The sequence below is a fragment of the Rhodoluna sp. genome (genome assembly GCF_036721215.1).
Taxonomy (GTDB): domain Bacteria; phylum Actinomycetota; class Actinomycetes; order Actinomycetales; family Microbacteriaceae; genus Rhodoluna.
The window spans coordinates 48940-100458 of record NZ_DAIMLM010000003.1; the positions used below are offsets into that span (position 1 = coordinate 48940).

Annotated in this window: 54 protein-coding genes and 2 tRNA genes; 21 read left to right on the top strand and 35 right to left on the bottom strand. The window is 49.4% G+C overall.

Translation table 11 applies throughout. From position 1 onward, the window contains the following. The first annotated feature begins 201 nt into the window (after positions 1-201). A complete protein-coding gene (locus AC9UCN_RS05465; protein WP_509524659.1) occupies positions 202-726 on the top strand; it encodes a HEAT-like fold family protein in 525 nt (174 codons plus the stop codon). A gap of 6 nt (positions 727-732) precedes the next feature. Here the strand turns inward: AC9UCN_RS05465 and AC9UCN_RS05470 are convergent, their stop codons facing one another. After that, positions 733-972 (bottom strand): zf-HC2 domain-containing protein, encoded by a 240-nt coding sequence (locus tag AC9UCN_RS05470; RefSeq protein WP_509524661.1) that lies wholly within the window; start codon positions 970-972, stop codon positions 733-735. Then, positions 972-1586, bottom strand: a complete 615-nt coding sequence (locus tag AC9UCN_RS05475) for a sigma-70 family RNA polymerase sigma factor (RefSeq protein WP_509524663.1) — start codon at positions 1584-1586, stop codon at positions 972-974. The genes AC9UCN_RS05470 and AC9UCN_RS05475 overlap by 1 nt, the downstream gene beginning before the upstream one ends. Before the next feature lie 132 nt (positions 1587-1718). Between AC9UCN_RS05475 and aroA the strand changes: the two genes are divergently transcribed. From aroA to cysE, 5 genes are all read left to right on the top strand, one after another. Beyond that, positions 1719-2960 carry a 3-phosphoshikimate 1-carboxyvinyltransferase gene (gene aroA, locus AC9UCN_RS05480; protein ID WP_509524665.1) on the top strand — a complete coding sequence of 414 codons (1242 nt, stop codon included), beginning with the start codon at positions 1719-1721 and terminating at the stop codon, positions 2958-2960. Further along, positions 2957-3970, top strand: a complete 1014-nt coding sequence (gene rsgA / locus AC9UCN_RS05485; protein WP_509524668.1) for a ribosome small subunit-dependent GTPase A — start codon at positions 2957-2959, stop codon at positions 3968-3970. The genes aroA and rsgA overlap by 4 nt, the downstream gene beginning before the upstream one ends. Positions 3971-4010: 40 nt before the next feature. Then, positions 4011-5219 carry an MFS transporter gene (locus tag AC9UCN_RS05490; RefSeq protein ID WP_509525000.1) on the top strand — a complete coding sequence of 403 codons (1209 nt, stop codon included), beginning with the start codon at positions 4011-4013 and terminating at the stop codon, positions 5217-5219. A gap of 118 nt (positions 5220-5337) precedes the next feature. Continuing rightward, the gene (gene cysK, locus AC9UCN_RS05495) at positions 5338-6273 is read left to right on the top strand and encodes a cysteine synthase A (RefSeq protein WP_509524670.1); all 936 of its coding nucleotides are present in this window, start codon (positions 5338-5340) and stop codon (positions 6271-6273) included. 3 nt (positions 6274-6276) lie between these two features. Continuing rightward, complete coding sequence (gene cysE, locus AC9UCN_RS05500) at positions 6277-6828, top strand: serine O-acetyltransferase (protein WP_509524672.1); 552 nt, start codon at positions 6277-6279, stop codon at positions 6826-6828. Here cysE and AC9UCN_RS05505 read toward each other — a convergent pair. From AC9UCN_RS05505 to ychF, 3 genes are read right to left on the bottom strand one after another with little or no spacing between them, the layout of a single operon-like run. After that, on the bottom strand, positions 6821-7177 hold the full coding sequence (locus AC9UCN_RS05505) for an iron chaperone (RefSeq protein WP_509524675.1): 357 nt from the start codon (positions 7175-7177) through the stop codon (positions 6821-6823). The two genes, cysE and AC9UCN_RS05505, sit on opposite strands and share 8 nt — an antisense overlap. Beyond that, positions 7170-7640 carry an SRPBCC family protein gene (locus tag AC9UCN_RS05510; RefSeq protein ID WP_509524678.1) on the bottom strand — a complete coding sequence of 157 codons (471 nt, stop codon included), beginning with the start codon at positions 7638-7640 and terminating at the stop codon, positions 7170-7172. The genes AC9UCN_RS05505 and AC9UCN_RS05510 overlap by 8 nt, the downstream gene beginning before the upstream one ends. Next, positions 7640-8713 (bottom strand): redox-regulated ATPase YchF, encoded by a 1074-nt coding sequence (gene ychF, locus AC9UCN_RS05515; protein WP_509524681.1) that lies wholly within the window; start codon positions 8711-8713, stop codon positions 7640-7642. Before ychF ends, AC9UCN_RS05510 begins: the two co-directional genes overlap by 1 nt. 44 nt (positions 8714-8757) lie before the next feature. Between ychF and AC9UCN_RS05520 the strand changes: the two genes are divergently transcribed. The 5 genes from AC9UCN_RS05520 to AC9UCN_RS05540 all read left to right on the top strand — a co-directional run bounded on the left by AC9UCN_RS05520 (position 8758) and on the right by AC9UCN_RS05540 (position 12959). After that, positions 8758-9321, top strand: coding sequence for a 3'-5' exonuclease (locus AC9UCN_RS05520; RefSeq protein ID WP_509524683.1), 564 nt, complete (start codon positions 8758-8760; stop codon positions 9319-9321). Between the two features lie 39 nt (positions 9322-9360). Next, the gene (locus AC9UCN_RS05525; protein ID WP_509524685.1) at positions 9361-10539 is read left to right on the top strand and encodes a DNA recombination protein RmuC; all 1179 of its coding nucleotides are present in this window, start codon (positions 9361-9363) and stop codon (positions 10537-10539) included. 147 nt (positions 10540-10686) lie between these two features. Continuing rightward, positions 10687-11721, top strand: a complete 1035-nt coding sequence (locus tag AC9UCN_RS05530) for a 1-phosphofructokinase family hexose kinase (RefSeq protein WP_509524688.1) — start codon at positions 10687-10689, stop codon at positions 11719-11721. Between the two features lie 3 nt (positions 11722-11724). Next, positions 11725-12750 carry a class II fructose-bisphosphate aldolase gene (gene fbaA / locus AC9UCN_RS05535; protein ID WP_509524691.1) on the top strand — a complete coding sequence of 342 codons (1026 nt, stop codon included), beginning with the start codon at positions 11725-11727 and terminating at the stop codon, positions 12748-12750. Continuing rightward, complete coding sequence (locus tag AC9UCN_RS05540) at positions 12750-12959, top strand: toxin-antitoxin system YwqK family antitoxin (RefSeq protein WP_509524693.1); 210 nt, start codon at positions 12750-12752, stop codon at positions 12957-12959. Before fbaA ends, AC9UCN_RS05540 begins: the two co-directional genes overlap by 1 nt. Here the strand turns inward: AC9UCN_RS05540 and AC9UCN_RS05545 are convergent. Beyond that, entirely contained in the window at positions 12956-13957 is a 1002-nt protein-coding gene (locus AC9UCN_RS05545; protein WP_509524696.1) for a 4-hydroxy-3-methylbut-2-enyl diphosphate reductase, read from the bottom strand. The genes AC9UCN_RS05540 and AC9UCN_RS05545 overlap by 4 nt on opposite strands. A 45-nt stretch (positions 13958-14002) precedes the next feature. Between AC9UCN_RS05545 and xseA the strand changes: the two genes are divergently transcribed. The 4 genes from xseA to AC9UCN_RS05565 all read left to right on the top strand — a co-directional run bounded on the left by xseA (position 14003) and on the right by AC9UCN_RS05565 (position 17532). Next, positions 14003-15232, top strand: a complete 1230-nt coding sequence (xseA, locus tag AC9UCN_RS05550) for an exodeoxyribonuclease VII large subunit (protein ID WP_509524698.1) — start codon at positions 14003-14005, stop codon at positions 15230-15232. A gap of 18 nt (positions 15233-15250) precedes the next feature. Further along, a complete protein-coding gene (locus AC9UCN_RS05555) occupies positions 15251-15475 on the top strand; it encodes an exodeoxyribonuclease VII small subunit (protein ID WP_509524701.1) in 225 nt (74 codons plus the stop codon). After that, positions 15472-16038 (top strand): DUF4245 domain-containing protein, encoded by a 567-nt coding sequence (locus AC9UCN_RS05560; protein ID WP_509524703.1) that lies wholly within the window; start codon positions 15472-15474, stop codon positions 16036-16038. Before AC9UCN_RS05555 ends, AC9UCN_RS05560 begins: the two co-directional genes overlap by 4 nt. Positions 16039-16143: 105 nt before the next feature. Continuing rightward, on the top strand, positions 16144-17532 hold the full coding sequence (locus AC9UCN_RS05565; protein ID WP_509524706.1) for a class II fumarate hydratase: 1389 nt from the start codon (positions 16144-16146) through the stop codon (positions 17530-17532). On the opposite strand, the gene AC9UCN_RS05570 is transcribed toward AC9UCN_RS05565, so the two are convergent. Continuing rightward, positions 17510-17989: a prepilin peptidase gene (locus AC9UCN_RS05570; RefSeq protein ID WP_509524709.1), complete on the bottom strand. Its 480-nt coding sequence runs from the start codon at positions 17987-17989 to the stop codon at positions 17510-17512. The two genes, AC9UCN_RS05565 and AC9UCN_RS05570, sit on opposite strands and share 23 nt — an antisense overlap. 64 nt (positions 17990-18053) lie before the next feature. Beyond that, on the bottom strand, positions 18054-18815 hold the full coding sequence (gene uppS, locus AC9UCN_RS05575; protein ID WP_509524712.1) for a polyprenyl diphosphate synthase: 762 nt from the start codon (positions 18813-18815) through the stop codon (positions 18054-18056). Positions 18816-18856: 41 nt separating this feature from the next. On the opposite strand from uppS, the gene trhA reads away from it, so the two are divergent. Next, on the top strand, positions 18857-19573 hold the full coding sequence (trhA, locus tag AC9UCN_RS05580; protein WP_509524714.1) for a PAQR family membrane homeostasis protein TrhA: 717 nt from the start codon (positions 18857-18859) through the stop codon (positions 19571-19573). Here trhA and AC9UCN_RS05585 read toward each other — a convergent pair whose 3' ends face one another. After that, complete coding sequence (locus tag AC9UCN_RS05585; protein ID WP_509524717.1) at positions 19574-19810, bottom strand: hypothetical protein; 237 nt, start codon at positions 19808-19810, stop codon at positions 19574-19576. Between the two features lie 41 nt (positions 19811-19851). Between AC9UCN_RS05585 and AC9UCN_RS05590 the strand changes: the two genes are divergently transcribed. Both AC9UCN_RS05590 and greA read left to right on the top strand, forming a co-directional pair. Beyond that, positions 19852-20238 (top strand): DUF4307 domain-containing protein, encoded by a 387-nt coding sequence (locus tag AC9UCN_RS05590; protein WP_509524719.1) that lies wholly within the window; start codon positions 19852-19854, stop codon positions 20236-20238. Positions 20239-20255: 17 nt separating this feature from the next. Next, on the top strand, positions 20256-20735 hold the full coding sequence (gene greA / locus AC9UCN_RS05595) for a transcription elongation factor GreA (protein ID WP_509524722.1): 480 nt from the start codon (positions 20256-20258) through the stop codon (positions 20733-20735). Here the strand turns inward: greA and ilvA are convergent. From ilvA to rsmI, 25 genes are all read right to left on the bottom strand, one after another. Then, positions 20732-21985 carry a threonine ammonia-lyase gene (gene ilvA / locus AC9UCN_RS05600; RefSeq protein WP_509524725.1) on the bottom strand — a complete coding sequence of 418 codons (1254 nt, stop codon included), beginning with the start codon at positions 21983-21985 and terminating at the stop codon, positions 20732-20734. The genes greA and ilvA overlap by 4 nt on opposite strands. Positions 21986-22037: 52 nt before the next feature. Next, entirely contained in the window at positions 22038-22919 is an 882-nt protein-coding gene (locus AC9UCN_RS05605) for a M48 family metallopeptidase (protein WP_509524727.1), read from the bottom strand. Between the two features lie 18 nt (positions 22920-22937). After that, on the bottom strand, positions 22938-23501 hold the full coding sequence (locus AC9UCN_RS05610) for a LemA family protein (RefSeq protein WP_509525003.1): 564 nt from the start codon (positions 23499-23501) through the stop codon (positions 22938-22940). Positions 23502-23609: 108 nt separating this feature from the next. Then, positions 23610-23682, bottom strand: a tRNA-Leu gene (locus tag AC9UCN_RS05615). 18 nt (positions 23683-23700) lie between these two features. Beyond that, positions 23701-25020 (bottom strand): NAD(P)/FAD-dependent oxidoreductase, encoded by a 1320-nt coding sequence (locus AC9UCN_RS05620; protein ID WP_509524730.1) that lies wholly within the window; start codon positions 25018-25020, stop codon positions 23701-23703. Between the two features lie 12 nt (positions 25021-25032). Beyond that, complete coding sequence (locus AC9UCN_RS05625; protein WP_509524732.1) at positions 25033-26250, bottom strand: S8 family peptidase; 1218 nt, start codon at positions 26248-26250, stop codon at positions 25033-25035. Further along, positions 26238-26732 (bottom strand): DUF501 domain-containing protein, encoded by a 495-nt coding sequence (locus tag AC9UCN_RS05630; RefSeq protein WP_509524733.1) that lies wholly within the window; start codon positions 26730-26732, stop codon positions 26238-26240. Before AC9UCN_RS05630 ends, AC9UCN_RS05625 begins: the two co-directional genes overlap by 13 nt. After that, positions 26719-27180: an FtsB family cell division protein gene (locus tag AC9UCN_RS05635; protein WP_509524735.1), complete on the bottom strand. Its 462-nt coding sequence runs from the start codon at positions 27178-27180 to the stop codon at positions 26719-26721. The genes AC9UCN_RS05630 and AC9UCN_RS05635 overlap by 14 nt, the downstream gene beginning before the upstream one ends. Before the next feature lie 8 nt (positions 27181-27188). Beyond that, positions 27189-28466 carry a phosphopyruvate hydratase gene (gene eno / locus AC9UCN_RS05640; protein WP_509524737.1) on the bottom strand — a complete coding sequence of 426 codons (1278 nt, stop codon included), beginning with the start codon at positions 28464-28466 and terminating at the stop codon, positions 27189-27191. An 88-nt stretch (positions 28467-28554) separates the two neighbouring features. Further along, the gene (gene hisS, locus AC9UCN_RS05645; protein WP_509524738.1) at positions 28555-29763 is read right to left on the bottom strand and encodes a histidine--tRNA ligase; all 1209 of its coding nucleotides are present in this window, start codon (positions 29761-29763) and stop codon (positions 28555-28557) included. A gap of 56 nt (positions 29764-29819) precedes the next feature. Continuing rightward, entirely contained in the window at positions 29820-30509 is a 690-nt protein-coding gene (locus tag AC9UCN_RS05650; protein ID WP_509524739.1) for a nucleoside triphosphate pyrophosphohydrolase, read from the bottom strand. Next, entirely contained in the window at positions 30502-34044 is a 3543-nt protein-coding gene (mfd, locus tag AC9UCN_RS05655; RefSeq protein ID WP_509524741.1) for a transcription-repair coupling factor, read from the bottom strand. Before mfd ends, AC9UCN_RS05650 begins: the two co-directional genes overlap by 8 nt. 21 nt (positions 34045-34065) lie before the next feature. Beyond that, positions 34066-34647: an aminoacyl-tRNA hydrolase gene (gene pth, locus AC9UCN_RS05660; RefSeq protein ID WP_509525005.1), complete on the bottom strand. Its 582-nt coding sequence runs from the start codon at positions 34645-34647 to the stop codon at positions 34066-34068. After that, a complete protein-coding gene (locus AC9UCN_RS05665) occupies positions 34640-35257 on the bottom strand; it encodes a 50S ribosomal protein L25/general stress protein Ctc (RefSeq protein WP_509524744.1) in 618 nt (205 codons plus the stop codon). The genes pth and AC9UCN_RS05665 overlap by 8 nt, the downstream gene beginning before the upstream one ends. A 150-nt stretch (positions 35258-35407) precedes the next feature. Further along, positions 35408-36655, bottom strand: coding sequence for an APC family permease (locus tag AC9UCN_RS05670; RefSeq protein ID WP_509524747.1), 1248 nt, complete (start codon positions 36653-36655; stop codon positions 35408-35410). After that, positions 36612-37586 carry a ribose-phosphate diphosphokinase gene (locus AC9UCN_RS05675; RefSeq protein WP_509524750.1) on the bottom strand — a complete coding sequence of 325 codons (975 nt, stop codon included), beginning with the start codon at positions 37584-37586 and terminating at the stop codon, positions 36612-36614. The genes AC9UCN_RS05670 and AC9UCN_RS05675 overlap by 44 nt, the downstream gene beginning before the upstream one ends. 17 nt (positions 37587-37603) lie before the next feature. Then, positions 37604-38983 (bottom strand): bifunctional UDP-N-acetylglucosamine diphosphorylase/glucosamine-1-phosphate N-acetyltransferase GlmU, encoded by a 1380-nt coding sequence (glmU, locus tag AC9UCN_RS05680; RefSeq protein ID WP_509524753.1) that lies wholly within the window; start codon positions 38981-38983, stop codon positions 37604-37606. Between the two features lie 27 nt (positions 38984-39010). Beyond that, positions 39011-39082: transfer RNA gene (locus AC9UCN_RS05685), tRNA-Gln, on the bottom strand. A gap of 113 nt (positions 39083-39195) precedes the next feature. Further along, a complete protein-coding gene (locus AC9UCN_RS05690; RefSeq protein WP_509524756.1) occupies positions 39196-40170 on the bottom strand; it encodes a hypothetical protein in 975 nt (324 codons plus the stop codon). Positions 40171-40247: 77 nt separating this feature from the next. Next, positions 40248-42008 carry an ABC-F family ATP-binding cassette domain-containing protein gene (locus AC9UCN_RS05695; protein ID WP_509524758.1) on the bottom strand — a complete coding sequence of 587 codons (1761 nt, stop codon included), beginning with the start codon at positions 42006-42008 and terminating at the stop codon, positions 40248-40250. Continuing rightward, positions 42009-43073: a 4-(cytidine 5'-diphospho)-2-C-methyl-D-erythritol kinase gene (locus tag AC9UCN_RS05700; RefSeq protein ID WP_509524761.1), complete on the bottom strand. Its 1065-nt coding sequence runs from the start codon at positions 43071-43073 to the stop codon at positions 42009-42011. 188 nt (positions 43074-43261) lie between these two features. Further along, positions 43262-44092, bottom strand: a complete 831-nt coding sequence (gene rsmA, locus AC9UCN_RS05705; protein WP_509524763.1) for a 16S rRNA (adenine(1518)-N(6)/adenine(1519)-N(6))-dimethyltransferase RsmA — start codon at positions 44090-44092, stop codon at positions 43262-43264. Next, positions 44092-44982: a TatD family hydrolase gene (locus tag AC9UCN_RS05710; protein WP_509524765.1), complete on the bottom strand. Its 891-nt coding sequence runs from the start codon at positions 44980-44982 to the stop codon at positions 44092-44094. The genes rsmA and AC9UCN_RS05710 overlap by 1 nt, the downstream gene beginning before the upstream one ends. An 8-nt stretch (positions 44983-44990) precedes the next feature. Continuing rightward, positions 44991-46589 (bottom strand): methionine--tRNA ligase, encoded by a 1599-nt coding sequence (gene metG / locus AC9UCN_RS05715; protein ID WP_509524768.1) that lies wholly within the window; start codon positions 46587-46589, stop codon positions 44991-44993. Between the two features lie 25 nt (positions 46590-46614). Then, complete coding sequence (gene rsmI, locus AC9UCN_RS05720; RefSeq protein WP_509524770.1) at positions 46615-47433, bottom strand: 16S rRNA (cytidine(1402)-2'-O)-methyltransferase; 819 nt, start codon at positions 47431-47433, stop codon at positions 46615-46617. A gap of 46 nt (positions 47434-47479) precedes the next feature. Between rsmI and AC9UCN_RS05725 the strand changes: the two genes are divergently transcribed. Both AC9UCN_RS05725 and AC9UCN_RS05730 read left to right on the top strand, forming a co-directional pair. After that, complete coding sequence (locus tag AC9UCN_RS05725) at positions 47480-48964, top strand: dolichyl-phosphate-mannose--protein mannosyltransferase (RefSeq protein WP_509524772.1); 1485 nt, start codon at positions 47480-47482, stop codon at positions 48962-48964. A gap of 23 nt (positions 48965-48987) precedes the next feature. Continuing rightward, positions 48988-49269 carry a YciI family protein gene (locus AC9UCN_RS05730; protein WP_509524774.1) on the top strand — a complete coding sequence of 94 codons (282 nt, stop codon included), beginning with the start codon at positions 48988-48990 and terminating at the stop codon, positions 49267-49269. Here AC9UCN_RS05730 and AC9UCN_RS05735 read toward each other — a convergent pair. Beyond that, complete coding sequence (locus AC9UCN_RS05735) at positions 49266-50294, bottom strand: TerC/Alx family metal homeostasis membrane protein (RefSeq protein WP_509524776.1); 1029 nt, start codon at positions 50292-50294, stop codon at positions 49266-49268. The genes AC9UCN_RS05730 and AC9UCN_RS05735 overlap by 4 nt on opposite strands. Before the next feature lie 101 nt (positions 50295-50395). On the opposite strand from AC9UCN_RS05735, the gene AC9UCN_RS05740 reads away from it, so the two are divergent. After that, positions 50396-51322, top strand: a complete 927-nt coding sequence (locus AC9UCN_RS05740; RefSeq protein ID WP_509524779.1) for a TIGR01777 family oxidoreductase — start codon at positions 50396-50398, stop codon at positions 51320-51322. Positions 51323-51519: the final 197 nt, after the last annotated feature.

Consider the following 51519-nt stretch of genomic DNA (forward strand, 5'->3'; position numbering starts at 1 on the left):
TCGTAGACTTTTTCCACCCACTGGTTGATCACGAGGGATACAACTTAGAGCTCGAGGCATCGGCAAGAAACATGCCTGGTCAAACCGGCTATGGACTGATGGCTTGGCTGGTCCTGAACCGCGGTTGGTACCAGTGGTTAGGGCTTGAAGAGGGCGAAGAATAAAACTAATTTAGTTTCTAGGAAACTGAAAGGGTTTTTTATGTCTGCACTTAGGCAAAAGCTATCTGGGGGGACAAGAACCTCTATTGGGTCAGCGGATCAAGTTATTCAAGCACTCTTGAAATCTCCATCGGGACTTCCTGAGATTTATGATCTTTTTTTCGATCAAGACGCCGTCGTAGCAATGCGAGCTAGCTATGTAGCAATGAGGGTTGCAGAGCAATCTCCGGAGTCAGTTGCTCCTTTTGCCAAAGACCTCATAAAAAACTTAGCCAAATACTCTCAGCAGGAAGTCAGGTGGCATGTCCCCCAACTGTTCACACACATTGAGCTAACCAAGGCTCAAAGACAAAAGGCCTACGAGGTTTTTATGGACTGGGCAGAAAGCGATAAAAGCAAAATTGTTGGCTATTACTGTCTTCAAACAGCTGCCGACTTTGCAGAATTAGATCAGAGTCTTCTGCAGGACTTTATCCCGCGTCTGAGAAAAGCAAATAAGACTGGTGCAAAATCTATCCAGAATCGCTGCAAGAAAATTGCTAGGCAGTTAGAGATCGCACTTTAGCGAGTGCTAATGGGATTGAATATCCTTAATTCTCGCTAGAACTTTTTCAGCAAGTTTCTTTGGTGGCTCTTCATCGCATGAGCGCTGAATAACTTGGTTTAGGTAAACCTCAAGGTCATATTCTTCCTCGCAGGAATCGCATAGCGCCAAGTGCGTAGTGATGTCTTTTTGCTGATCGGGCAGCAACTCGTTGTGCAGATATTCGTGGACCAGTGCTTTGGTCTCTTCACAGTCAAATTCGGCCATTAGTTCTGCTCCGTTTTTTGCGCTTGCTTGTCTGGTGATAAGTATCCTTGCTCGATAGCGTATTCAGCAAGCAAGATACGAAGAAGCTTTTTGCCTCGGTGTAGTCGGCTCATGACTGTGCCGACTGGGGTGCCCATGATTTCTGCAATCTCGGAATAGGGCAGGCCATCCACAACTGCGTAGTAAACCACCATACGAAACTCTTCAGGAATAGACATAAGGCTGTCTCGGATGATGTCGGCTGGAAGGTGATCGAGTGCTTCCAGTTCGGCTGAGCGTGTGGTGGTAGCAGTAATTGATTCCGCAGCGCCAAGTTGCCAATCTTCCAAATCATCTAGGCCGCCACGAGATGGGTCCTTTTGCTGCTTGTTGTATTTATTGATGTGGGTGTTGGTCATGATTCGATAGAGCCAAGCTTTTAAGTTCGTACCTTGCTGATATTGACCCCAGGCCACGAATGCTTTGGCCATAGCCTCTTGAACTAGGTCTTCGGCGTCGGAAGGGTTTCTGGTCCAGCGCAATGCGGCACCGTATAGCTGAGGCATCAATGGTAATGCCTGCTGCTCAAAGTCTCTTATTTTCAGCTCTGAGTCTGTGTTTTTTGAGCTGGCCATAGCCTCAGAGTCTACCAATTGAGCCTCCTCGCAAAAGCTGGTGGTAACCATGGCCTAGGTCCTTCAGGTTGATAACTGATACTTTTAAAACCAATGACTGACAAAAGCTATTCCCGCCTATGGGCCGCGCCATTGGCAAAATCGGCTATCTCGGCCCAGGTCAGCATCCCAGGCTCTAAATCCCTGACTAACCGTGAGTTGGTTCTTTCAGCCCTGGCTTCGGGTCCAAGTGAGATCCTGAACCCATTGGATTCAAGAGATTCCAGTCTGATGATCCAAGCGCTCAAGCAATTGGGCTCAGAAATTGAATCGACTCCGAATTCGCTCCGAATTACACCAAAGCCAATTTCTGGCCCAGCTCAGATTGATTGTGGGCTGGCTGGAACAGTTATGCGCTTTGTTCCTCCGGTTGCAGCTCTTGCAGAGGGTGAGATCTCTTTCGATGGAGATGTTGCCGCAAGATCAAGGCCGATGAAAACTACCGTTGACTCGCTTCGTGCCCTAGGTGTGGAAGTTTCTGGATCTGGCTTGCCGTTTACGATTCATGGCACCGGTGAAGTTGTGGGTGGTGAGTTGTCTATAGATGCTTCTGAATCTTCGCAGTTTGTCTCAGGATTATTGCTAGCTGCAGCAAGATTCAAAAATGGACTCACCTTGAACCACACAGGAAAAACTCTTCCTTCTATGCCGCACATAGACATGACCATTGAAACCCTCGCCAAGCGAGGAGTAACAGTATCAAAACTTAGCGAGAGATCCTGGCGAATTGAGCCAGGAGAAATCTCTGGTCGCACCGTAGAGATTGAACCAGACTTATCAAACGCTGGACCGTTTATGGCAGCTGCACTCGTTGCCGGCGGAACGGTGACTATAGAGAACTGGCCTACTAGCACTACCCAGGTTGGAAACGATTTTGTCTCTTTGCTTACTCTCATGGGTGGAGAAGTCTCTCGAACCGGAACCGGGATGAGCATTACTGGCACGGGTGAAATAAACGGCATTGAGATTGACTTGTCCTCTGCCGGTGAGCTGACGCCAGTTATTGCAGCTCTGGCAGCGCTCGCGAATTCTAAATCGGTAATTTCTGGCGTGGCGCACCTTAGAGGTCACGAAACTAATCGACTAAAGGCACTGGTTGATGAGATTAACTCCATCGGCGGCAAGGCAACCGAAACCCAAGACGGGCTAGTTATTGAACCAGCGGATCTTCGAGGTGGCCTTTGGAAAACCTATGGCGATCACCGAATGGCCACCGCTGGTGCCATCATTGGGCTTCGAGTTCCAGGCATTGAGATTGAGGACATAACGGTAACTTCCAAGACAATGCCTGGCTTTGAGTTGCTGTGGAGCAAGATGCTTGGGGCTACTAGTTGAGTTGGCTTTATGAACCAGAGCCAGGAGCTCACGACTTAGACGAGTCCGATTTCAAGGCTCGTCCGAACCCCAAAGGCAATAAACCAAGGACCAAGATACGCCCTGATCACAGCGGGGCAGCACTTGGCATGCTTATTGGAATCGATAAGAATCGCTATCAAGTTTTGCTCCAAGAAGGTAACTACCAAGTCAACGCAACCCTAGCCAAGGAGCTTAGAAACAATGGCCCGGCCGTTGGAGACATTGTTTCTCTCGCGGGAGACACCTCCTCGGATGATGGTGCGCTTTCTCGAATTGTTCGAATCGAACCAAGAACTACTTTGCTTCGGCGTAGCGCCGATGATTCAGATCAGGTTGAAAGAGTAATTGTTGCCAATGCAACTCAGCTCATGATCGTGATTGCAGCTGCTAATCCAGAACCTCGAACCCGATTGGTTGATCGTTACCTTGCCGCCGCATATGATGCCGGACTCAAGCCAATAATTTGTGTCACAAAAACTGACCTTGCTGATCCTTCGGAGTTTCTAGATAACTTCCAAGGCTTAAGTATTCCCATTATTCGAACCAGGTCGGATAGCTTTCAACTCAGTGAAGTTACTGACCTTTTAGTAGGAGAAACTACTGTCCTGGTGGGGCACTCCGGTGTTGGTAAATCAACTTTGGTAAATGCGCTTTCTCCCGATGCTAATCGCGCAGTTGGAAGCGTAAACGCAGTTACCGGTCGCGGTCGTCAAACTTCAACTTCTGTTCGAGCAATAGCACTTGATGATGGTTGGATAATCGACACCCCGGGAATTCGCTCTTTCGGCCTTGGGCACATCGATCCCAAAAACTTACTTAGGTCCTTCGAAGATCTTTGGGAAACTATTGCCTCCTGCCCCAGAGGTTGCAGCCATCTAATTGACTCACCTGATTGCGCCCTCGATGAGGCAGTTGCCGCAGGCTTGCTTGGGCCTCAGGGTGCTAGCCGGGTGGATTCGCTTCGAAGGCTGATGACTTCGCTAAGTTAGAAGTTCACCCCGAACCTGGAGAAACAGCCTCTTGCCCAAGATGAAACCCCTGCACGGCAGAGTCCTTGCCCTGGTGGGCCTTTTATTGGTGGCGCTAAACCTTCGCACCGTAGTTTCCTCGCTTTCGCCGATCATCCCCTTTATTCGCGAGGACCTTGAGCTTTCGACCTTGGCGGTTTCCTTTTTGGGAATGCTCCCGCCCCTTGGCTTTGCGCTAAGTGGTCTTTTGGCGCCAATGCTCACTCGACGAGTTGGCTTGGAAGCTGCTTTGCTCGTGCTGCTTCTAGTAATTGTTTTGGGAAACCTGGTTCGCGCTTTTTCTGGAGACTGGTCCCTTCTTAGCGTTGGAACATTTGTTGCCATTGTTGGAATGGGTATGGGAAACGTTTTACTTCCAGTTGTGGTGAGAAAGTACTTCCCCGATCGAATCGGGTCTATGACCGCGCTTTATCTAACGATAGTTTCCATTAGCGCACTGACGCCACCTCTTATAGCTGTTCCGGTGGCGCAGGAGTTTGGCTGGAGATTGGCGCTAGGTCAGTGGGCCATAGTTGGAGCAATTGCCATGATTCCTTGGATCTTTGCTTTGCGCTCCAACAAAATTGAAGAACCAGTTGTTACCCAGACACTTTCTATTCCAGTTAGCGTTCGACACATAAAGATTTGGAAATCTCCAACGGCTGTTTCTATGGTTGTAATTTTTGCGGTGTCGTCGTTGAATGGCTACGCCGCCTTTGCTTGGCTACCACAGATTCTTATTGATGAGTCTGGCTCCACCCCGCTGGAGGCAGGAATTCTTTTGTCGGTGTATGCAGGAATGGGTATGCCAGCCGCGTTATTGATGCCACGGCTTGCAGTTAGATTCCCAAATCAGGCACCACTTATTTACCTAAGTGGAGTCTTGTTCTTTACCGGTTACGCGGGGCTTATCTTCTTGCCGGGAAACCTCTCTTGGATATGGGTAGTGCTAATTGGTCTGGGACCGATTCTTTTTCCATTGAACTTGGCACTTTTCAACATTCGATCCAGGTCCCAAGAAACGCTTCTTCGAATCTCCGGTTTTGCCCAAGGCTTTGGTTATCTGGCTGCAGCCCTGGGGCCCCTGGTGCTTGGTGTGCTGCACGAGCTCACTGGCAACTGGACCAGCTCGCTGTGGTTTCTCTTCCTGACCGCTATCCCGGCTATTTTTGCCGGACGGGTCATAGCCAGGAAAAACACCATCGATCAGGAGCTTGAGCTAAGAAGTTAGGCTTGGGAGAGCAAAAATGCCAGTTTCTGGGAAATTTATTGCCATAACTGGGCATAAGTTGCCTACTTTGCTGGTTGACCCTGTCTGTTGCCCATAAGACAAACGAAAGGTAAGGCTCTTGAAGATCTATGACGACATAACCCAGGTGTTTGGAAATACGCCCTTGGTTCGGATCAACAAAATCATGGATGGCGCAGGAGCCGAAGTCCTTGCCAAGCTCGAGTTTTATAACCCAACCTCCACCGTGAAGGACCGCCTAGGTATCGCAATCATTGATGCCGCAGAACGCTCTGGTCAACTAAAGCCAGGCGACACAATTGTTGAGGCAACAAGCGGTAACACTGGAATCGCAATTGCGATGGTTGCGGCTGCCCGTGGTTACAAAGCCATTTTGACCATGCCTGAATCAGTTAGCCTCGAGCGCAGAACTCTGCTTCGCGCTTTTGGGGCAACCCTGGTGCTTACCCCAGCAACCGAAGGTATGACTGGTGCGGTTAGCAAATCAGAAGAGATTGGTAAGGAAACCGGAGCTGTTTTAGTTCGCCAGTTTGAAAACGAAGCTAACCCAGAAATTCACCGTAAGACTACCGCGATGGAAATCTGGAACGACACCGACGGTGAAGTTGCCGCTTTGGTAGCAGGAGTTGGAACCGGTGGAACAATAACGGGAACCGGCCAGAGACTAAAAGAACTAAACCCAAACATCAAAGTTTTTGCAGTTGAGCCTGCGGCCTCACCGCTTCTAACAGGTGGTGTTGCAGGATCTCATCCGCTGCAAGGAATTGGAGCAAACTTTATTCCACCGATTCTTGATCGAAGCGTTTACGACGAAGTGATTGATGTCCCAAGCGAAGAAGCCATCCAGTATGCAAGACGTGCTGGAACAGAAGAGGGAATTCTTGCTGGAATCTCTTCTGGAGCAGCGCTATGGGCAGCTGCCCAGGTGGCTAAGCGCGAAGAGTTCAAGGGAAAGAAGGTTGTAGTTATCATTCCTTCCTTCGGTGAGCGTTACCTCTCCACTGTCTTGTATGCCGATCTGAAGGAAGAAAAATAAAAGTTGTCCATTAAAGAAGATCTCCAAGCAGGTGTAGATCGCGATCCAGCGACCTCGAGTAAGTTAGAGCTGTTTCTAACCTCCCCTGGTTTGCACGCCATTTGGATGCATCGGGTGGCAAACAAGATCTGGAAACTCAAGCTTCGAATCCCAGCAAGGATGTTCTCCAACTGGGCCAAGTTCCTAACCGGAATTGAGATCCACCCAGGCGCCACCATTGGACGTAGATTCGTGATTGATCACGGAATGGGAATCGTAATTGGGGAGACTTCAATAATTGGCGACGATGTCCTGATTTACCACGGAGTTACCCTAGGCGGTAAAGAGAACTCGGCTGTTGATCGTCACCCAATTATTGGCTCGCACGTTGTTATCGGTGCGGGAGCCAAAGTTATTGGACGCATCACAATAGGCGATAACTGTTATATCGGAGCCAATACGGTTGTCACAAAAAACGTTCCAGCCGGATCGACTGTTGTTGGGGAAACTGGCAGGGTTCTAAGTAAGAAAGAAGCTATCTCGGGACACTGGGTTTCTGACGAGTACGTCATTTAGTTTCAGCGAGAATCCGCATTCTGGTCTTGATTAGTTTTCTCACCAGTGATTTTGGCAGCGGTTTGTCAATTGCAAACTGCAAAGCACCTTTCGAAGTTTTGTAATTCACTAGTTCTTTTCCAAGCTCCGGAATCACAAGCGATGAGTGCGGAAAGAAGCTGCAGTGGTTCTTGAATGCGTCAAATCCGCAGATGATTTTTCCATTAATCCTGTAACCAGGAAATCCGTAAGAGATAACTTCCTCGGCTTCGGGAATGATTTCCAGAATTGTCTTTCGAAGTTCCAATAGCGTTGCTTTTTGTGGCTGGGGAACTTTTGATAAATGTGCCAGTACTTGTTTGCTAGTCATTGCTGCTTAGATACTTTCCCAGGCTATTGAAATAGCTTTCCATTCCATCCTTGGTTGCCTCAGCTTGTTCTGGATCCATAGACCCAAATTGGGTGAACCTAACCCAGGAGTTGTTACCCCTTGTCTCAAAGTCAATCTCAATTACGTGATAGGGCTGTTCGTCACCGCGCAGGTTAAACTCAAGCTCGTCTTGGGAGTAAAACATGGTGTGCACAAGCTTTTCTTGGAACTTCACTTCTGTGTATTTGCCCCAGAAGTAGGCGTTGAAACCATTCACTGATACGTCGATCGCTATGGCCCAATCTCCACCAATAACGGCATCGCTTGTTGCTGAGTTGGGAACGGTATCGAGCACTTCAGGGCTGTACCACTGCTGCAGTTGATCAGCTTCTACCCAAGCATTCCAAAGGGTAGCTAGTTCTACCGGGTATTCCCGTTCGACGAAATAGAGCGGAGTTTTCATTAGACGTTAAATCTAAACTCCACCACATCACCGTCTTGCATGATGTATTCCTTGCCCTCCATGCGGACCTTGCCTTTGGCCTTGGCCTCTGCCATAGATCCATTAGCGACCAGGTCATCGAAGGAAACGATTTCTGCCTTGATAAAGCCTTTTTGAAAGTCGGTGTGGATTACTCCAGCAGCTTGCGGTGCACTCCAGCCCTGCTTGATAGTCCAGGCTCTGGCTTCCTTGGGTCCTGCCGTCAGATAGGTCTGAAGCCCTAGGGTTCTAAATCCAATGCGAGCTAGCTGATCAAGACCGGACTCGTCTTGACCCAAAGAAGCAAGCAGCTCAGCTGCTTCGGATTTCTCTAAATCAATTAGCTCGGATTCGACTTTGGCATCCAAAAAAACCGCCTCTGCTGGTGCGACAAGATCTGCCATAGCTTTTTTCTTCGCGGCATCGGTCAGAACTGCCTCGTCAACATTAAAAACGTAAATGGTTGGCTTGGCGGTTAGCAAACCCAGCTCCTTGATTGGCGAAAGGTCTACCTTGGTCTTGGAAAGCGGGTTGCCGGCATTCAATTCCGCGAGCGCCTGATCGATTGCTACCAAGGCTTCCGGCTCAGCTTTTTTTCCTTTGATTTCCTTTTCAATTCTTGGTCTTGCCTTTTCTAGAGTCTGCAAGTCAGCGAGCATCAATTCGGTGTTAATGGTTTCGATGTCACTTGAAGGCTCAACCTTGCCATCTACATGAATTACATCTGAGTCAGCGAACCCTCTTACAACCTGGGCGATGGCATCGGCTTCTCGAATGTTGGCAAGGAACTGGTTTCCAAGCCCTTCACCCACAGAGGCGCCCTTTACGATTCCCGCAATGTCAACAAAGGACACTGGGGCAGAAAGAATCTTTTCGCTACTAAAAATCTCCGCTAACTTGGTAAGTCTTTCATCTGGAAGGTTCACCACTCCAACGTTTGGCTCAATGGTGGCAAATGGGTAGTTAGCTGCCAGCACGTTGTTTTTAGTGAGTGCGTTGAAAAGAGTCGACTTGCCCACATTGGGTAGTCCTACGATTCCAATTGTTAGAGCCACGGGATACCACTCTACCTGTGGTTCGCAAGTGGCAGACTACTTCTATGCCCCTTGATTTCACAGCCATTGACTTTGAAACAGCCAATGGCTCACCCGCGAGTCCATGCGCCGTTGGTCTTATTCGGGTTCGTGACTCTAAACCGGTAGCAACTCTAGAACTACTGTTTCGACCTCCGGTCCCCCATGACTGGTTTAGTGAGGGGAACATCAGAGTTCATGGCATTACCCCCGCGATGGTTCAGGACGCCCCCGCATACTCAGAAGTAATAAACCAAATGCTGGAATTCATAGATGAAGATCTGCTGGTTGCCCATAACGCCTCATTTGACATGGGTGTTTTGGCAGCTAGTGCCAAAGCCATCAATCACGAGCTTCCAAAGCTTCGTTATGGCTGCTCACTGAAGATTGCCCGAAAGACTTACAACCTCGAAAGCTACCGACTAAACGCGGTTGCCTATGCCGTAGGCCATGAGGAATTTGAGCACCATAACGCCCTAGCCGATAGTGACGCATGTGCCCGGATTGTCATTAACGCTGCCCAAAGACACGGGGTGCAGGATCTCCCGGAGCTACTAGCCGTCACCAAGGTTCGCCTTGGAGCGCTCTAGTGGCCTGGATTGTCGCCAGCTAATGGCATAGTTCTAAGCATGGAACTTATTTACTTGGGTATCGGCTTGGCCGTGGGGCTAGTAATTGGCGTGCTTATTGCCATGCTTCGATCAAAAGGCTCAACTGGTGATTCATCACTAGCTATCAAGCTTGCCTCGGCTGAGGCCACGGTTTCCGGCCTGACCGCCCAGCTAGAAACTGCCAATCGCGAACGAGTGGCAAGGGATGAAAGAGATCGCGAAGAAAACCGACTCATCAAAGAGTTGGCTCCAGTAAAAGATCGCTTGGAACAAATGCAGCTGTCTGTGGCCTCGCTCGAGAAAGAACGAACTGAGCAGTTTGGAACAATTCAAGAGCAGCTCAAAAACGCAGTTAATTCCGATGAGCAACTTCGCAAGACCACGATGGCGCTGTCACAAGCTTTGTCGTCGAATTCGATTCGCGGCGTTTGGGGAGAAACTCAACTTCGAAAACTGGTTGAGCTGGCAGGGCTAATCAAGCACGCTGACTTTAGCGAGCAGGCAACTTTTTCTACCGATAGTGGATCTGGAAGAGCTGACTTGATAATCAATCTTCCTGGTGGCAAATCTTTGGCGATTGATTCCAAGGTGCCGTTCAATTCTTATCAGGAAGCTTCTGCTATTTCAGAGCACGCTGAAGGCGAAGACGCCAAGAGGCGACAGGAGCTAATCACTGCTCATGTGAAAGCAATGAAGCTTCACATTGATGCGCTATCAAGTAAAGAGTATTGGACTGGATTAAACGCCAGTCCAGATTTTGTCATTGCGTTTGTGCCTTCCGAGTCTTTGTTATCTGCCGCCCTAGATGCAGATCCTGCGCTACTGGAATATGCCTTTAAGAAAAATGTTGCGCTAGCGTCACCGGTTAGCTTGTTCTCGGTTCTAAAAACCATCAACTACATCTGGCGGCAAAATGCCGATGAGAGTTCGGTTCGAAACATGATCCGACTTGGAAAAGAGCTATATGAGCGAGTTGGCAAAATTGCCGAGCACGCTGACAAATTAGGCCGCTCAATTACCAACACCGTAAAGGACTACAACGTATTCGTATCCTCGCTAGAGACCAGGGTTCTGGTGACCGCCAGAAAACTCAACGATCTGGACGAGAATCAGCTCGGAACTGAGGAGATTCCCACCCCCACCCCCATCGAGGCTGGTCCCACTTCAATTACCGCTAACGAGCTCCAGAAAGACTGATTTCCTAGCCAATCTGTGACTTAAGAGCCTCTTTGTCTGGTTTGGTTATACTCGAAATCAAGCTCACAAAGGCGTTTGCAGCTCCAAAATCCCTGTTGGACAGCTTTATAGCTGGCTCCACTAATTGAATCCGCAAGGAGAAACTGCATGTCTGGAATGGCAACAAAGTCCCCGATTGTCACTCTGACGCCCGCTCCTACTTTGGATAGAACTTACACAGTGACAGACCTACATAGCGGTGCGGTTAACCGAGCAGATGCTGTTGGAGAAGAACTTGCCGGCAAAGGCATCAACGTTGCAAGAGCTCTTCACTTAGCCGGTATTTCAGCCCCTGCGGTTGTTCCAATTGGAAACGCTGAAAAAGGAATTCTGGAGCGAACCGGATCTAAGAATTTTCTTGTCCCTCTGTGGATCGATGGCACCATTCGGGTTTCAACAACAATTCTTGAGCGCGGTGGCACCACAACCAAAATAAATGAAGCGCCAAAACCGCTGAGCTCAAAAGAATGGCAGCAAGTAATTGAACTGACGGAAAAAACCGTAATTGAAAACGAAGCTAAGTGGTTGGTTATCGCTGGAGCTTTGCCAATAGACGAATCAACTGGAACTTTTGTTGACCTTCATCCTATTTTTGAGCGAATGGAAAAACTCGGCGTTCGAGTTGTTTTAGATACCAGCGGTGAGCCGCTTGCCTATTGGGTTCGTCAGGGAGAAGCTGCGATTCTAAAGCCAAACGCTGAAGAGCTTGCATCTGCTGTTGGTAGAGATCTTCAAACAAACGGGGATGTCATCGAAGCAGCTAGAGAACTTTGTTCCCACGGTGTTGAGTGTGTGTTGGCCTCTTTGGGATCCGATGGCATGTTGGCCGTTACCAAATCCCGCGCCTGGGCAACCAGAACCGCACCGGTAAAAGTCATTAACACCGTCGGTGCTGGAGATGCGACCCTCGCTGGATTCCTAGCCGCAATAACCAATAATCCAATCGCCGAGGGTGAGCAGGATTTTGGGGTGGAGTTCAATGTTCCAGTGGGTGCCATGGCTGCGGTCCAATGGGGAGCTGTGAAGGTTTCCCAGCCCACCAGCGGGCTCGATCACATTGACAATCTTCCTGAGGTGTTCTTGACTGAGGATGTAGACCTGGCAGCACCGCTCAAAGAGCCAGCAATTCACAAGGAGAACTAAGCCATGCCAGTAGCAACCCCCGATGCCTATCTAGCGATGCTGGATCGGGCTAAGTCCCAGAAGTTTGCTTACCCGGCTATCAACGTTTCATCTTCGGCTACCGCGATTGCTGCTTTGCAGGGTCTACAAGAGTGCGGCTCAGACGGAATCTTGCAGGTCTCCACAGGTGGAGCCGAATACTTCTCCGGTTCGACCGTGAAGTCCATGGCAATTGGTGCTCAGGCAATGGCTGCCTTTGTTCGTGAAGTGGCAAAGGGATATGGAATCACTGTTGCGCTGCACACCGACCACTGCCCCAAAGGACATCTTGATGGATTTGTACGCCCATTACTTGAGGTTTCTGCAGAGCGAGTAAAAAGCGGTCTTGATCCACTATTCAATTCCCACATGTGGGATGGTTCAGCGGTTCCACTAAAAGAGAACCTAGAAATTGCCAAAGAGCTTCTGGCAAAAACCACTGCGGTTGGATCGATTCTAGAAATCGAAGTTGGTGTTGTCGGTGGCGAAGAAGACGGTGTTGAGGGTGGATCTGGAAAAGATCTTTTCACAACAGTAGAAGACGGCATGGCTACCGCCGAAGCACTGGGTCTTGGAGAAAACGGAAGATACCTAACTGCTCTTACTTTTGGAAACGTTCACGGTAGCTACAAGCCCGGAAGCGTAAAGCTCAAGCCAGAGCTGCTAGATGAAATACAAAAAGCAGTCGGTAAAAAGTACTCTAAGGATTTACCTTTTGATCTTGTGTTCCATGGCGGTTCTGGATCCACCGATAAAGAAATTGCAGACGCGGTTAGCTTTGGGGTTATCAAAATGAACATCGATACCGACACTCAGTACGCTTTTACTCGCGCAGTTGCTGGGCACATGTTTGCAAACTACGACGGCGTTCTAAAGTTGGACGGTGAAGTAGGAAATAAGAAGGCTTACGACCCAAGAGCGTGGGGGAAGCTAGGAGAGGCTTCAATGGCAGCCAGAGTAGTTCAAGCCGCTAACCAGTTGGGTTCTGCTGGAAAGTCACCGACTGCATAGTGCCGGAGCGTTCACCTTTCTATGAAAACGGCAACCCCAGATATAAGGGGAAGTTCAAAGAGTCAAAGATGCACGGCTACTGGGAGTTTTTCAGAAAAGACGGAACACTTATGCGTTCTGGAAGCTTCGACTTTGGGAAACAAATTGGCACTTGGACAACCTATGACCAGACTGGTCACCCTTATAAAGAAACTGAATTTGGCTCCTAGGAGCGCTTGGCCTTGTTGCTAGTGTCCTGACCGGCTTGCTTTAGGTCTTTACGCAGTTCCTTTGGTAGCGAGAACTGAACATCTTCCTCAGCGGTTGTGATCTCAATTGGCTTTCCAAATTGACGCTTCTCAAGATACTCAAGCACTTCATCCACAAGCTCCTCAGGCGCAGAGGCTCCAGAAGATACTCCTACGGTCTCGACGCCTTCGAACCACTCTTCCTTGATTTCACTCGCGTAATCAATTCGGTAGGCAGCTTTGGCTCCAGCTTCTAGTGCAACTTCTACCAGGCGAACTGTGTTGGATGAGTTAGCGGATCCAATAACCAAGACAAGATCAGACTCCGAGCCAACCTTCTTGATTGCAACTTGGCGGTTCTGGGTTGCGTAGCAGATGTCATCACTAGGAGGATTCTGCAAGGTTGGGAACTTCTCTCGAAGTTTCAAAACGGTTTCCATGGTTTCGTCTACTGACAAAGTTGTCTGGGACAGCCAAATAACTTTCTTAGGATCTTTAACCTTTGCGTTATCGATTCCCTCTTTGCCATCAACGAGCTGAACGTGATCTGGGGCTTCGCCGGCGGTACCTTCGACTTCTTCGTGACCTTCGTGACCGATCAATAAAATGTCGTATTCCTCGGCAGCAAATCTTTGAACCTCGCGGTGCACCTTTGTAACCAATGGGCAGGTTGCATCAATTGTGTTTAGCCCGCGCGCCTCAGAGGCTTTTACAACAGCCGGTGAAACTCCATGGGCGGAGAAAACAAGAGTTGAGCCTTCTGGAACTTCATCAACTTCGTCCACGAAAATTGCTCCACGTTTTTCCAGACCAGTAACCACGTGCTTGTTGTGCACGATTTCCTTGCGAACGTAGACCGGAGCTCCGTAGTGATCTAACGCCTTTTCGACGGCAATAACGGCTCTGTCCACTCCGGCGCAGTAACCCCTTGGGGCGGCTAAAAGCACGCGCTTTGAAGGGGTAATATTTATTTGGGTCACAGCTCAATCTTACGAGAGATAACTTAGCCACTTGAAGGAACAGTCATGTCAGAGGACCAACAGCAGCAATCCTCTGAATCAAGGGTGTCCAGCGAACTAACCCCCTGGAGCGTATCCAATTTCACCAGCTCCTTGAAGGACTGGATAACAAAGCTTGGCAATGTCTGGGTTGAGGGCCAAATCTCTCAAGTTAGCCCCAAAAAGGACGTCTTCTTCGGAGAGCTTCGAGACTTAGTAGCAGACAAGGGCTTTTCGATTCATTCCCGAAGACCAGAAGTTTTGAACGCAGTCTCTGAGCTGGCTGCTGGAGACCGAGTGGTTGCCCTCGTGCACCCGGACTTCTGGGAACGCTCCGGTAAGACCAGCATGGATGTTCTGGCGATTAGAAAAGTCGGCCTAGGCGAACTACTTGAGCGAATCGAGCGTTTACGTCAACAGCTAATCAAAGAGGGCCTGACTCTCGCAGAAAGAAAACAGCCACTGCCTTTTCTTCCAAACCTGATTGGCTTGATCACCGGAGCCAACAGTGACGCCGAGAAAGACGTATTGCAAAACGCCAAGCTTCGCTGGCCAGAAGTTAGATTCAAGATTCAACACACTCCTGTTCAAGGAGACAAAGCTGCAGCTGAGATTATCAAGGCAATCCAAGCCCTTGACGCTGACAGTGAAGTGGATGTAATCATCCTTACTCGAGGTGGAGGGTCATTCCAAGATTTGCTGGTGTTCTCTGACGAGCAAGTTGTGAGAGCGGTCGCAAACTGTAAGACACCCATTGTTAGCGCCATCGGGCATGAAAACGACCGCCCGCTAACCGATGAAGTTGCTGACTTCCGAGCCTCCACTCCAACCGATGCTGCAAAAAATGTAGTTCCAGATGTTGTTGATGAGCGTAAGAAGATTTCGATAGCGCTGGAAAGAATTGCGCTAAGAGTTGTGGGCTATGTTCAGAACCAACTTGAACTGATCCTAGGGATTAGAACTAGACCAGTTTTTACTAATCCTTTCACAATTGTTGATGAGCGTTCGGTGAACATTACTCAATTGCTCACAACTTTGCAGTCACAAACTAAGAACTTTCTAGATAAAGAACAGCTGCAAATTGCAGGTCTTCGCGGTCAGGTTAGGGCACTGTCCCCCAAGCTAACCCTTGACCGAGGTTATGCGGTTGTTCGAAACCTCAAGGATGGATTAGTGACCGACCCGAAGAAGGTTTCCAAGGGTGAAAAGCTGAAGATTACGCTCGCCGGGGGCGATCTCGGAGTCACGGCAGATTGAAAGTAGGCTAGAGACATAATGAGTGAAACCAATAAAGACATCGAAGCGATGAGCTACGAGCAGGCTCGTGACGAACTAGTCAAGGTAGTTGCTGAACTTGAAACCGGATCAGTCACACTGGAAAAATCAATGCAGCTGTGGGAACGTGGCGAAGCCCTTGCCAATCGATGCGAGAAGTGGCTCTCTGGAGCACGAGACCAGTTGGAGAAAGTTTCTAAGGCTAAGAAAACTGGAGCCGAGTGAGCGATGCCGCGGCCAAGCGTCGTGCGCGCCAGACGCTAATCAATCTGCTTTTGTCTCTTGGGGCAACCATTGGCGTGATGCTGGTTCTAATTCTTGCTGTGCCACGCGATGACTCCAACAGGGTTCAGGCGGTTGACTATCAAGAGGTTGCTTCTCAGGCAGCAAGCGAAGCGCCAGGAGATTTGTTAGTTCCCACTTTGCCAGTCGACTGGTATTCCAATGCCGCACGCTACAGGTCTGTGGCCCAAGATGGAGTGGCCACTTGGTATGCAGGATTCGTTGGGCCAAATAGTGAATTCATCGCCATGACTCAAGGCTTTGATGTCAATCAAACTTGGATTCAAATACAGCTCGAAGCAAACAAGCCCACTGGAGAAATTACTCTTGGCAATCAGTCTTGGACAATTTATGAAACCACCAAGACCAATACCCCCGCCAAGTCAAAGGACTTTCTGATGCTCCTGGAGTACCAAAACCATGCGGTCTTGGTTTACGGAGTGGCGCCAAAACAGCAGTTGGAAGACTTTGCAACGCAGCTTTCTTTGCTCATTGAAACAAACTAGCTCCCAGTTATCAGCCAAAGAGAGTAAATTAGGGATTGTGAAAGTAAGAAATTACGGAGTAAACATCACACCAATTATCAAGTATCAGTTTTAGGCGGGACGGCAATGGAATTTCGAATTGAACACGACACCATGGGTGAAGTTAGAGTTCCTAAAGATGCCCTTTATTCAGCCCAAACCCAAAGGGCGGTAGAGAACTTCCCCATCTCTGGCTCGACTCTAGAAATTGCTCACATCGCAGCTCTTGCGCAAATAAAAAAAGCAGCCGCTTTAGCTAACGCCACCCTCGGTGTCTTAGACCAGAGCATTGCAGATGCCATCGCCAAAAGCGCAGATGAAGTTATCGCCGGAAAACACGAGGGTGAGTTTCCAGTAGACATTTATCAAACCGGATCCGGTACCAGCTCAAACATGAACATGAATGAGGTCCTCGCTACCCTAGCTTCGAAGCAGCTGGGTAAGCCAGTGCATCCAAACGATCACGTGAACGCCTCACAATCTTCTAACGACGTCTTTCCGACTTCGGTGCACCTAGCTGTAACCTCCGCTATCGTTACGGACCTACTGCCGGCGCTTGATTACCTGGCTGGAAAATTGGAAACAAAAGCTAAGAGCTGGTCTCAGGTCGTCAAGGCTGGTCGCACACACCTCATGGACGCAACCCCGGTAACTTTGGGTCAAGAGTTCGGCGGTTACGCCGCTCAAATTAGATATGGCATCGAGAGAATTCAGGGAACTATAGCTCGCGTTGCTGAAGTTCCGCTCGGCGGAACAGCTGTTGGAACCGGAATCAACACCCCAAAAGGTTTCCCACAAGAAGTAATCAAACTCTTGGCTAAGGCCACATCACTTCCGATTACCGAAGCTAGAGACCACTTTGAAGCCCAGGGTGCTAGAGATGCACTCGTAGAAGCATCTGGTGCTCTTAGAGTTTTGGCGATTAGCCTCACCAAGATTAACAATGACTTGCGCTGGATGGGTTCTGGTCCAAACGCTGGTTTAGGAGAGCTTGCTATCCCCGACCTGCAACCAGGTTCTTCGATCATGCCAGGCAAGGTAAACCCCGTTATTCCAGAAGCAGTTTTGATGGTTTGTGCCAGGGTCATTGGAAATGATCAGACCGTAGCCTGGGCTGGTGCCAGTGGAAACTTCGAGCTAAATGTTGCAATTCCTGTGATGGGAAACTCCCTGCTTGAATCAATCAGACTCTTGGCCAATGCTTCTAGAGTCCTAGCTGACAAAACAATTGAGGGCCTCGAAGCAAACAAGGATCGCGCGCTTGCTTTGGCTGAGTCAAGCCCAGCAATCGTAACTCCTCTAAACAAGGTGATTGGTTACGAAGCAGCAGCAAAAATTGCTAAGCACTCCGTTGAAAAATCCATCACAATTCGCGAGGCTGTTATTGAACTAGGTTTTGTTGAACGAGGCGAAATCAGCGAAGCTGAATTAGACAAAGCACTGAACGTGCTTTCTATGACCAAGCCCCCACAGTAATCGCACCGAAGAATCCAGCAATCAAATAAGGACCCAGCGGCATAGATCCGCCGAGCTTTATCTTTCCTAAGACCAGAAGCAAAATAGCAACAATCCCTGCCGTGAAAAAGCTAATTAGCAAGGCTAGAACCGGAAGGGTTGGCGAGTACCAACCAAGAGCCAATGCCATAGCGGACATGAGTTTGACATCCCCCATTCCAAGCAAACCCAAACGATTTATACCCAAAGCAACCAAAAAGGTTACGAGCATTGCCAGATTCGCGACGAGCATGTTCCACCATATACCGTTTGCAATTCCAGCAGCTAGTTGCCCAAGCCACGTGATTGGGAATGCAGGTAATACGTATTTGTTTGGCAGGCGGAGCTCCAAAATATCGGTCTTGGCTAGAGGCCAAGCGGTGAGAGCCAGGTAGCCAAGACCGAGTGCTGAAAAAAACGAGGCAAGATTTTCGAACACCAGAGCAGAGTATTTTGAAACCGAAGCTAGGGTGAAAACTTATCCCCAGGTAAAAGTGATGGGCCTAGGCGCCGAAGCGGCGATGCCTTCTTGTGAAGGCACGAATGGCCCTAAGGAAGTCAACTTTTCTAAAGTCTGGCCACAGTGCTTCCTCAAAATACAGTTCGGAATTACTGGATTGCCATAACAAGAAGCCACTTAGTCTCTGCTCACCAGAAGTTCTAATGATTAGGTCTGGATCTGGTTGATCCGAGGTATAGAGGTGGGAGGCAATCAACTCGGGCGTTAGAGAGTCTGAAAGCTTGGATAAGTCATCCCCCGAAGCAATGGAGGATTGCACGATAGATCTCATGGCGTCGGTAATCTCCTGTCGCCCTCCATAGCCAATCGCCAGATTCACTGTTGCACCATCAGTGTTGGCGCTTTCTGCCTCTGATCTTTCGAGGGACTCAAGGAATTCCTTGGAAAGTGCAGTGCGATCTCCCATGACCCGAATTCTCCAATTTCCCCTACTGACCATTTCCTTGGCTAACTCTTCGAGAATCACAAACAGGTCCTGCAGCTCCTGCTGGCTTCGCTGCTTAAGGTTTTCTGTAGAAAGAAGGTAGAGAGTTATGACCGGAACATTAAGCTCGTCGCACCAGGAGAGAAAATCGAAAATCTTCTGAGCTCCGGCAACATGTCCTGATTTTGCTTTTGAGCCGTTGTTCTTATCAGCCCATCGTCTGTTGCCATCTAGCATGACTGCGATGTGTTTAGGGATGTTGTCTTTTTCAAGCTGGCGCTCAAGGCGAGCTTCATAAATGCTATAAACAGGATTTCGCACATTCCAAGGTTACCGCTTCAAAACCCATCTATTGTTGAACCATGGTCGAAAAGCAAAGCCCTGGGGAACCCATGCACTTGCCGCTGTCCGAAATAACCAAAAGTGACGAAGATCAAAAGCCATCTTGGCGCGGCTGGATCCACACTGGTGTTTTGCCGATAGCCGTTGCTGGTGGTGTGGTGCTTGTCGTATTGGCAGATGGGCTCACGGCAAAAATTGGGGCGGCAATTTTCTTTGCGAGCTCAATACTTCTATTTGGAACCAGCGCTATCTATCACCGCTTTAACTGGAAGCCCAAGGCTAAAAAGGCCCTTAAAAGATTTGATCACGCAAATATCTTCTTGCTGATCGCGGGAAGTTACACTCCCATTACTTTGCTGGCACTACCGCAAGAAAAGGGCCTGTGGTTGATGGTTGCGATTTGGGTGACGGCTTTACTGGGCATTGGTTTTAGGGTTTTCTGGCTCGGGGCTCCGAGGTGGTTGTATGTGATCATTTACATCGTTATGGGTTGGGCTGCGGTTGTTTACCTGCCAGATTTTATCAACGTGAATCTAGCGATGATGGTTTTGATTCTTGCCGGTGGTCTGATGTACACACTGGGAGCGGTGTTCTACGCTCTAAAAAGGCCCAACCCAGTTCCAGGTCACTTTGGCTTCCATGAAATCTTTCACAGCTTCACCGTATTGGCATTTTTGTGTCACTGGACTGCGGTTTTGATTATCTGTCTGAACCCTGTTCCGGGTTCATTTGCCTAACTAGTTTGAGCTAGGCGGAGTCTTACTGGCCTGCTCCTCAAGATCTAACTTCTGAACAATCTCTGCACGATAGCGAACTCTGCGAACCCTTCGGGTCATGTCAAAGATGATGAAGATTGCGGCGGCGGCCACTCCAAAGGTGGCTAAAAACCCCACAACCCCTGGGCTGTACCAGGTGTCATCAATAACAACGTCACTGGGGGGCTCGGTGGCTAACCAAACTACTAATTGATTCATACTCACAAGTATGAACCACAAACTTCAGTTAACCTTGAATGGTGAGTAAAAACATTGTCCAACAGCGCTACGGTCGCGATCGGCTAAAAAGCCGAGATCGAATTCTCGCTATTTCGATAGCAGCGGTTGCCCTTTCTTCTTTTCTAATCTGGGCAGTGTTTGTAGCCATCGATAATGCCAATCAGGTCACTCACAGAGACATCGCTTACGAAGTAATCGACGAGTACTCGACCAATGTAACCTTTGAGGTTTCCAGAAATCCTGGCCAGGCAGTTAGCTGTGACGTGACGGTTTTGAATCAGTCTTTTGCAATCGTCGGGTTCTTGACCGTGGATGTGGAGGCTTCTGATAGTCGTTCGACTGTGATTTCCAGCACCATTCGCACCACAGAACTGGGCGTCTCGGGCTTGGTTCAAAGCTGCCGCTGAATTAGGCTAGAGAGATTATGTCTGAAACTAACGATGCCAGCTGGCTCACCCAGGAAGCCTACGATCGCCTTGCTGACGAGCTCGAGTACCTGCTAACTATCGCTCGCGGCGACATAGCCAAAAGAATTCAAGAGGCACGCGAGGAAGGTGACCTAAAAGAAAATGGTGGTTACCACGCCGCCAAAGAAGAGCAGGGCAAGATTGAGTCTCGAATCAACCGCTTGGAAGAAATCCTTGCAACCGCCCGAGTCGGAGAAGCTCCTAAGGCAGCCGGTATCGTCCAGCAGGGACTTGTAATCTCGGTTGAGCTAAATGGCTCCGAAAAGAAGTTCCTTCTAGGCAGTGCCGAAATCAGCGACGAAGACATTGAGGTTTACAGCCCAGATTCTCCAATTGGAAGTGCGATTATGGGCAAGAAAATTGGCGAGCAGCTAGATGTTCACTTGCCGAATGGAAAGACTATCCAGGTCAAGATTCTGGATGTAACTAACGGTTAGTCTTCTCGAGATGGTTGAAGCTTTGGACGCAGCCCTGCTTTCTCCAAAGCCTTAACAACTTCCATCCGATGTTTGTGGCCGCTGGTCTCAACCGAAAGATTTAGCTCAACTTCACTTATCTGAAGGCCGTTTCCATGGCGAGTGTGCAAAACCTCAATGACGTTGGCGTGTGCTCCCGCGATCACTTCAGCGGTTAGAGCAAGTTGACCTGGGCGGTCTGGAAGCATGACCGAGAAGTTGGTGTAGCGATCAGAAGTTGATAAACCGTGGCGAATAACTCTTTGAAGAAGCAGCGGATCCATGTTTCCACCTGACAAGATAGCCACAGTTTTGCCTTTGGCCTTGGCCTTGCCGCTCATTAGAGCCGCTACGGCCACCGCTCCAGCTGGCTCGACAACCTGCTTGGCTCGTTCCAGTAAAACCAGAATTGCCTTCGCGATATCGTTTTCGGAGACCGTTACTACTTTGTCAACGTACTTTTTGATGAGCTCAAATGGCACCCGCCCTGGCTTGGAAACGGCAATTCCATCGGCAATGGTCGGGGTGGTTTGAATTTCAGTGACCTTACCGGCTCTAAGAGATGCTGGGTAAGCAGCCGCATGCTCTGACTGCACTCCGATAACTTTGATTTTTCTGCCCTGAGCCGCCGCTGCGAGCTTGGCCGCAACCGCAACCCCAGCAGCCAATCCTCCACCACCAATTGCCACCACAATTGTTGAAACATCTGGATGTTGCTGGAGAATTTCTAACCCAACGGTTCCCTGACCCAGAACCACGTCGATGTGATCAAAGGGCGGGATGAAGATAGCACCAGTGTTTTTGGCTTCCTCTTGTGCTGCCTTGAGGCACTCAGCAAAAGTGCCGCCCTGCTGAACAACTCGTGCTCCATAGTTTCTTGTGGCTTCGACCTTAGGAAGCGAAGCTCCAATAGGCATGTAAACGGTGGCTTTTATTCCAAGTTTTTTTGCAGCTAAGGCAACGCCCTGCGAGTGATTTCCCGCGGAGGCTGCAATTACTCCTTTTTTCTTTTCGGCTGCGGTGAGGTGGCTCATCCTGTTGAATGCACCACGCACTTTATATGCGCCGGTTCGCTGAAGGTTTTCACACTTTAGAAATACCTGCTGACCGACTAGGTCAGAAAGAAACTTTGAGTGGAGAGTTGGGGTTTCAATTGCGACTTGCCTCACATTAGCAAGCGCGGTCTCAAAATCAGTCAGCGAAGGAACTACCACTGGGGGTTGAGTAGTCATTGGCGCCTTTCGGGGGAAATTACCTAAGACCCAAGTTTAGTTAGATTTGCGCCTAGAACTTAGTGCCCATTGCCTGAATACGTTCGATTCGCTTAGGAATCGGAGGGTGGGTAGAAAACAGCCTCTCAGTGAACCCAGGCTTGATTGGATCATTCATGAACATGTGAGCCATGGAAGCGCTCACTTTCTTCATTGGGCGGCCATATTCGCCCAGCTTTTGGAGAGCGCTGGCTAACCCATCTGGGTAGCGGGTGATCTCAACGCCGGTGGCATCAGCTAGGAACTCCCGCTGACGCGAAACAGCGGCTGTCACAATCGGACCAATAAACCAAGCAATAACGCTTGCTACTACGCCCACCAAAAGGAATATCGCTCCGGCATTGTCTCTGGATCTACTACCTCCGGCAAAGAAAGTGGCTCTGATGGCAAAATCTGCCAAGATTCCAACAGCGCTAACTAGACCAAAGACGATGGTTGTCACTCGAATGTCGTAATTTCTAATGTGAGCTAGCTCGTGAGCCATAACTCCCTCTAGCTCGTTATCGTCCATTATCACAAGTAGTCCTGTGGTTGCCGCAACAATCGCGTGCTCAGGATCTCGTCCTGCCGCGAAAGCGTTAGGAGCAGGGTCGTTGATGATATAAACCTTGGGCATCGGAATACCTTCGGCAATCGAAAGATTCTCAACCGTTCGCCAAAGCCTGGGGTTATCAGACTTCTGTATTTCGACGGCTCCAGTAAGTCCAATCGCTATCTTGCCAGCCATGTAGTACTGGAAAATTGTGTAAACCAAAACAAAGCCAACAACAAATAGTGCCGAGGATCCGTTACCGGAAGCTGTGCCCCACCAAATTGAAACCGCACTTAAGAGTGCGACAAACAACACAATGATGATTATTGTGTTGCGCTTATTGGCAGCGATTGCTGAATACATATTGCTTTTCTCTTTGGTTTAGAAGCTAGCTTTTGGTGGCTCTGCGATGCTTGCAGCATCGGCCACCTCATAAAACTCGCGAGCTGGGAAACCAAGTCCCTTTGCAAAGAAGTTCTGTGGGAACTGCAACACCTTGGTGTTTAGTTCTCTTACGCCACCGTTATAGAAGCGTCTGGAAGCCATGATCTTGTCTTCGGTGTCGGAAAGTTCTGCTTGTAGCTTTAGAAAGTTCTGGCTTGCCTGGAGCTGCGGATAAGCCTCGGCAACTGCAAACAAAGACTTCAGCGCACCCTGCAGCATGTTCTCTGCCGCGGCTGCTTGCTCCGGGTGAGCCAGCGCTTCTGGTGAAACGGTAGCTGCGCGAGCTTTGGTCACCTCTTCAAAGACTTTGCCTTCGTAGGCGGCGTAACCTTTTACGGTTTCGATCAGATTAGGAATCAGGTCAGCGCGGCGCTTGAGTTGCACGGTGATGTCAGACCAAGCCTCGTCAACGCGAACATTAAGCGCAACTAGAGCGTTGTAAGTAGACCAGAGCCAGATTCCAACAAGGACGACTAGACCTACCAGTACCAAAAGAGCAATATCCACGAAGATTCCTATCAGTTATGAAGTTTGTGCCTTACAAAAATGTTAGGTCAGAAAGCTCAAAAATTGGCCGTTAGCACCAATCTCACAGAAAACTAAAAGGTGTGCCCCCGATGGGACTCGAACCCATACTGTGACGATTTTAAGTCGTCTGCCTCTGCCATTGGGCTACGGGGGCCTTGGAATCCAAGTTCTTCTAGATTTTTGGTCTAGAGGCCCAGGTTTCAAAGGCTAATCGAGGGTCCTTGCTAGCTGCGATAGACACAACATCGCGTCTTAGCAAGAAATTAGCAATCCAGCCACCTAGAACGCGTATTTTTCTTTCCCACATCGGCATCGCAAGTACGTGGTAACCGCGGTGCATGAACCAGGCAGGCAACCCGGTGATAGCAAGCTTGCGATACTGGAACACTCCGACTCCAATTCCTAGACCGGCAACCGCACCCATGTTTCTGTGGAAGTAAGGTTTGATTCCCTCGCCACGCAAGTTTGCAACTAGGTTCTTGGCCAGTAGCTTTCCTTGACGAACGGCGTGCTGAGCGTTTGGAACACAGTAGCCGCCGACCCCATCTCCGGAAAGATCGGGAACGGCAGAGTTATCTCCCGCAGTCCAAGCGTCAGCGATGATGGTCTCGCCATCAACAATTCGAAGTGAAGTGTCGGCTTTTACTCGTCCTCTTTCATCAAGAGGCAAATCGGTGTTCTTAACTGCAGGGTTGGCCATAACTCCCGCGGTCCAAACGATGATGTCTGCTTCTACCTTGAGGCCATCAGAAAGCTCAATCAATCCACCTTCAGCAGATTGCAACTGAGTATCCAGGTGCACCTTAGCGTTTCGATCCTGCAAATTCTTTACTACCCATTGGCTGGTCTTTAGAGAAACCTCGGGCATGACTCGGCTCATCGCCTCGACAAGATGGAACTGAACCTCGTCGAATGAAATGTTCTTGTAGTAGCGCAATAGATAGGTAGCCAAAGACATCATCTCGGCAAAGGCCTCAATACCCGCGAACCCACCACCAACAACAATAAAGGTGAGTAGTTTTTGACGCTCCGCTCCAGCAGGCAAGCTGGCAGCTCGATCAAAGTTGGTTAGCAAGCGATTGCGGATCTCCATTGCCTCTTCGATGGTCTTCATGCCAATTGCCAAATCAGCAACGCCAGGAATTGGGAAAGTTCTGGATACCGCTCCCGCGGTCACAACTACTTGGTCATACTCAATCTCGTAAGGCTCTAGGTTTGGGCTTGAAACCGTAACCTTCTTTTCCTTGTGATTGATAAAAGTTACTTTTCCACCAACAATGCGGGTGCGCTTTAGGTGCCTGCGGTAGGAGACCAAGACGTGTCTTGGTTCAATGGATCCAGCTGCGACTTCTGGCAAGAACGGCTGGTAGGTCATGTAAGGAAGCGGGTCAACAAGGGTGACCTCAGCTTCATTCTTACCAAGGTATTTTTCAAGCTTTTTTGCGGTGTAGAAACCGGCATAGCCGCCACCAACGATCAAGATTCTAGGCATTGAACTAATTTACTACTTTCGCTTTTCTCTAATTGGGCTGGGGCCTGGTGACCTAAAGGCAAAATACAAGAATATTGCAAGAAGCCCTAGACCAGCATAGCCAGCAAGTGGCAGCCAGTTGCTGATATCGGTGTACCAGGGTAACGAAGGCGCTGGCTCTTCGAGAACCGTGAAGGGAGTCGGGGCTTTTATTGGACTCACAATCTCTCCTGGGTCCACCTCAACCTCGGCACTAGCTCGATAAAGATCAATCCACTGACTCAACGAGCCCAAAGGATTTGAGGACGCTGAAGGAATCTCGGCGAGTAGAGCTTGAGTTGGATTAATCACACCATGACCGTAAGCAGTTGAATAGCCCTCGAAACCATCTCTGGTTGCAGAGTTGATAACTCGATTGACTACGTTTGCCACGTCCATGTCTGGGTACATTGAGCGAATCAGAGCTACCATTCCAGAAACAATTGGTGTGGCACCACTGGTGCCAGACCACATTCGATACTCACCGCCTGGAAAAGCGCCAATTAGATCTTCAGCTGGCGCAGATACCCCAAGAGATAATCCACTGGTTGAGAAGCTCTCTGACGCAAGACCATCTCGACCTAAACCAGCAACTGCAATAACACCTGGGATGGTTGCAGGTGCGGAGACTTCTTCGGTGCCATCAGCCCTATTTCCAGCGGCGGCTACAATCACTACGTCGTTTTCAAACGCGTATAAAAATGCTCGGTCCCAACTCTCGGGCCAAGTTACAGAATTCCTGGTGAGAGAAAGATTTATTACCTTGGCACCGTTATCTACTGCCCAGATAATTCCATCCGCAATCTGAGAATCGGTATCTAATCCTTCGATGCCAAACGCTATTGAAACCGAAAGCAATTCGGCTTTTGGTGCGGTGCCAACTATTTGAGCATCACCGCGACCGGCAGCAATAGAGGCAACCATGGTTCCGTGATAGCTGTTGCTGCCAACTGGTGTTTGACCATCACTTGATCCAAGTCCCGACATGTCTGTTCCACCAACTACCGCGCCTTGCAAGCTTGGGTGGGTGGAGTCAATTCCCGTATCGATGATTGCTATCTTGACGCCCTCGCCCTGGCTTGACTCCCAAGCGCTTGTAAAGCTGTAGTCCTCAATCCAGTACTGCTGGTCGCGAACCGATTCTGCCAATGCCGCACTCGATGGGCCCACCGTTAAAAGCACCGAAGCTGCAAGTATTGCTAGTTTTCGCATACACACCTACTTGGTGACCAACTGCAGGCTTCTAGCGCTAGGTCGCCGATGATGTTTACCCCTGGGCCTTTGGCCAAAGAGTGTGCAACAAGTGAGTGCAGACACTTAACTCGAGTTGGCATGCCGCCAGCAGAGATACCTTCGATTTCTTCGACCAGACCAAGCTCGGCTCGGTCCGAAAGATAGCTCAGGTGTGCGCTTTGGTAGTTCTTAGCAAGATCTTCATCCTGGGCGAGTTGATCTTGAAGCTTGGTCATTAGCCCCTCGGCTTCGAGAGTCGAAACAGCTGATGTGGCAGCAGGCAAGGTTAGGTAGTAAAGGGTTGGGAAAGGTGTGCCGTCTTCAAGCCTCGGTTTGGTTTGAACCACAATTGGATTGCCACATACGCACCTCGCGGCAATTGCAACAATATCCCTTACGGGCCTTCCGAGTTGTTTGCTGACTGATTCTAAGTCTTGTTCTGTTGCACTACTTCGTGTCACTGGTTGGTTCCTGATTTGGTTCTTCCAGGCCCGCACGCAAAGTAGATTCCAAAAGTGCTTCTACCCAATTCTTCTTGCTGGCCAAAACCTCAAGGCTGAATCCACTACTTTTTCTTTGCTCAGCAAGCATTGCGCCGACAGTTCCAGAAGTGTCAGAGAGGTCAATGCCTTCCGCGTCCATTACCAGGAAGCTAACCTCGCCTGGCATAACAAAATACAGTCGATCTCTGGCTTGTGCACGGATGTAAACCTCGTCATCCCAACGAAGACGCTCCTGCTGCATGCCTTCTAAGTTCTCTTGTGCCTCTAGAACAAGTGCCCGGTAGTCTGCTATTTGCCTTTGCTGTTCGTACCAAATCTGAATGCTTGGAGCGAGAGTGAACATTCCAATTAGGATTACCGCCAGCAGCGCTAGCGTGTAGCTATTTAGCCGACCGGTGATTCTCATTTAGTGTCCTAGCGAAAGTTCTTGAAAGCCTTAGCTCCTGGGTAGTAAGCGGCATCGGCAAGTTCTTCTTCGATGCGAAGTAACTGGTTGTACTTAGCCACTCGCTCACTTCTAGCAGGGGCACCGGTCTTTATCTGACCAGCATTGGTAGCTACCGCTAGGTCGGCAATAAAGGTGTCTTCGGTCTCACCGGAGCGGTGAGAAATAATTGCTGTCATTCCGTTGCTCTGAGCAAGTGCTACCGCATCCAGGGTCTCGGTCAAGGTACCAATTTGGTTCACCTTCACCAGAATGCTGTTTGCTGTTCCTTTATCGATTCCGGTTTGGAGTCTTGACGGGTTAGTAACAAACAGGTCGTCTCCAACTAGCTGGACTTTGTCTCCAAGGCGCTTGGTCATGGCTGCCCAGCCGTCCCAGTCATTTTCGTCTAGTGGGTCCTCGATGGAAACTAGTGGGAAAGCAGCTACCAGGCCTTCGTAGTAAGTGATCATTTCCTCGGCTGAATGAGCTTTGCCTTCGAAGTGGTACTTACCGTCTTTGTAGAACTCGGTGGCAGCAACATCCAGAGCCATGGCGATGTCGGTTCCGACTTTGTAGCCGGCTTTTTCAATGGCTTCTGAAATCAATTCCAGCGCTGCTCGGTTAGTTGGAAGATCTGGAGCGAATCCACCCTCGTCACCTAGGCCAGTTGAAAGGTTTTTGGACTGCAAAAGAGACTTCAAAGAGTGGTAAACCTCAGTGCCCCACCTCAGCGCTTCTGAGAAAGTTGGTGCTCCAATTGGAACAATCATGAACTCCTGAACATCCACACCGTTGTCTGCGTGAGCGCCACCGTTCAAGATGTTCATAAGCGGAACAGGAAGTGTGTGAGCATTTGGTCCGCCCAAGTACCGATAAAGAGGCAGGCCACTGCTATCAGCTGCAGCTTTAGCAACCGCTAGAGAAACACCCAAAATTGCGTTAGCACCCAAGTTTGATTTGGTGTCTGTTCCATCGAGGGCGATAAGAGTGTTATCAACCAGTCTCTGATCGGTGGCATCAAAATCAACCAGTGCTTCATCGATTTCTCCGATCACTCGAAGAACCGCTTTTTGAACACCCTTACCTAGAAATCTAGACTTGTCGCCATCTCTTGACTCGTGTGCTTCGAAAGCTCCGGTAGAGGCACCGGATGGAACTGCGGCGCGACCTAAGGAATCGTCATCTAGTAAAACTTCAACCTCGATAGTTGGGTTACCTCGAGAGTCGAGGATTTCGCGGGCACCGATGGCTTCGATAAGTGACAAGGGGTTTCTCCTTAGTTGTTCGGAATCAAATTCCAATGTGATTATCAGTTGCCGCCGTTGGCACACTACTAGTTTAGTTCGACTGGCCCTAGCCTATGGGTTTGATTACAAGGCCCTTGAGGCCTTCGGTGGGCTTATCAAGGCTTGCAAAGGAAGAAAAGCCCTGTAGCTTCAAGCTATCTAGCAGGGTGTTCAACTTCTTAGGCTTTGGCTCTAGCCTCACCTGGTAACCAGCTTCAATCGCCTGAGCTTGAGTAGCTAACGCTTGCTGAAGATCTGAAGGTTCGAAAACCAAAACCAGGTTCTTGTTTGCTGATGATTCAGTAGCAACTAAATCGGCAACTCTTTCAAAGCCGAGCGAGATTCCAACAGCCGCAACATCCTCGCTTAGCCACTTGCCAACCATTCCGTCGTAGCGACCACCGCCACCTATTGAACTTCCAGATTCTGGGTGCTCAATTTCAAAAATGATTCCGGTGTAATAACCCATTCCTCGAACTAGCGTTGGATCAAAGCGGAGCTTGCCAGGGTGAACCAATTCAAGGGCTTCAAAGACTGATGTCAATTGCTCGGGCACTTCTTGTTTTCCAGCCAGACCCGAAAGCCAAGTTTTTGCCTTTGCTGCTACCTCTTCATTGAATCTTTCCTTGAGCTCAAGGCAGACGCCATCGATGCCGATCTTGTCTAGCTTGTCGATAGTGATCATCGCTCGAGAGTGGTCCTTAGCTACAACTCCAAGTTCTTGAATAGAGCGAGAGAGAAGTTCACGGTGATTGACTCGAATCGTTGCAGTAGTGATTCCTAAAGCTGCAAGTGCGTGCAAACTAGCGTTTAGGATTTCGATTTCGGCCAAAGAAGTATCGTCGCCGATGATGTCGATATCGCACTGAACAAACTGGCGGTAGCGACCTTTTTGTGGTCGCTCAGCACGCCATACCGGACCGGTTTGAATTGCCTTCAAAACCTTAGGAAGCTTTGACTGGTTGGTTGCGTAGAACCTGGTCAAAGGAACTGTGAGGTCATATCTCAAACCAAGATCAGAAAGCTGGTCAGCACTTTGTCCCAGTGCCCCCTCTAACTCTTCGCCTCTTTTGAGGACTCGAAATGCCAGGCTTTCGTTATCCCCACCATCACTGCTCGTTAGACGTTCAATGTTTTCAAGGGCTGGAGTTTCGATTTCCTGAAAACCAAAAGATCGATAGCTAGCCAAAATCTTGCCTAGTAGCTCATCTCTCGTGGCTTTTTCGACCGGCAGAAAATCACGCATGCCACGAGGTGGGTTTATTTGCTGAGCCATATTTCCAGTCTGGCAGACCAGAGCAAAAAACTTGCGTTAGCAAGCTAGTGCTTTAGCTACCTGCCTATTACCCCAGCGTCAAAGTCATCGCTTAGTTCAAACTGTCTGATCTCAACTTCTAACTCCCTGACGCTTTCGCGAAGTGCACGCTCTGCATCGAGACCCTTGGATTTCGCAGCCAAGACCAAGGCGAGAAGCAAGGCTCCTAGCTGATCTTCATCGGCTAGCTCTATCGAGCCTGGTTCCTCTGTTCCCAGGACCCCAAGCGATTGGGCTTTGCCGATTACCTTGTCGGCAAGCATCAAAGAGGGCAAGGCTTTGGGAATGCCATCAAGCACGCTTTCACGCTCAGGCTTCTCGCGCTGTTTGTGGGCGTCCCAGTTCTGCATTACTTCTTCACCGCTGTTGGCTTTGTAGCGCTCGAGTTCTTCGGGTGTTCCAAATACGTGCGGGTGACGTCCCTTCATTTTCTTTGTGGAAAGCGCTGCAACGTCTTGAATGTTAAAGCTCTCCCCCAACGATCCAGACTGAGCAAGATCAGAATGGAAAATCACCTGGTATAAAACATCACCTAGTTCTTCCAGAATTTGCTCGCGGTTACCCGACTCAATTGCTTCGACCAGCTCATAGCTTTCTTCAATCAGGTACTTGGTAAGTGATTGATGAGTTTGCTCGGCATCCCAAGGGCAGCCACCTGGAGCTCGCAGTTTATTGGCTGTTGCAATCAGCTCATCGAGGTTAGTCATTTACTTCCACTTCCTTTTGAATTACGGCTATGTCTTGGAAAACTCTGTGTGTGAAATCAATCAAGGCTTGGCTGGTTGAAGTGCCAGCGTCGATCGCAGCAGGAATTGGAATCTGAAGAATTCTTGCCGATTGCAAATACTTTAGCCCCTGATGGCTTCGAGACAGCTTCACCTGAATAGATTCGGTCATCTCAACAGGCTGAATGCGCATCATGTTTGAAAGTAGATTCACATCTTTCAGGCCTAACCGGTTGGCAATTTGCCTTAGCTCGGTCACAAGAATTAGGTTCTTCACCTGCTCTGGCGCAGGACCATAGCGATCTTCCAATTCGGCGAGTATCGCCTGAAGTGTTTCCTTGGTTCCAGTTTCCCCAGAAGCCGCCGAGAGCTTGTGATAAGCCTCGAGTCTAAGACGCTCACTGTCTAGGTAGGTGTGAGGAATGTGAGCATCAATAGGAATTTCAAGCTTTAGCTCCGCTGGGGAATCGATTTTGATTCCCTTGAAATCGGCCACTGCTTCACCAATCATTCGAAGATACAGATCAAAGCCAACTCCTGCGATGTGGCCAGATTGCTCCCCACCTAGCAAGTTTCCAGCACCGCGAATCTCAAGATCCTTCAACGCCACCTGGATTCCAGCCCCAAGTTCGTTGTTTTGAGCAATGGTGGCTAGGCGGTCATGCGATGTTTCACTAAGTGGCTTACTCGGGTCATAGAAGAAGTATGCGTAAGCACGTTCTCTGGATCGTCCAACGCGACCTCTGATCTGATGCAGCTGAGAGAGCCCAAAGTGTTCGGCTCGGTCAATAATCAAAGTGTTGGCATTAGGAATGTCGATTCCAGTTTCGATGATGGTGGTTGAAACCAAGATGTCAAACTTCTTCTCCCAGAAATCAACAACCACCTGCTCTAGTGCCGCTTCGGGCATTTGACCGTGGGCCACCGCGATTCTTGCTTCCGGAACTAACTTCGCAAGATCGTTAGCGGTTTTTTCGATTGTCGCAACCCTGTTGTGAACAAAGAACACTTGACCCTCGCGAATTAGCTCTCGCCTTATAGCTGCCGCTACCTGCTTCTCGCTATAGCCACCAATAAAGGTAAGAATCGGGTGGCGGTCTTCTGGAGGGGTAGCCAGAGTGGACATTTCTCTAATTCCAGTAATTGCCATTTCCAGTGTTCTTGGAATTGGGGTTGCGCTCATGGCAAGAATGTCAACGTTGGTTTTCAAAGCTTTTAGTTTTTCCTTGTGCTCAACACCGAAGCGCTGTTCTTCGTCGATGATTATCAATCCCAGATTTCGAAACTTTACGCTGTCGGAAAGTAACCGGTGGGTTCCAATAACCATATCCACTTCACCGGTAGCTAGCCCGGCAATTGTTTCACGAACTTCTTTGGCGGTTTGGAAACGAGATAGCGATTTCACATTCACCGGAAAACCGGAGAACCTGTCCATGACGGTATCGGTGTGCTGCCTGGCGAGCAAGGTTGTTGGCACCAGCATGACAACTTGCTTGCCATCCTGGATGGCCTTGAAAGCAGCTCTAATGGCGACTTCTGTCTTGCCGTATCCCACATCCCCTGCTAGCAAGCGGTCCATTGGAATTGGCTTTTCCATATCCGCTTTTACTTCTTCTATGGTGGTGAGCTGATCCGGGGTCTCCTGGAAAGCGAAGGCCTCTTCGAGCTCATGTTGCCAAGGGGTATCTGAGGCGAAAGCGTATCCAACCGAATTCATCCTGGCCGAATAAAGCTTCACAAGATCAATGGCAATCTTTCGAACTGCCTTTCTGGCATTACCTTTCGCACGCGCCCAATCGGAACCTCCGAGCTTAGAAATAACTGGCGCTTCCGCGCCAACATATCGGGTGAGCATATCCAGCTGATCGGTTGGAACAAACAGGGTGTCCTCTGGATAACCGCGCTTGGAGGAGGCGTATTCGATCAGCAAGTATTCCCTTTGATGAACCCTGGCTCCAATGCCGCTGGTTCTTTGTATCAGCTCCTTGAATCTGCCAATGCCGTGAATCTCGTGAACCACGTAGTCACCGGACTTGAGAGTTAGTGGATCAACTGCTTGACCTCGCTTGACAGCAAGTTTTCTAGCCTGCGGAGCGGAGTATGAGCTCTTTGAGTAAAACTCAAGTTGAGTTAGCACTGTGAGCTTTGCAGCTTCTGAAACCAGACCCTTTCTTAGTTGAGACTGAATCAAGTAAACAGTGTTTGGTTTTGGTTCGTCAGGGATGGTTTCTGTGAGCACGGCGTTTGCTCCAGCTTGAACAAGTACCTCTTTGAGTCGTTCGTTTGTTCCCAAGCCTTCGGAAGAGATCACTACAAGGTGCTTCTGAGTAAGTTGATCCAACACCCACTCAAGGGCTGAGGCTTCGAGACCTTTAAAGTTTGGGACTTCCAAAATTCCTAGATTCACAACTTCTTCGGAATCAAGCCCGAAAGGAGAGATGGTAAATACCTGGAACTGCGAAAACTTTTGAGTGAAGCTAACAAAGTCAATGAAGCCACCACCGGAAAGATCGATTGGTGCCGATGCGCCATCCATCGCTGCGTCCCAAGCAGCGTGCAAAAACTCCTCGTTGGTTTCAACCAGACTGGCGGCTCTGGCTGCCGCCTTCTCCGGAGATAACACAACAACCGACAGGCTCTTTGGTAGGTAGTCAAAGATTGAGACCATGCCATCAGCTAGTGCCGGGGCTAGCGATTCCATGCCCTCAACCGGAATACCCAACGAGATTTTCTCTAGCATCGCTGCAAGGTTGGGAAACTCGTGCATCATTTCTCGAGCTTTGGAAGCCACGTTTGGTGTAATCACCAGCTCACGAGCGGGAAACAAGGTGACCGATTCAAGTTTGACCGCAGATGATCTCTGGTCCGAAACGGAGAATTCCCGGATCTCCTCGAGTTCGTCACCGAAAAACTCCAGTCGCGCAGCGTGCTCCGCGGTGGTTGGAAAGATGTCAAGAATTCCACCGCGCACTGCAAACTCTCCACGCTTGGAGACCATGTCAACTCTTTGGTAGGCCTGCTCCACCAGTTTTAGAGAAAGCTCGGGTAGTAAGTATTCTTTGCCAGCTACCAGTTCGAGAGGTGGAAACTTATCAAGCCCTGCAACAACGGGTTGAATAGCTGCACGTATGGAGACGATGAGGTAAACAGGATTTTTTGGCTTTTCTTTGTTTATCTGAGAAAGCCGACTAATTGCTTGAAGGCGCTGACCAACTGTTTCAGGGCTAGGGCTCAATCTTTCATGCGGAAGTGTCTCCCAGGAAGGAAACAGCAGTATTTCACTTTCTGGCTCAAGAAACTTAAGATCTCTTTCTAGATCTTCGGCCTCGCGACCGGTGGCGACGATTATCAAATGCAGAGATGGGGTGGCTTCTTGCAGTTCCGTAATCAAACTGAGAACAAAAGGGTTGGCAGCTTGCGGCGCGACTATTTCGATTCGCTTGTTTTTGAGTGTTGATTGGAGTTTTGCAACCGGGTAGCCCTGGCCCAGGCGCGCGACTAGGCCGTGATTTAGCACAAGACCTAGTGTAAGCGCGGACTAGTCAGCTGGTGAATGGTATTTATCTTGGGCCGAAACTAGGCCGTTGCCCACAATTTCTTCCACCGCATCGGCTGCTGTTTCTAGCGTGGTCTTGAATTCAGCCAGGTCACTCGCGGAGAAGTTCTTCAGCACGTAATCGGCGGCATCCATTGATCCAGGGGGTCTGCCGATACCTAGTCGCACCCGAATGAAATCTTTCGAGTCGATAGCGGAAATGATGTCTCTGAGTCCGTTGTGCCCACCGTGCCCACCGCCGAGCTTCAGGCGAAAAGTTGTTGGGGGAATATCTAGTTCATCGTGAACCACGATAAGGTTCTCAGGCTCAATTTTGTAGAAGCTCATCAGTGAGGAAGTTGGCCCACCAGATAGGTTCATGTAAGAAAGCGGTTTTGCCAAGATTAGCTTTGGCCCACCGATGATTTTTACCTCAGCCACCAAGGCGTTGGACTTATGTGCTTTGAAGGACTCACCGTGCCTAGCGGCCAAAGCATCCAATAGGACCTGGCCAACGTTATGGCGATTAAGTGCATAGTTGGGCCCGGGGTTCCCGAGCCCAACTACTAAAAAGGTGTTACTCAGCTTTGGCTTCCGGTGCTTTAGCGTCAGTAGCTGGTGCAGCAGTTTCTGCTGCTACAGGCTCTTCGTTCTTGCCGGCTGCTGTGATGATAACCGAAGCGATTAGAGCCTCTGGTTCTAGATCAAGCTTTGCTCCAGCAGGAATCTTAATGTCCTTAGCCATTAGGTGGAATCCTGCGCCTTCTTTATTGAACACAGCCTCTACGTACTCAGGAATCGTAGTTGCATCAACCTCAAGCTTGAGGGTCTTGTGCTCTAGATCGATAGTTGTTCCAGAAAGTGATTCACCGACGATGTGCACTGGTACCTCAACGTGAACTCGCTCACCCTTCTTAATCTCCAGCAAGTCGATGTGTTCGATTACCTGGGTTACAACATCTTTGGTTGCAGATTTCACCAAAACCAACTGAGCTGATCCTGCGATGTCTAGGTCGATAAGAGCGTTCTTGTGACGAAGCACCAAAGCAATCTCATGCGCGGGCAAAGTGATGTGTCTTGGATCGGATCCGTGTCCGTAGATAACCGCTGGGGTTTTTCCTGCGGCGCGAAGCTTTCGAGCAGCGCCTTTACCAAAGTTGGTACGGAGCTCTGCTACTAGTTTGTTTTCTGCCATGTTGAGTGTCCTTAATGTTTAGGCAAGTCCAATAAGGACCTGTTGAATCTTTTTCTACTCAAGCGTTTGACGCGAGGATCTGGGAACTTGCCCTAAGAACCCCGTCGATTACGGTTTCTAAAAGAAACCCTCGCCGTTGTTATCTACAGCCTAGCTTGAGTGCCTTCTCATTATCAAACCTGCCCGGAGCCCCATTGCCAGCGCCAGCACAACAGTTGCAACTAGCAGCGATTCAATAGGAACAAAGAACCCCACGCCTAGGCAGAGTGCAGCTCCAATCAGAGCCAATAATCTGCCCACTGGCTGTTTCGAGTGAAGCTGCCGAAAGGCTGCGAGGTTGGCAATCGCATAGTAGACCAGCACCGCAAATGAGGAAATCCCGATTGTCCAAGTGATATCTCCTGATACCAGCAGGGCGCTTGCGATGCCCAGAATCAAAAGATCGGCCACCCATGGGCTATCGAAGCGCTTGCTTCTGAGGCCAATAAATCTTGGGATTTCCCTGTCCTTAGCCATAGCCTCTGCGGTTCGTGAGATGCCCGCAAGTAAAGATAGAAGTGATCCAAGACAGGCCGTTGCTGCCACCAAAACAACCAACTGAGCTGGCAGCCAAGGCAATGCGATGGCTGCAAAGTCCTGGATTGGGGCTATCGAAAATTGTAGAGCTGTCCCTAGCTGGGCTTGAAGGGCATTAGCGACCAAAAAGTAAATTGCAATTACAAACACCAAAGACAGAGTGATTGCTTTAGGGATGTTCTCACTCGGGTTTTTTACCTCTGGTCCAAGAGTTGCCACCCTGGCGTAACCCGCAAATGCAAAAAAGATCAAAGCTGCTGCAGGCAAAATTCCCGCTATTGAACTTTGATCCTGCGATTCATCTGCTGCCACTTGAAATCCCGAGATTCCGACGAGCAGCAAAAGCGCAACCGTGGGAACGCTAAGAAGGAGTGCGCCAGTGGCAGTGCGATTAATGCCTAAGACGTTTATGCCAGTCATTAGTGCAAGGGAAGCAAAAGCGACTTCTACCTTCGCCTCTGGATAAATGTATGAAGCTGCTGCCAACGCAATTGCGGCAACTGATCCAACCTTTCCAAGAATGAACGCGATGCCGGCTAAGAATCCCCAGTTGCTCGATAGATATTCTTTTCCAAAAGCGTATGCTCCACCGGCCTTAGGAAAAACTTTGGATAGTTGTCTCATGCTTCTTGCATTTAGCGCAGCAATAACTCCTGCTATTCCAATCGCAAGAAATAGATAAGAACCGGATAATTCTGACGCTGGGGCAAAAACTACAAAGACGCCAGCACCGAGCATGGAGGCGACCCCGAGTGCTGAGGCACCAAAGAGGGAGAGCCTAGGACTGGCCAGGGAAGAGTGAGGTAACTGAGTCTTCGCCAAAAACAGCTCTAATCGCTTTTGAAATTAGTGGGGCAATTGATAAAACGGTTAGTTTTGCGAATTCCTTCTCAGGAGGAATTGGCAAGGTGTTGGTCACAATCACGTTATCAATTGCATCATCCGATAGGCGCTGCACAGCTTGTTCTGAAAACACCGCGTGCGTTGCTGCCACAATTACCCGCTTGGCTCCGTTGGCCTTTAGCGCTTGGGCAGCAGCCACAATGGTGCCTCCGGTGTCGATCATGTCATCTACCAGTACGCAGGTCCTGCCCTCTACCTCACCTACCAGCTCGTGAACAGAAACCTTGTTTGGAACATTTGGATCGCGACGCTTGTGAATAATGGCAAGCGGTGCACCGAGGCGGTCTGCCCAGATGTCGGCAACTCTTACGCGGCCAGAGTCAGGAGAAACCACAGTTAGCGGATCCTTGCCCCACTTTTCTTTCACGTAGTCGGCAAGCATTGGAAGTCCCCAAAGGTGATCTACTGGTCCATCGAAGAATCCTTGGATTTGTGGGCTGTGTAAATCAACAGACATCACTCGGTCGGCACCAGCAACCTTGAACAAATCAGTTACCAATCTTGCAGAGATTGGTTCGCGACCCTTGTGCTTTTTGTCTTGTCTTGCGTAAGGAAAAAATGGCGCGACTACTGTAATTCTTTTCGCGCTGGCTCTCTTTAGGGCATCAACCATCAGAAGCTGCTCCATGAGCCAGTGATTGATAGGAGCGGGGTGAGATTGAATAACAAAGGCGTCCACGCCTCGAACACTTTCTTCAAAGCGAACAAATGTTTCGCCATTTGCAAAATCGTAAGCGGTGGTAGGAACAAGTTTGGTTCCCAGTAGGTTTGCAACTTCCTCTGCGAGGGCGGGGTGAGCTCGACCGCTAACCAGAGCCAGCCTTTTTTCTCCAGTGGTCTTAATGGTCAACTGCGGGCTCCCGATTTCTATTTGTCGTTGCTTTTTGCGGCTGCTTCAGAAGATTTTGTACCTGGCCTTTTCGAAATAACCCAGTCAGCTATGTTTCGCTGTGGTGCAACATTCATTCCAAGATCTCCAGGTGCTACGTCTTTTCTTACTACTGTTCCGGCAGCGGTATACGCTCCATCTCCAATCGTAATGGGCGCCACAAAAACGTTGTGCGAGCCCGATCGAACGTGTGAGCCAATCTTTGAGCTGCTCTTTTTCACACCATCGTAGTTGGCAAAGATGGTGCCGGCACCGATGTTGGAGTACTCCCCAATCTCGGCATCCCCCACATAAGAAAGGTGCGGCACCTTTGAGCCACGGCCTATCTGGGCGTTCTTGGTCTCAACGAAGGAGCCAATCTTGCCCTCGGGACCTAGGTTGGTGCCCTTACGAAGGTAGGAAAACGGCCCGACCTTGGCGCTTTCCTGGACAGTGCTACTTTCAATAACCACGTCGGGGCCAATCTCTGCCATCGGCCCAATCTTGGTTGCTCCGCGAAGATGTGTTCCGGGGTGCAATACCGCGTCCTGGCCAATTGAAACCTCAACGTCAATCCATGTGGTGTCTGGATCCAAGATGGTCACTCCCGCAAGCTGCCAACCGCGACATATACGCGCGTTCAGCTCTTTCGCTACTTCTGAAAGCTGAGTGCGGTCATTGATGCCATGAACCAACCAGTTGTCTGCGACGATCTGGGCGACGACAGTGTGATTGTCCTCGACAATAAGTGCCGCTACATCCGTTAGGTACTTCTCACCCTGAGCATTGTGGGAATCAAGATGGGACAATCCTTGCCTTAGGTGAGCCACGTCAAAGACATATACTCCAGCGTTGATTTCCTTGATTGCGGCTTCTTCTTCAGAAGCATCGAGGTGCTCAACTATTTTGGCAACGTTGCCTTCTTTGGATCGAATGATTCTGCCGTAGCCGGAAGGGTCATCAATAATCGCGGTCAAAATAGTCGCCGAAGCTTTGCTCGAGCGATGTGAATCAACCAGTGCGCTTAGGGTATCTAGATCCATAAGCGGAACGTCGCCGCTTACAACTAATACGTCGCCATCAAAGTCGCTTGGAATTTTAGCGAGACTAACTTCGACTGCACGACCGGTTCCGGCGATGTCATCTTGCTCGACCAGGATGGCTTTGGGAAAATTAGCACCGAGATACTCGGAGAGAAGTTCTTTCTTGTGACGCAACACAACATAGACACCTTTGGACTCCAAGGCTGAAACGGTGGAAACAACATGTCCCAAGAGCGGCTTGCCAGCCAGTTCGTGCATAACTTTCGGGGTATTGGAAACCATCCTGGTTCCATTACCTGCCGCCAGCACTACGCAAGCTAGTTGCCTAGTAGACATCTTCATCTCCCGATCGCTTCACTTGTGCTCCGCCCTCAGGATTCGAACCTGAACTAAACGGCTCCAAAGGCCGCCGTGCTGCCGTTACACTAGGGCGGATCGTAACCCGAAGCACTGATTACTTAGCAAGTCTGCCAGAAATCAGCTATCCCTAGTCACTTTGTGCCTTCAATCTAGGCAATTCAGGGCGTTTAGAGCCGAAATTCGGGACCTTAGTCTTCTAGCAAAGTAGCAATCACGTAGTTGTGAGGTCCGGAAATAGCATTGTTCTTTTCTGCCGTACTCAACACAACTAGCCACTTACCCGCTCCGGTTGAAACAGCAGCTGGATCTAGGTAGTTCTTTTCAGCATCTTCCAATAATGGAGTTGGGTCAATCTCCCATGAAATTCCATCAGTTGATTTGGCCACGTAGATTTTCTGGGGCAGTCTGGCGGGGGTTGTCGAAAGAAGTAGCACCCAGTCGTTGGCATCGACTCGAAGCATGAATGGGTCAACGTAACCACCAGAAATCACAAAACCATCATTTGCGGTGTAAGTGATTCCGTCGGTTGAGTTTGCTGTTCTTAGAACCTCTGAGTTTTGACCTTCAACCATGTCCACCCACATCATTTGGTATGTACCATCTGGAGTTATGTAGGTTTCTGGAACACCCCATGCAGGTCCTGGCTTGTCTTGCTTAATTCCAGTCGGAACACCGTCGCCGAATGATGTCAACTCTGCTGCCGTTGAGACCATGACAGTCTTAATTGCTTTCGAAGGATCCGGCGCTTTACCTGGTTCTGCCTGAGGTGCGTCAAATGTGATGTAGTAAAGCAGCCACGATCCATCAGGTTTTTGGACTAGAGAGTAATCGTTTCCCATAGGAACTCTAAAGCTTGGATCTGGTGTAAACGAAACTCCATCGGCTGATCGGTAAACACGATTCTGACCAAGGCCAGTAGTCAAAAGTAGGTAGCCGCCAGCTGGGTCTTCGACCAGCTCCGGGGAGACTCCTTCAAGGTTCGTGACTTCGTCAACGTTAAGTTTGAATGTCGGAGCCGATGCCTCTTCTGATGCTGGCGCTGATGCTTCAGGTTCTGGCGCATCTACAGTTCCGCTCTGGCAACCGGTCAGCAGTAGAAGTGAACACACCGATACAACTGCGAGTGATTTATCTAGATGCATAAACACCCAAGACTCCTTCATGACAGAAGCTATAAACGATTTCTAAATTGTAGTCCTGGGAAATTAACTTGAGCAGGTTTACTTGCCAAACAAGGTACCTATGTCGTTTCGCTGAGTTCCATCCACTGGGCCTCAAGTAAGGCCTTTTGGGCGGCCAGTTCATTGGCCTTCAGGGCTGCAGCAGCCAATCCCTCGTGATCTAAGGGGTCGCGACTTTGTAGATCCAGCTGAACTGCTGCCTCTTCGGTTTCCAGTTTCTCTATAGCGCGCTCAAGTTTCTGGATGGCTTTTTGGCTGGCTCTAAGCTCGGCTCCCGAGACCTTTGGAGCTGTCTGTTGGATCGCCGCTTTCCCTGCCGCACCTCGAAGCTCGAGATACTGATCCACGCCCCGTGGCAAATGACGAAGTGCCCCATCACCGAGCAGCGCGTATTGCATGTCGGTGACCCGCTCAAGAAGGTACCTATCGTGGCTGACAACAATTAGTGTTCCCGGCCATGAATCAAGTAGGTCTTCCACCTGAGCCAACATGTCGGTATCCAAATCATTTGTTGGCTCATCCAGAATCAAAAGGTTTGGTTCACCAAAGAGTAAACGAAGTAGTTGAAGTCTTCTTTTTTGACCACCCGATAAATCAGAAACCGGAGTCTGTAATTGCAGGCTAGTAAATCCAAGCTGCTCGATTAGTTGAGAAATACCGACCTCTTTCTTGTTTACCGTGAAGGTCTTCTTCTCGCGAGCAATAAGTTCAAAAATTCTCTGGTCGCCAAATTCATCCAATTCCAAAACCTCTTGGCTAAGAATTGCTGGCACTACAGTTTTGCCTAGCTTTACCTTTCCAGAAGTAGCAGAGAGCTTTCCAAGAATCAATCGAAGCAGGGTGGTTTTACCTGCGCCATTTGGTCCCACTAGTCCGATTCGATCCCCCGGACCCAACCTAAGAGTTACGTTGTTTAGGATTTGCTGCGAATCAATCTCGTAACTCAAATTTTCAATATCAAGAACATCCTTGCCGAGCCTGGTAGTGGCGAGCTTGGCAAGACTCACGCTGTCTCTAGGAGGTGGCTCGTTGGCTATTAATTCATTGGCCGCATCGATTCGAAACTTTGGCTTGGTCGTTCTGGCTGGTGCTCCCCGTCTTAGCCAGGCCAGCTCTTTTCGAAGCAAGTTTTGTCTTCGAGATTCGCTTGCAGCTTGGGATCTGGCGCGCTCGTTTCGCTCCAGAATGTATGCGGCGTAGCCTCCTTCGTAGATTTCAACTGTGCCATCGTGGACTTCCCAGGTGAGATTACAGACCTCGTCTAAGAACCAGCGGTCGTGAGTTACCACCAGTAAGCCGCCTGTTGCCTTGCCCCAGCGAGTTTTTAGGTGCTGTGCCAGCCAAGCAACTCCCTCGATGTCCAGGTGGTTAGTTGGCTCATCCAGCATCAAGATATCCCACTCCTTGGCTAACAAAGCAGCTAGGGCCACTCTTCTTCGCTGACCACCAGATAGCTCAGAAACTTTTTGGTTAAAGTCAAAGTCTTTTAGTAGACCCTGGAAGATATCTCGGATCTTGGAGTTTCCTGCCCACTCGTGCTCGGGGGTATCTCCAACCACCACATGAGAAATGGTTTCTGATGGCGCAAACTGATCGAACTGATCCAATAGCCCAACGCGAACATCACCTCGCTTGGTGATTTGTCCGGAGTCTGGTTCTTGAATTCGAGCGAAGAGTTTAATCAGGGTTGATTTGCCGTCACCGTTGCGTCCAACAATTCCTATTCGGTCACCGTCTTGCACGCCAATTGTCAGGTTCTCAAAGACTCTGGTTGTTGCAAAGCTAAGGCGGATCTTCTCCGCCCCAAGTAGGTGGGCCAACTAGTTTTCCAGCCTGGTTCCGGAGTTTGAAGTGTAAGTAACAAGGCTGGGGTAACCCGCAGCTTTTAGTCGTGTGGCGATTTGTTCAGCGTGGATAGCATTTTTGGCAAGGTGGGCAATAGTTGGACCAGATCCTGAAACCATTGAGCGAACAGATCCAGCCTTTTGACCCGCGCGTAAAGTATCAGCTAGTTCCGGTAGCATCGCAACAGCTGCGATCTCTAGATCGTTATGCATCAACTTCCCTATCGCCTCAACATCTCCGGAAGCAATTGCCTCCAACAGTTCTTCAGGAACTTCTGGAGCCTCCAGGGCTGAGACATCTATTCCCTGGTTGATTCGCATGATATCCAGCTGACGATATACCTGAGGAGTTGAAAGCCCTGTTGGGTTGGGTGTCATGACCCAGTGCAGAGCGGGACCGTCGGCTACCTTGGAAAGCACTTCGCCTCTGCCAACACCGATAGCAGTTCCTCCCATAAGGGAGAAGGGAACATCGGAGCCAAGCTTGGCCGCAGCCTCTGGAAGTTTCTCATCCAGTTTTGATCCGAAGAGACTGTTTAGAGCAACCAGTGCGGCAGCGGCGTCGGCTGATCCCCCAGCCATACCCCCGGCTATCGGGACGCTTTTGTGAATCAAGAAGGACACCTTGTCAGAACCCATGACTGAGCCAAGTTCCTTTAGCTCCTGACCTGCCCTATAGACCAGATTCGTTGTGTCTTTGGGAACAAGTAGCTGGCTCTCTTGTTCAAAGGGACCCGCAAAGTCAATTGAGAAGCTACCGGTGAGTTCAACGAGGACTTTCTCTCGAAGATTCAAAGCCTGATAGCAACTTGCCACATCATGAAAGCCATCTTTCAAAAATGCCCCAACGGCAAGGTAAACGTTTACCTTGCCAGGGCTTGAGGCAACAACAATTGGAGGCCCATTGAGCCGTTTCTGCAAAATGGCAACAACTTCATTCCAATACTTGATCTGGGCTTGTCCAACTTGGTTAGCCACCGACCCACTCATCACGAGCTCAAGCTCTGTGACATTTGAGCTCCAAGCCGAAACTGTAGACACTGCTTTTTGTTCTCCATCAAATGAAAAAACTATCTTCGACTGCTCTATTACATTAACTACTCGCGGGGTTTCCGCCTGCCCCCAAGAAGTTGGATCTCTTAGGATGTTAAAAATTTGCCCCTGGTTTCCCGAAAGAATTGCTGAGCCTACGAGTGTGGGCTCACTAGCGCGATGATCAGTTTCAAAAATCACTTTTGTTTTGCCACCTCAATAAAATCATCAATGCTCAGCTCTTCTCCTCTAGCCTGAGGAGAAACTCCAGCCTTCACTAGAATCTGCTCTGCTTGATCAGGGGAACCTGCCCAACCCGAAAGAGCCTGCCGCAGAGTTTTCCTGCGCTGGGCAAAAGCTCCATCTATAACTCTAAACACTTCTGCTCTAAGAGTTGTAGGGAGCGGTGTGCTGGATTTCTGGAAGTAGACCAACGCAGAGTCAACGTTTGGAACCGGCCAGAAGATGCTGCGTGAAACTACCCCGGCAGCCGAAGCCTTGCCGTACCAAGCTAGCTTCGCACTCGGTGACCCGTAGGTTTTGGACCCTGGTCCTGCAACCAGGCGTGCGGCCACTTCAGCCTGCACCAAAACTAAGACTTTGGAAATCGATGGGAAGCTCTCTAGGAAGTGAAGAATTACCGGAACTGAGATGTTGTATGGAAGGTTGGCGACCAGGGCATCGGGCTCAAAATCTAGCTGAGTGACATTCATAGCGTCAGCGTGAAGGATCTGGCAGCTCTTTTGGGGAGCTTTTTGCTTGAGGGTCGAAGCGAGCCTAACGGCCAGCTTCTGATCAAACTCAATTGCTATCAACTGGTCCACTTTCTCAAGCAAGCCAAGGGTTAGTGAGCCAAGACCAGGTCCGATCTCGACGACCTTGTCTGTGGGGCTTAGCTGAGAGGCGGCCACTATTTTGCGAATGGTGTTTGGGTCGATGACGAAGTTCTGGCCAAGTTTCTTGGTTGGCCGAAGATCCAATTCAGAAGCTAACGCTCTGATTTCTCCGGCACCTAATAGTTCGACCACTAGTTATCCCAGGATCCATAAACGGCCACACTGTTTTTAGCTAGCTGCCCGGAAAGCTCGTTAGCATCCATGCCTAACTCGGCGGCCATGAATCGCACGGTGATTGGAACCAGGTACGGGGCGTTTGGTCTTCCACGCAGTGGCTCAGGGGTCAAAAACGGCGCATCCGTCTCAACCAGAATCAGGTCTTTGGGCATGTGTCTAAAAGAATCTCGAAGGTGTTGATTTCTTTTGATGGTTATGTTCCCAGCAAACGAAGTGTACCAACCGTGCTCTGCACAGATTTTCGCAAGTTCGATATCTCCCGAGTAGCAGTGAAAGACAACTTTCTCAGGAGCCCCGACTCTCTGGAGAGTTGCTACTACTTGCTCGTGCGCATCACGGTCGTGAATCTGTAGCGCAAGACCAAAATCCTTAGCAATTTGAATGTGTCTTTCAAATGAGTACTGCTGAAAAGATTTCCCTTGTTCAGATTCGGTTCTAAAAAAGTCCAAACCCGTTTCGCCAATTGCACGGACTCTTTCTTGACTGGCTAGCGCGGCAATGCCGTCGATGTCCAAATCAAGAGCCTGCTTGTTTTCGTACCTAGCAGCTTCGTTTGGGTGAATAGCCACCGCCGCAAGCAACCTAGGATCCGTGGCAGCTACCTCAGCGCTCCATTTGGAACTTTCCAGTGTTACGCCAACTTGAACCGCACCTAGAATTCCGACCTGATTCGCCAAAGCCAAATGGTCTTGGTAATTCATCGGCTGATCGCCATCGGCGATCTCCAGGTGGGTGTGGTTATCGTAGGTGCCAACCAGAAGTGGTTCCGGTAGATCTGGGTAACTTAGCTTTTGTCTGGTTCCGTCAGCGTCTTTCAGCTGACGCTGTCTTAGGTGCTCGCTCACGGTAGGAACTAGTCCCGATCTTCTTGCTCAACTCGAGGAAACAACGACTCAAGTTCGTTGATCTTCTTGCCAGCTACCAGCTGATTCCAGCTGGCGGCTTCAAGTAAAGGCTGCGCTTCTAGATCGCCGAGTTCGTGACCAATTGAGGCCCAAAGCTTGGCTGTTGCCTTTGGAATAAATGGCGTGAGCGCAACAGCCAGAGTCTTAAGACCCTCTAACGAGGTATACAAGATCGTGCCGAGCCGAGCTCTGTTGGCCTCATCCTTGGCAAGAATCCAAGGCTCTTGCTCGGTCAGATAAACATTGAGCCCATCCACTAGCTCCCAAATGGCAAGCAGAGCATCCTGGATAGCAACATCGTCCATGGCGGCATCGGCTTGGCGAATGCTGTTGGCTGCCGTTTCTTGAATCTTTTTGTCGGCGTCAGTTATTGATTCAGCTGCCGGAATTACTCCATCAAAGTATCGGTGCACCATTGCAACAACTCTTGAAGCGAGATTTCCAAAACCATTGGCGAGCTCCGCCTGGTAGCGAGCAGATAGATCTTCCCAAGAAAAGGATCCGTCTTGACCAAAAGCGATTGCCTTCATGAAGTAGTAACGGAAGGCGTCAGATCCAAAAACATCAGTTATCTGAGTTGGAGAGATTCCGGTCAGCTTGGATTTCGACATTTTTTCGCCACCCACTAGTAACCAACCGTGGGCAAATACTTTCTCGGCAGGCTTTAGTTCCGCCGCCATCAGCATGGCGGGCCAAATGACAGCGTGGAATCTAAGGATGTCTTTTCCTACCACTTGAATCGAAGCTGGCCAAAGTGAATTGAGCTTGGCTTCGTCTTCGCCGTAACCAATAGCGGTTATGTAATTCAGTAGTGCATCAAACCAAACGTAGATAACGTGATCGGTGTCCCAAGGGATGTCAATCCCCCAATCAAATTTGTCTTTCGATCTTGAAATTGAAAGATCGGTGAGCTCTCTTGAAACAAATGAGATAACTTCATTTCGGGCAGCTTCTGGCTGTATGAACTTTGGGTTCTGCTGGTAGTAATCAAGTAGTGGTTGCTGGAACTGACTCAGTTTGAAAAAGTAATTTGTCTCTTCGAGCCTCTCAACCGGCTTGGAATGAATTGCACAAACCATCTTCTTGGCAAATTCACCAGTGCCTTCAACTAGGTCTGAGTCGGTCTTGAACTCTTCGCAGCCAACACAGTAGTTTCCCTCATAGGAGCCCTGGTAGATAAAGCCTTTGTCGTAGAGGTTTTGTAAGAAGGTCTGGACGTTCTTTTTGTGCCTGGGTTCGGTGGTTCGAATAAAGTCCTGATTGTTGATATCCAAGGTCTCAAGCATCGGTAGCCAGGAATCGTGCACTAGCTTGTCCGCCCAAGCCTGAGGGGTCTGGTTATTGGCGGTAGCGGTTCGAAGGATCTTTTCACCGTGTTCGTCGGTTCCAGTTAGCAGGAAGGAATTGCTGCCTTTTTGACGATGCCAGCGAGCCAGGACGTCGGCAGCTACCTCGGTGTAAGCGTGGCCGATATGTGGAGCGTCATTGACGTAAAAAATCGGGGTCGTAACAAAAAACGCTTTACCCTCTGGGCTCACACTGGACATGTCTACAAGCTTAACGGGGCGAACTTCAAGGCTTGCTCTTGAGAGCTAGGTCGTAAAGCTCGGATGTCGAAGCTCCGTATTCAGTAGCAACAGCTCTAGCGGCGTCCTTTAGTGAACTTCCTTGCAAACGTAGCTCCAGGACCTTATCGACCAAGCCTTCTGGCGCTATCTGGGTTTGCTCTGCCCCAGCAACAACTAGCACCATCTCACCTTTTAGATCTTTGGCAAGATCGGCTAGTTCTGCCAAGGTGCCCCTAAGAGTCTCCTCAAACTTTTTAGTTAGCTCTCTAGACAATGATGCTTTTCTATCGCCACCAAAGACTGCTTCGGCATCTTCTAGGGATTCGGTGATGCGGTGAGGCGATTCAAAGAAGATCATGGTCCTTGTCTCTGAAACTAATTTTTGAAAGTACTTTTTCCTCTCACCAGATTTTCTTGGGATGAATCCCTCGAAACTAAAACGGTCGGTGGAAAGCCCTGAAACAGCAAGTGCGGCGATAACAGAAGACGGTCCTGGTACAACTTGTATTTCAACACCCTGTTCACTGCAGGCACGAACCAGCGCAAAGCCGGGGTCACTAATTGTTGGCATTCCCGCATCGCTCACCAAAACTAGATTTCCTGTTGAAGCAATTTCAACCAAGCGATCTAGTTTTTGTAATTCGTTTTGTTCGTTCAGGCTGATTAGTTCTGCATTTAGTTTTATGCCAAGGTGATTGGCTAGCTTTAGCAAGCTCCTGGTGTCCTCGGCGGCAATCACCTGTGCCTGCTGCAAAGTAACAAGGAGCCTAGCCGAGGCGTCTCCTATGTTTCCAATGGGTGTTCCAGCCAGAATAAGCACCACTTCATTGTGTCAGATGCCAAGGCGCGGTCTTGATTAGCATGGGCGTATGACGAAGTTGCGGGGAAACAAAAAGGTCTTGGATTACCTTGGTTTCGTTTTTGTGCTCGCAATCGCTTCGGCCACCAGGCTTTGGAACTTAGGCTTCCCTCAAAAGCTGGTATTCGACGAAACCTATTACGTAAAAGACGCACTATCGCTTTCGCGAGAGGGCCACGAGAAGAACTGGCCTGAAGGTGCCAACGCGGTCTTCGAATCTGGTGACTTCTACTCGTACCTAACTGATCCGGCTTTTGTGGTGCACCCTCCTTTTGGCAAGTGGTTGATCGCCTCTGGAATGTGGCTATTTGGGCCTGATAACGCAGTTGGCTGGCGAATCTCCACTGCCCTATTGGGCATAGCAACCGTTGCCCTATTAATGCTCGTTGCATACAAGCTTTTTCGTTCAACCAAGCTTGCCCTAGCAGCGGGCTTCTTGCTGGCGATAGATGGCATGGCGATCACCATGTCTCGTACAGCGCTACTAGATGCCCCGCTTACTTTTTTCCTCCTGCTAGGTTTCTTGTTTTTCCTAATCGATAACAAGCAGTCAAGACTCAGAATTGGCTACACCATCCAGCAAGGCAAAACCACTCTGCTCTGGTTTAGGCCCTGGCTAGTGCTAGCTGGAGTGGCTCTTGGGGCCGCTAGCGCCATCAAGTGGTCTGGTCTTTATCTTTTGGCAGCGATTGGTTTGTATGTGGTTTTTTCGGAATTACTACTTCGCAGGGTTTCTGGAGAAAAGTCCTGGTTTCGAAGTGGACTTTTAGCTCAAGGGGTAATTTCTTTTCTAAACCTTGTTCCAGTTGCGGTGGCTACCTACCTTGCAAGTTGGTTGGGTTGGATTAACTCCTCGGGAGGTTACTCAAGAAATTGGGCAGAAGATAACTTTTTGCCGGGTATTTTTGGAGCTCTGCCTAGCTGGGCTCAATCGCTATGGAATTATCACGAAGTCATTTATAGCTTCCACGTCAATTTGTCAGAAGATCACTCTTACCAATCTCACCCGATTACTTGGCTATTGGGGCTTCGCCCAACTGCTTTTTTCTACGAGACATTCTCGGCTGGGCAAATGGGCTGCGAATCTGAGACTTGCTCTTCGGCAATCACCGCTTTGGGTAATCCTTTGATTTGGGTTTTTGCAACCGCGGCACTTTTGTATCTGGTCTACCGGTACCTAAAAGCTAGGGAAAGAGTAATTGGCCTGGTGCTACTTGGGGTAGGAGCGCTGTATCTACCTTGGTTATTGATTCCAGAGAGAACTGTCTTTCAGTTCTACGCGGTTAGCTTTCTGCCGTGGATGATTCTCGGGCTAGTTCTAGTGATGCAGATTCTTTACCGAGCAATTGGCAACACCAAATTGGCTAAAGGTCTAGTTGTTGGATTCTTTGTTTTGGCTACCTTGGTTTCGATCTTTTTCTTGCCGGTGAACATCGGCCTGGTGGTGCCTTATGATCAGTGGCAACTGAGGATGTGGCTTCCTAGCTGGATCTAAAACCGCCAAAGTAGGATTGAAAAATGCCCATCTTCGCAGTCACTTACCTTTACACAGCACCCGCGAGCCAGATTGATGAAATTAGACCTATTCATAGGGCCTGGCTTTCAGAGCTTGTGGAAAAGAACATTCTGCTAGCCTCTGGGCCAATGGTGGATACCCCTGAAGCGTTGCTAATTTTTCGTAGCGAATCCGCAGAAGAGCTTGCAAAATTACTGGATAACGACCCATTCGACATCGCGGGATGTATCGGATCTCGAACTATTCAAAGTTGGAATCCAGTATTTGGACCTTTTGGTTCCTAGCTAGATTTCTTTGAGGTCTTTTTCTTCTTAGTGGTTTTCTCTTTGCTGGTGGCAATCAAGCTCACCACTGTTGTGATAACCAAGGTGGAAATGATAACCCCGAGGGAAAGCTCAGTTGAGATTTCAGGCACAGCCTTCACATACTCTCCGCCGTTGATAAACGGGAGTTCGTTCTTGTGCAAAGCATGAATCACAAGCTTCACACCAATCCAGCCAAGGATTATCGATAGGCCCACCCCTAGATACTTGAGCCGCTCCATGAGCCCGCTAAGTAAGAAAAACAACTGCCTGAGTCCAAGAAGGGCAAAAGCATTTGCCATGAAGACGATGTAGGGCTCGCTGGTTAGGCCATAAACGGCAGGAATTGAATCCAGTGCAAACAGGAGGTCTGTGAAGCCGATCGTAATCATTACGAGCAGAAGTGGGGTTATGTATCTTTTTCCTTTTTGGATGATGGTCAACTTGGTTCCGTGGTACTCATCCACGGTGCGGAACCTTGACTTGATTAAGGCAACGACTTTTCCACCCGGAACCTTGTCTTCGTCCTCTTCCTTGAAGGTATCCCAAACCAAGAGCACTGCCGTGTAAAGCAAGAAGGCTCCGAAGATGTAAAACACCCAGCTGAAGTTCTCAATCGCTGCTGCACCCAAAGCGATAAAGATTCCACGCAAGATAAGGGCCAGAACAATTCCAACCAGCAGAGCCTCGCTCTGCAGATGCCTTGGAACTCTAAACTTGGTAAAAATAATTAGGAAGACGAAGAGATTATCAACCGAGAGTGACCACTCGGTTATGTACCCAGCCAGGTACTCTCCGCCAAATCTGCTTCCCCAGACTTCGTTCACCACAAGTGTGAACATTAATGCCAACCCAAAGTACACCGTGTACTGAATGGCGGATTCCTTGAAGGTCGGTTCGTGGGGCTTTTTGATCTGAACGATTAGGTCCAAAAGGATAACCAGGCTGATAATTCCAACCGATACAAACCAAATCCACGGCTCGACGTTCATTGATGCTTCCGGCACAAAAACCCCAATTTCTATGGCCCCAAGGAGCGATTACATTTCTCCCATAATTGTATGAGAGTCTTGAGCTAACAACCTTCAATTCACGAACTGGGGAAACAATGAGAGTTCTAATCTCAGGAGCCAGCGGTTTAGTAGGAACCGAGGTATACAGCCAACTAAAAGCTGCCGGCCACGAACCATTGAAGTTAGTGCGCCGCAAAGCCAAAGCCAGCGATGAAATCAGCTGGAACCCAGCTTCATTGGAACTTGATCCAGAAGTTATGGAAACAATTGACGCTGTTGTGAATCTAGCTGGTGCTACCACCGGGCGCATCCCCTGGACCAAAAAATACAAGCGGGAAATAGTGGACTCGAGAATCAACTCGACCAAAACCCTGGTAGCTGCCATCAACGCGGCCAAGAACCCACCGAAGGTCCTAGTTAGCGGATCGGCATCAGGCTTTTACGGCGAAGGTGGCAACCTGTGGCTAAATGAAGACAGCCCCAAGGGCGAAGGGTTTCTGTCAGATCTTGCCAACGATTGGGAGCTGGAAGCTCACAAAGCTAGAACCCGAGTGGTACTGGCTCGCACCACACTCGTCATGAGTCGAAAACTCGGTGCCCTTGGCAGACTGGTTCCACTAATCAAATTCTTTGTTGGTGGGCCGCTGGGTTCTGGAAAACAATACTGGGCTTGGATCAACTTGGTCGACGAGGCTGCTGCAATCATTCATTTGATAAATACTCCAACCGCCCACGGCCCATTCAACCTAAGCGCTCCTGAGCCAGCGACCTGCGAACAGATGGTTCGGGCCCTGGCTAAAGAGCTTGGCCGACCGGCCTGGTTCAGGGTCCCTGAATTTGCCATGAACTTGCTTATTGGCGAGGCCGCCAGAGAGCTACTTCTTGTCAGCCAAAAGATGACCGCAACCAAGCTTTTGGCCTCAGGCTTTCGCTTCAAATACCCAGACCTGGAATCTTCGGTTCGCTGGGTAGTTTCCAAAAACCAAAAGCAAATTCAAAACGAAGATTTACTAAATCTTTGACAAATAAAAAACCCCACTCCGAAGAGTGGGGTTTTTTACTATTGAAAGAAATTACTACTTTGCAGCTGCCTTACGCTTTGCAGTCTTACGACGTGCTGGCTTCTTCGCTGCTACTGCTTTTTTCGCAGCTGGCTTGCGCTTTGCTGCAGTCTTCTTAGCAGCTGGCTTGCGCTTCGCTGCAGTCTTCTTCGCTGCTG

Bases quoted from the DNA above. Each gene is read 5' to 3' on its own strand.
- AC9UCN_RS05465 (WP_509524659.1), top strand. From the start codon at position 202: ATGTCTGCACTTAGGCAAAAGCTATCTGGGGGGACAAGAACCTCTATT.
- AC9UCN_RS05470 (WP_509524661.1), bottom strand. From the start codon at position 972: ATGGCCGAATTTGACTGTGAAGAGACCAAAGCACTGGTCCACGAATAT.
- AC9UCN_RS05475 (WP_509524663.1), bottom strand. From the start codon at position 1,586: ATGGCCAGCTCAAAAAACACAGACTCAGAGCTGAAAATAAGAGACTTT.
- AC9UCN_RS05490 (WP_509525000.1), top strand. From the start codon at position 4,011: ATGAAACCCCTGCACGGCAGAGTCCTTGCCCTGGTGGGCCTTTTATTG.
- AC9UCN_RS05505 (WP_509524675.1), bottom strand. From the start codon at position 7,177: ATGACTAGCAAACAAGTACTGGCACATTTATCAAAAGTTCCCCAGCCA.
- AC9UCN_RS05510 (WP_509524678.1), bottom strand. From the start codon at position 7,640: ATGAAAACTCCGCTCTATTTCGTCGAACGGGAATACCCGGTAGAACTA.
- AC9UCN_RS05520 (WP_509524683.1), top strand. From the start codon at position 8,758: ATGCCCCTTGATTTCACAGCCATTGACTTTGAAACAGCCAATGGCTCA.
- AC9UCN_RS05525 (WP_509524685.1), top strand. From the start codon at position 9,361: ATGGAACTTATTTACTTGGGTATCGGCTTGGCCGTGGGGCTAGTAATT.
- AC9UCN_RS05530 (WP_509524688.1), top strand. From the start codon at position 10,687: ATGTCTGGAATGGCAACAAAGTCCCCGATTGTCACTCTGACGCCCGCT.
- fbaA (WP_509524691.1), top strand. From the start codon at position 11,725: ATGCCAGTAGCAACCCCCGATGCCTATCTAGCGATGCTGGATCGGGCT.
- xseA (WP_509524698.1), top strand. From the start codon at position 14,003: ATGTCAGAGGACCAACAGCAGCAATCCTCTGAATCAAGGGTGTCCAGC.
- AC9UCN_RS05555 (WP_509524701.1), top strand. From the start codon at position 15,251: ATGAGTGAAACCAATAAAGACATCGAAGCGATGAGCTACGAGCAGGCT.
- AC9UCN_RS05565 (WP_509524706.1), top strand. From the start codon at position 16,144: ATGGAATTTCGAATTGAACACGACACCATGGGTGAAGTTAGAGTTCCT.
- trhA (WP_509524714.1), top strand. From the start codon at position 18,857: ATGGTCGAAAAGCAAAGCCCTGGGGAACCCATGCACTTGCCGCTGTCC.
- AC9UCN_RS05585 (WP_509524717.1), bottom strand. From the start codon at position 19,810: ATGAATCAATTAGTAGTTTGGTTAGCCACCGAGCCCCCCAGTGACGTT.
- greA (WP_509524722.1), top strand. From the start codon at position 20,256: ATGTCTGAAACTAACGATGCCAGCTGGCTCACCCAGGAAGCCTACGAT.
- ilvA (WP_509524725.1), bottom strand. From the start codon at position 21,985: ATGACTACTCAACCCCCAGTGGTAGTTCCTTCGCTGACTGATTTTGAG.
- AC9UCN_RS05605 (WP_509524727.1), bottom strand. From the start codon at position 22,919: ATGTATTCAGCAATCGCTGCCAATAAGCGCAACACAATAATCATCATT.
- AC9UCN_RS05620 (WP_509524730.1), bottom strand. From the start codon at position 25,020: ATGCCTAGAATCTTGATCGTTGGTGGCGGCTATGCCGGTTTCTACACC.
- AC9UCN_RS05625 (WP_509524732.1), bottom strand. From the start codon at position 26,250: ATGCGAAAACTAGCAATACTTGCAGCTTCGGTGCTTTTAACGGTGGGC.
- AC9UCN_RS05635 (WP_509524735.1), bottom strand. From the start codon at position 27,180: ATGAGAATCACCGGTCGGCTAAATAGCTACACGCTAGCGCTGCTGGCG.
- hisS (WP_509524738.1), bottom strand. From the start codon at position 29,763: ATGGCTCAGCAAATAAACCCACCTCGTGGCATGCGTGATTTTCTGCCG.
- AC9UCN_RS05650 (WP_509524739.1), bottom strand. From the start codon at position 30,509: ATGACTAACCTCGATGAGCTGATTGCAACAGCCAATAAACTGCGAGCT.
- AC9UCN_RS05665 (WP_509524744.1), bottom strand. From the start codon at position 35,257: ATGGCAGAAAACAAACTAGTAGCAGAGCTCCGTACCAACTTTGGTAAA.
- glmU (WP_509524753.1), bottom strand. From the start codon at position 38,983: ATGTCTACTAGGCAACTAGCTTGCGTAGTGCTGGCGGCAGGTAATGGA.
- AC9UCN_RS05690 (WP_509524756.1), bottom strand. From the start codon at position 40,170: ATGAAGGAGTCTTGGGTGTTTATGCATCTAGATAAATCACTCGCAGTT.
- metG (WP_509524768.1), bottom strand. From the start codon at position 46,589: ATGTCCAGTGTGAGCCCAGAGGGTAAAGCGTTTTTTGTTACGACCCCG.
- AC9UCN_RS05725 (WP_509524772.1), top strand. From the start codon at position 47,480: ATGACGAAGTTGCGGGGAAACAAAAAGGTCTTGGATTACCTTGGTTTC.
- AC9UCN_RS05730 (WP_509524774.1), top strand. From the start codon at position 48,988: ATGCCCATCTTCGCAGTCACTTACCTTTACACAGCACCCGCGAGCCAG.
- AC9UCN_RS05740 (WP_509524779.1), top strand. From the start codon at position 50,396: ATGAGAGTTCTAATCTCAGGAGCCAGCGGTTTAGTAGGAACCGAGGTA.